The sequence below is a fragment of the Agrobacterium vaccinii genome, assembly GCF_021310995.1.
Lineage (GTDB): Bacteria > Pseudomonadota > Alphaproteobacteria > Rhizobiales > Rhizobiaceae > Agrobacterium > Agrobacterium vaccinii.
The window spans coordinates 1,300,344-1,358,014 of record NZ_CP054151.1; the positions used below are offsets into that span (position 1 = coordinate 1,300,344).

Sequence of the window (57,671 nt, forward strand, 5' to 3'; positions counted from 1 at the left end):
CAGGCCGCAATGATGTTCGCACGTCGCACCACGGCAGCCCAAAGGCGGTCGAGGTCGATAAACGTGTCGGAATCCTTGGACTGATCCGGGAAATTCATGTTCGATTTAAAGGTCTTGTGGTGCATGGACCCACCTTGTGATTAAAAACGGCGAACGGGAAGGCCGTTCTCCTGCCTCCCCGTCTCCCACTACTATTTGTTTCAGGCCGCTTTTACACGGCTTTCATGGTTCAGAACCAGTTCCTTGATGGAGGCCAGAACTTGGGCTTCCATATCCGAGCGCATCAAGGAAAATGCAACATTGGCGGCGATGAAGCCCTGCTTGCTGCCGCAATCGAATGTACGTCCTATAAATTTCTGGCCATGGAATGGCTGTGTTTCGGCCAGACGCTTCATACCATCCGTCAACTGAATTTCATTGCCCGCGCCGCGTTCCTGCTTTGCGAGAATATCAAAAATTTCCGGTTGCAGAATATAGCGACCGTTGAGGTAGTAATTCGAAGGGGCCTTGGATGGTTCCGGCTTCTCCACCATTTCAGTGACACTGAAACCATGGCTGACGGTGTTGCCGACGCCGACGATGCCATAGGACGAGGTTTCCTCGGGCGAGCATTCCTCGACGCCGAGAATGTTTCCGCCCACTTCGTCATAAAGCTCCATCAGACCGGCGATGCAACCGCGTGCACCGTAGGACACCATGTCCGGCAGCAGCAGTGCGAAGGGCTCCTTGCCCACCAGTTCGCGCGCGCACCAGACGGCGTGGCCAAGGCCAAGCGGCACCTGCTGGCGAGTGTAGCTGACCGTACCGGCAACCGGCAGCATCTTTTCGAGTTGAAGCACCTGCATGGTCTTGCCGGATTTCGTCAGCGTGTTGACGAGTTCTGGCGCGCTGTCGAAATAGTCTTCGATGGCGGTTTTGTTGCGACTGGTCACGAAGATGATATGTTCGATACCGGCCTGCATGGCTTCATCGACGGCATATTGCACAACGGGCCGGTCAACGATCGTCAGCATTTCCTTCGGCATCGCCTTGGTTGCGGGCAGGAAGCGGGTTCCGTTGCCGGCAACAGGAATAACAGCCTTTCTGACAGTCCTATTTAGGTCCATGGCATTCTCCTTGATCATGTGTCGGGTGGGCGGGCTCAAGAAGCCTGCCTTTTCACGTCTGTCTGGACAGAGGGCGTAAAGATGGTGTCCCGCAGCTTTCTCAACCGCACCTCGATCGGCATGCGCAGATGCCGCAGGGCAACGGGATCGCGCACGGCGATCTTCAGCACATCCGGCAGAGACCGGCGTTTGATGCCGGAGACGAGCATGAGAAAATGCCGCGCTTCGATGAGGCTGCGGCTGCGCTGCGTTTGTGCCATGCGGGCGGCTGGTGACAGCTGATACCGGGCGAGAAATTCCGCGTCCGCCGCTATCATCGCATCGACATGGCGAAGCTCCAGCACACGGGAAATCGAGCCTTCACGGATGTTGTAGACATAGCCGGATGTTGGCTCGATCGCGCAGATGCCACCCACCGCCAATGCGGAGGCCAGCAGGAGGTAATCTTCGCCGATGCGCAGGGTCGAGTGGAAGCGTAGGTCGTTGGCGGCGAGAAACGCGCGGTTAAACATCGGCTTCATGTAGCCGAAATTGAAGGTGGAGCGGAAAAGGATGTTCGAGGCTATGAAATCCTCCAGCGTCAGCGTGCCGCGCTGATGGAGGAACGGCTCTTCAAACATCGTTTCGGTCGGACGCCCATCGGTATAGACGACATCGAGATTATCGACCGCGATCTGCGCCGACATCTGTTCTGCCCGCGCGATCATCCGCGCCGTTCGGTCTGGATGAATAACATCGTCCGAATCCAGCACCGCGATCCATCGCCCGGTTGCCGCATCGATTCCAGCATTGCGCGCGCCACCGGGGCCGAGGTTGGTTTCGAGCGCGATCAGCCGCACACGTGGGTCGCGCGCGGCAATTGCACCAACGACATCGCGGGTGTCGTCTGCCGAGCAATCGTCGACGACGATGACTTCCAGTGTCACCGACTGTTGCGAGAGCGCGCTCTCGATGGACGGGACAATGCAGTCGGCGGAATTGTAGGCTGCGATGACGAAGGTGACGTCAGGATTTAGAGATGCATCCATCACGTCGCCTCCACCGTGCCGTACTGGCGGATTTCCCGCACACCGATGGCGCCGCTGACGGAGCCCATGTGCAGGGCAACGCGCAGCAATTGTCGGCTACGGCGGACAGGATCGAAGACGGCGATCAGCGCGAGACCTGCACAGGCGATGACCTTGGCGCTCGCCGTCAGCACCTGCGCGATGCGGCGAATGCCGGGCTTCATCTCGGCCAGCAGACGACCATGGGTCTGCCCGGAACGGAAGCGGCGCTTGGCCAACCACATGAAACTGGCGCGCGTGTCCGGCACCGGTTCGGTCAGCACAGCCTTTTCGGCAAAGGCGATGCGGCCACCGGCAGCATGCATATGCGAGAAGAAATGCGTGTCTTCGCCACCGCTCTGGCCCAGTGAAAGGGCAAAACGACGGCCGGCCAATGACGGGGCGGCGATGCGCAGCAGTGTGTTGCAGGTGTAGCCGGTTATGATTTCGCCATTCACCCAGACGGGGGCCGTGGAATGGAAGTCACCGTTGCGCATCCAGTCCGGCACCGAGGGTTTGTACACGGCGGTTACGGGACCGAGAACGGTTTCCGCACCGGTTTCCTGTGCGGTTTTCAGCAGTTCGGAAAGCCACTCGCGGGGAGCGGTTTCATCATCATCGATGAAGGCCAGGAAGTCTGCGTCGCAGGCGGAAAGGCAGGCATTGCGGGCAATCGAAATATTCGACTTGGGGCAATGGACATAGATGATTTCGAACGGCGATGCCTCGCGCAGGCGCTCTATCGATGCTTGGGCTGTCGGTTCAGCGTCATTGTCGGCAACGATCAGGCGCACCGTCACGCCTTCGGGAATGTCGAGATTGAACAGCGATTGCAGCGTCGCAACCACGGCGGGGCGGCGAAAGGTGCAGATGCCGATATCTACTCTCACGGGGGTGGTTACGAGCGATGTGCCGGTCATGAAACTGCCTTTCCCGGCACGGGCGCCGGTGCACTGAACGAGCCCGCAAGTTCCAGCCAGAAACCGGTGGACCAGGCGAAATGCATGACCATGGCTGCAAATGCCGCCAGAGGGCCGAGGGGATTTTTCTGCGCTATAGCCATCCATAGGCCGTAGCCGAGGCATGCGGCAATCCAAAGGCACAGCGGAATGACCGCCGCCCAGTGGAAAACACCGAGCAGCGCAAACAGCGCGACGGGCATGACAGCCAGTGGAATCATCTGGCGCACCTTCGGCAAAGAGCGGTGCTTGATCAGGTTCTTCGCCCGTCCGCGACCATAAGCCATATATTGCTTGAACAGCGGGCGCACATTTGAGCGGGGGTAATAGGTCATGCGCGTCTTGTCGGTCATCCAGATGCGGAAACCGGCCTTGCGCAAGCGGTAATCCAGCTCGGCGTCTTCGTTGTGGCTGAAGCTCTCGTCGTAACCGCCGACCTTGGTGAAAGCCGATACGCGCATCAAGGCATGGTGGCCGTGATCGATCCAGTGACCCTTGGCGCCTTCGCGGTGCTTGGAGCCGCCATTGCCGAGCTTCGAATTCTGGGCGATGGCAGTCGCCTTCTGGAACGTTCCGTGGCCGACCGTATCCATGGCAACAACGACCGAGTCCGCGCCGGTTTTGACGGCATCCTCGATCAGCCGATGGCAATAGTCATCGGGATAATCGCCGTGGGCATCGATGCGGATGAGGTAGTCGTATTCCGCGCCGAACATTTCAATCGCGAGGTTGATACCGGCGCTCTGGATACGCTTGGGGTTGGCCAGCAGAATGACGCGCGGGTCCTGCATGGAAAAGTTGGCCACGATATCGCGTGTGCCATCCGTGCTGCCACCATCGGCGACGATGATGCGGTCCTGGGCATGGTTGAGAGTGCTGGAAAACTTCAGCAGGAGATCGTCAATCGTCCGTGCCTCATTGAGGCAGGGGATGACGATGAGCGTTTTGACATCGGGAATACTGGTGAGTTTCATGGCTTTAACCCCCGTCAAGCTGGTGAGAGAGACGCTTCCACGGCGCGGCCATCATGCGGCGCTGCCAGGGAAGCAAGTTTATGAACGAGCTGAATGCAATCCGACTTGTCAGTGACCCACTGCTGACGGTCGATTGCTGCAAGCTTGTGACAATCATCGAGATAAGCCTGTTCGCTGAGGCCGCGGAACAGAGCTTCGAGCGTGGCGGCATCCGCTGATGGCAGGATGCGACCGATACCTCTCGTCTCGAGGAAGCGAGCCGTCTCCGTTTGCGCGACTGCGATGGGCAACGTGCCGTAGAGGCAGCCCTCATAAAGACGGTTGGGCAGCAGCCAGCTGGAATTCTGGCCTTCCTCGAAGAAGTCGATGGCCCAGGTGAATTGCACCTCGTTATAGATCGACGCGAGATCCTCGGGGTTTTTGTAAGGACCCTGAAAGCTGAGATGCAGCGCGTTGGCGACGAAGCCATCGAAATCATCGAACTCCGAATAAGCCGGGCGTCCGCGCAGGATGACTTCCAACTTGCCATCCATGCGTTTTGCAAAATCAGCGAGAATTTCGAGTGACTTGCGGCAGCGAAGTGCGCCGAACCAGCCGATTTTCCAGGGCTCTCCGGCCTTGGGCAGGCGCGGAGCGGGCGCTGCCAGCGTGGTTTGATCCAGCATCAAAACCTTGTTTTCCTGCAGCAGGACCGGCAGTTGCAGGCCGGAGCGCGGCGCAAAATATTGGCTCACAAAAGCGGGTGAACTGGTGATCAGCAGTTTTGCATCGCGCGCGAAATAACGCTGCGCTGCATTCACCAGCTTGCCGACAACACCATCATTCAGCAGCAGACGGTGGATGTCGAGGCACTCGTAGACAACAGGAACGCTACGACCGTAGATAGCCGATGCCCGACGGGCGAGCGCCAGCATTTCGAGATTGCGTGCGATGATGACATCCGGCTTGGCCACACCCTTCAGCGCGCTGCGCAGCTCAAGGCTGGACTTGAGGATAGACAGGATGCGCTGGGCAAACCGTCCATCCGCCGTCTCACCCAAGACGATGGGGGAGACACCATCGACCGTGGCGAGCGTGTTTTCACCCCGGGTGAACCCGGCAAGGCTCACACATGCTCCACCCGCCTGCAACGTCATGACGCGCCGACGAATGGCCGGATCGGCAAGGTCGTGAGCGAGGTAAAGAACGTGCGTCATACAGATGTCCTGGGTGAAGGTGGATTATGGCGATCGAAATTCGTCGTGTCGTCAGTTCGTCACGCAGGCAACGGACTCAGGAAACTGGCACTTGTCGCCAATCGCTGTGAACGCCATGCGGTCGACACTCATGATGGTCGGGCCGCTATAGGCGAACTTGCCCATCCAGCTTTTCAGCGTGTCCGTGCCCCAAAGACTGAAGAAAATCTTCTGCGGATTCTGCGGAATCTTCGAAGCGTCCGTCACCTCATGAACCATCTTGCCATTGACGTAGTAGCGCAGGCGCTGCGGCTCCCAGACGAAGGCATAGTCATTGTAGGCCTTGTCGGCACCACCCGCGACATCCACCAGCTTTTCATTGCCGCCCTTTGCGGAGACGTACTGGTTGAGCTGGACCTGAGACGTGTTCTTACCCAGTACCTCCATGTCGATCTCGTCATGCGGCTTCTTGTCGGTTGGACCGATGTAGGTGAAGAAAGCCGAATTCAGGCCCGATCCGGTCGCGGTTTTGATGCGCGCTTCATAGGTGCCATAGCGATAGCGGCCCTTGGTCTGGATTTCGCCACAGGAAAAATTGCGGTCGCCCGCTTTACCTTCCTGATAGCCCAACTGGAGCTTGCCCTCTTCGAACTTCACCAGCTTTTTCGACCAGGTGCAGTTCTGGTGCGGGCCATTGTTCCAGCCATCCGACACGTACCAGAAGGACCGGTCCATGCTGTCGAAATTTTCGACGAAGGATTTCCCATTGTCTTCTTGCGCCAGCGCGGCAGGTGCGCCGAGGCTGAGGGCCAGAAGAGTGGATGCAATCATGCGCGATGGAACGCCGAGATATGCAGTCATGAGTTCACCTCTGTCTTTGATAGGCTGTATCCGGTACGGGCTGCGCTGGCGCGGCTTTCACGGACGTTGAATTCGGAGCGAGTGGTTTCTGCTTCTTGCTTCTGCTGCCCGTCAGCACGCCGTAAAGCGTCGGCAGTCTCGCGCGAACCTGCGCATTGCTGACGATGAGAATGGCGAAGGACAGCAGGACCGCACCGATATAGAATGCAGGATAGAAATCTGGACCACCTCTGTTCCAGACCATCCACATGATCACGAGAAGCGGATAGTGGGCGCAGAAAATCCAAAAGCTGAGACTGCCCGTTTCAGACAGGCGACGCCCAGTGCGGCTCTGGATGAGCAGCGAGGACGATGCCCACAGGCCCATAGCGCCGAACACGGCGAGTAGGTTGCGCAGCAGGTTCAGCTCGAACGTGAATTCCGGCCCCGTGAAATAAAGACCTGTCGCCAGCGAAGCGGCGGCCAGGAGAACCGCGACCGTGAGACGGCCTGCATAGGGGTCGAGCGTCTTGAGGTCCACCTTGTGGAGAGCAAGGGCGATGCCGAGGGCGAAGCTGAACAGGATCGATTTCTTCTGCACAATAAACAGGGTCAGGTCAGGCCATGCGGTGATGATCAGCAGCACTGCCAGCGTCACCAAGGCGAAGCGTTTGACGAAGAATGCCAGAATAGGTGACAGGAGAATGCAGACGAACAGGTCCCGTAAGAAGTACAGGGGAACATTGACCGGAAGCTCTTCCAGGGCTGCGCCATGGCTGATGATTTCACGCGTCGTTGCGTTCCAGAGATCAGGGAAGTAACCCAAGCCGACTTCGAAACGCTGGAGCAGCAGCACGGCAAGAAACAGCGCGCCATTCCATAGGATGAACGGCAGCAAAACGGTCTTGGCCTTGGACTTCACCGTCGCCAGATAATCGAACGCCTGCATGCCACGACGAAACAGCAAATAGCCGGAAATCGCGCTCAGGCAGGGCACACCGATGCGAAACAGGGCATCGCCGAGAAACACGCGTATCCAATCAAAGAAACCGTACACCCCGAGAAATGGGCTCGTTTCAGGATTATGCGGCACGTGAACGAAAACGATGCCGGATATCAAAATAATGCGCATCAAATTGATGCGGGAAGATAGGTTCTGATCAAAAGTCACATCAGTTCCCCTTATTGGGCGGCGTCTCCCTTCACCGCGTTACAACCAGAGCGAACGTAAGCCCGATGCGGAGTCTGGTTTCCACTTTGGGATAAAATGTGGCGATGCGGGAAAAAGACAATTTGAAATATGAGGGGTAAATCTCTGGCGTGACACGACTTTCGTAACGTAATGAAACTCAAGTCGATGATTTTTAATCGTTTTTATTTCAACTGTTAACCGGTTTGATGACGACGGGCCGCTGTTGATAATCGTGTTTTATGCTGCGCTGCAAAACGAAATCCGAGATTTGCTCACAAACGCGTGAGGAAGGGTGTTCCAAAGCTGGCGGATTTGTGGCGAAATAAGGCTTGTAAAGGTTGCAGATATTACGCCACGGCCTGCTTGGCTTTCCGGTCTCGCACCATTCCGATGATTTTACGCAGCAGTGCACGTTCGGTCAGCAGAATCAGTACGGCATAAATCACGCCACCAGCGACGGCTCCGACTGCCACCTGCATATAGGCGTGTGGCAGGCTGTCGGCGAAGACGTACAGGATATAGCGGACCGCAAGCGCCATGACGAAGGACGCAATCATGGGGCGGCTGCTGATATAGAGGCCTTTCAGCAGCGGCATTTCGCTGGCCTTGAAAACGGCCCAGGAATAGGCAAACAGCGTGACGGCGTTGACGATGCAGAGCCACACCATCGCGTCGATCAGCGTGCCATAGATCGCGGCGAGCCAGACTGCGGCTGTCGTAACAACGGCACGGATCGTTGCCGACCAGAAGAGAACACGGCCGTAACCGGCACCCTTCAAATAGGGAATAAAGGTGCTGCACGGCGTCAATATTGCCTTGGAGAGTGCCAGCAAGCCAAGCACGGGCCAGGCGTAGGCCCAGTTTGGCCCGAAGATCACGAGCATCGCGGGTTCTGCAATCGCCCACAGGCCGAACATCATTGGTGCCAGCAATACTGTCAGCACCTGTGTGGAGAACATCAGCGCATCGCGGCGGCGCTGCTTGTCGTCCATCATGCGGCTGAAAGCGGGAAACAGCACACCCATGACGGCGGATAGGACGACCTGGTTGGGAATGCTGGCGAAGCGGTTGGACGCGGAGTAGGCACCCGCATCCGCAAGGCCGAGATAACGCGCGATGATGACCATGGGTGACTGGAAGGTCACGAAGTTGGCGATTTCCGAGCCCATCAAACCGGAGCTGAAGCCCAGCAGCGGAATCAACCGTTTCGGCTTCATTACGAAAGCAGGCTTGTAGCGCGATACGGCGTAAAGACCGACGAGGCGGATGAGCGCTGCGGAGAAAAGCTGGATGATCAACGCCCAGACGCCGTAACCGGCAAGGGCAAGGCCGACGGCGAGGATGGCGGCGGCACTCTCCGACGTCATGCTCCAGATGGCGTCCTTGCTGAAATTCATGCGCCGGGCCAGCAGCGAATAGGCGACATCACCCGCCAATTGCAGCGGAATGAGAAACGCCATGATGCGCAGCAGATAGGCGCTTTCGACCGCGCCCAGCAATCCGCCGAAGAACTCGGCACCGAAGAACAATATCGCGGCCATGGTGCAGGAAATCGCAAGATTGGCCCAGAAGACGGTATGGATCGTGTCCATATCCTCTTCCTTTTCCACAATCAGCGCGGAGGTCAGGCCAGCGCCTGCAATCATGGTCAGGAACTGCACGACCGTCAGACCGACAGCGACGACACCGAACTCTTCGGGTGTCAGCAATCGGGCGAGAATCGGAACCGTGACAAACTTAAGCCCGAATGTGCCTGTTTTTGATAAAACGCTCCAGCCGACATTTGCGGTAATCGTCTTGACGCTCGGAGCTGGGGGCATTCGTGCATCCTATATGGTTTGGAGGCCAGCAGGGTAGTGGGCTGGCGGGAGATTTGCCACTCATCGGGGCCGCTCTTTTATCGGGCCCGACACTTCTTGATCAACACAAGGGGCGAAACAATGGCGAAATTTACAGTCGTTATTCCTTATTATCAAAAACAGCATGGCGTACTTGGTCGTGCATTGGCATCGGTTTTTTCCCAGTCTCTTCAGGATTTCGACCTCGTCACCGTCGATGATGAATCGCCTTATCCCATTGAAAAAGAACTAGAAGAGCTGACTGAAGCGCAGCGAAACCGCATCAAGGTCATCAAGCAGGCCAATGGTGGACCGGGCGGTGCACGCAACACCGGGCTCGATAACGTACCAGCGGAAACTGCCTATGTCGCATTCCTTGATTCGGACGATATGTGGACGCCGGATCACCTGAAGAATGCCGCCTACAGCCTCGAAACCTTTGGTGGTGAATGCTATTGGGCATCGATGCAGGCGAGCGACGAGTTCTATTATCACTTCGCGATTTCCGAACTGGAAAACAACGAGGGTGCGACGCGGCTGAACGAATCGCCCAAGGTAATCGAGCTGCCGGATCTGGCCAGCGTCATGCTGCGCAACTGGAGCTTCCTGCATTTGTCCTGCATGGTCATCGGCAGGCCGCTGTTTGAAAAGATCCGTTTCGATCCCGTTTTGCGGCTGGCGGCGGAAGACGTGCTTTTCTTCTGCGATTGCATTCTTGCGTCGAAACGCTCGCTTTTGTGCGACGATGCGGGCGCCATGCGCGGCATGGGTGTGAACATATTCCACAGCATCGACAACAGCTCGCCGGAATTCCTGCGCCAGCAATTCAACACCTGGGTCGCGCTCGATACGTTGCAGGGCCGGTTTGCCAAGCGGCCTGCCGATGTCGCCTCCATTGCATCTTACAAAAACACCGCGCGCAAGCAGGCGCTGTGGAGCCAGGCGGGCAAGCTGAAGCAGCGTAAGGCGCCGGAACTGGGCCTGCTGTTCAAATGGATGATGCGTGATCCTGCCATTTTGCGTGCAGCACTGGAGCTTGGGACTGGCAAATTCGCCCGTCCGAAGTGACCCTGACGCAACCACATTCTTATTTCAGGAGTATTCCATGAAACCATATCACTGGGAATCGCACCACGGTAATTTCGGCGATGACCTCAATCTCTGGCTTTGGGATTTTCTGCTGCCCGGCCTGCGGGATGTCCACCCGGATGTGCTGCTGGTGGGCGTCGGCACGGTGTTGAACGACGTTCTGTTTCCGCCGCAGCAGCGTAAGCTGATCATCGGCAGCGGTTATGGCTACGGTGCCGTACCGGATATCTCCAATAAGGAATTGTGGGATATTCGCTGCGTGCGCGGTGAGATGACGGCTGGCAAGCTCGGTTTGCCGGTAGAGATGGGTATCGTCGACCCTGCGGTGATGGTGACGGAGATGGCGGAGTTCCGAAATCTGCCGAAGCTCCACAAGAAGACTTTCGTGCCCCATTGGGAATCTGCGGAATTCGGCATGTGGGAAACGGTCTGCGAGCCTGCGGGCCTGACCTATCTGGACCCGCGCGGCGAGGCGAAGGCTGTTATCAAGCACATTGCCCAGTCGGAATTCATCGTGGCCGAGTCCATGCATGGCGCTATTCTGGCTGATGCCTTCCGCGTGCCTTGGGTCGCTGTCAGCACGTCAACCTCCATCAACAGTTTCAAATGGAGCGACTGGGCGGGCACCGTAGGTGTTAAGTACGAGCCGCGTTATGTGCCGGTTTCCACGCGTGCCGAGGCTGCGAAGAAGGGCTCCAAATTCTGGGGCATGAGCTTCCCGCCGCCACCGCCAGCACCCGTCGTGGAGCGACCAGTCGAGGCGTCGCATGATGGTGAGTTGCTGGTGCGTCCGCATCAGGAGCAGCGCTCCCTGCGCAAGCTGGCTAAGCAGGTTCTCGCAGCACCATCCACGCTTGCCCTTTGGCAGGCAAGTCGAGCTGAGCCTCGGCTCAGCCCCGATGGCCGGTTGGAAGAACGCAAGGAGCGTTTTCAAGCCGTGCTTGAAACGATCAAAAGAGACTATTTCTGATATCGGCTGACGCCGCTCGATTTTTCAAGAATTGAGCGGCGTTGCATTCAACAGATAGCGGATATCTGCCACTTGCTTTGGCGCTGGGCGATACCGGGCGGTTTTGTCGCGAAAAATACCTTGTGCGATCGCCGGTACGGCAGGCAAGCGCTTCAAGGCGTGGGACAGCGCGCCGCCCATGCCCCCCTTGGCCTTCGCATCGAGAAAATCCCGCAACTCGAACTTCTCGCGAATATGCAGCTCGTGTTCTTCAAGAAGCGCCTTTTCAGGCGGCGTCAGCGAATATTGCGCGAGGATTTTCCGGTCCGCCTCATAGAGCTGCCGCAAGTCCTCCGTGCGGTGGCGACCACTCAAGGAATCGCCACGAACGATGGCGCCGTAACCGCAATTGCGGATGACCTTGTAGCGCGCACCGCAGGCCAGTGCCCGCACATAAAGCTCGTAGTCTTCGCCCAGCCGCAGGGCTTCATCGTAACGCAGAGCGTTTTTCTCAAGAAATGCGCGGCGGATCACGGGCTTCAGAAAGCCAGTCTCCCCACGCTCGATACCGCGCTTGGAAATGTTGCCTTGAACGAATTCGGACAGTGTCAGGAAATGCTCTTCCGGCGCAAAACGTGCGGGCTGCATGGAGGATGCACCCGATACGGACTGTTGGATGAAGGCAATATTGTCGGCGACCAGGTCCCAATCGTCGCTTTCCAGCATGGCGGCAAAGCGGCCCCGGAAAAAGAAATCGTCCGCATCGAGAATGCTGATAAGGGGGGCAGACGAAATGGCGATGGCGTGATTGCGGGCAGCAGATGGCCCACGGTTCACATCGAAGCGCTCGACTTTCAGACGCCCGGTGCCATCGTCGCAGGCCGACGCGATTGCGGCTGTCGCGTCTGTGGAGCCATCGTCGATCACGACGACCTCGAACACTTCAGGTTCGGTCAGCGCTGATTTAATCGCTGTTGCGATGGTATCGGACGCGTTTTTGGCAGCGATAATCACGCAAATGGATCGCAAATCCCCAGTCATGCCAACTCCTGCTTCGTTACGTTGCCGTTTTTTCGACGCAGAAAATGTCAGGGATAAGGACGCCGTGCGATTATTTCGCACCTGCGAGAAGTTTGAGGTCGGCGGCGGGGCGGGAGTTTAGAAATCGCTGAGTTTCGGCGAGGCGACGGTAATCGCTTCCGTTACGGATTTCTCCGGCACAGGTGTCGCTTCCTTTTGAAAGTTGAGCGTGGCAAGCATCTGCCGCTTTTCTTTTGCTACAAGAATAAGCACGCCTATAAAGTAACCAACCTGTATAATGACAAGACAGATCAGCGTCTGGACGAAAGTGGTCAAGAAAGAGCCATGGATAAGATATGTCGCGACAGCGAACACCAGCAACGCGCAGATCATACTGATGAAAACGCGCGGGGCGTACATATCTTTCTCCTCCGCTAAGCATTGTCCCTCGGTGGAGAAATGCATGTTCTTGGCTTTCTTTTCTAGAGAATTGTATTACGAAACGCTTATCGTTTCAACACAGTTATACTTCTCTTAGAGCGTGCAGCATGAAATTTCAGTAATCTTTATTGGTAAAATTTGCCCAAATTTTTGAGATTTGGACGGATGTCTACCGTTTTGATCTGCGCACTGTTCTCGCAAGGTTTATGAAACGTGAATACTGCGCGATTGCAGAGCAGCACTTGCGGCCCGACAGTAGCATTCCATAACGCGATTCTACAGCTGTGCGTCTCGCAATGCGCACGGGCTGCAGACTTCGTTAACTATGTCACCGGTAAAGATAGGTGGTTGATTCCCGAAGCAGTAAGGTGTGCGTGTGACAGAGCGTTCAGAAGTAATTGCGTTTCCCGCCAAAAACCGCGTCGCTGACATAAAGCGCTGCGTTCAGATGCTAGAATCGCTTCACGGCGAAGAAGCAAACCGCTTCTGGCGGGATGAGTGCCGGGCCCTTGCCGCGCGTCTCGTCAATCTGGGTTATGACGATACGGCCATGCGCCAGGAAGTCATGGAGTTTCAGGGTGCGGTGCAAACCGAGCTTTGGGGCCGCTGCCAGCAGGAAGAACCTGCACGGCGCGACGCTTACTAATATAAGCCGCAGCCTGTGTTATCTGTGGGTCAGCCGCCGTGCTGGCGCGCCCACGGAATTGCGAACGATGAGGTCAGGCGTCAGCAGGATTTCCGGCTCGTTCGCCTGCCCACCGCCTAAAAGATCGAGCAGCAACGCCATGGCGTGTTTGCCGATGGCCGTTCTGGGCTGACGAATGGTCGTCAGGGCAGGGGACATGAAGACCGCCTGCGGAATATCGTCAAAGCCCGTTACCGAAAAGTCGCGTGGAATATCGTAGCCGCGCGCAGTCAGACCGATCATCACGCCGATCGCCGTCTGGTCGTTGACGCACATGAACGCTGTCGGCAGCGTATCGCGCATGAACAGTTGCTCGATGGCCAGCCGCCCACTCTCCAGCGTTCCATCTCCCTCTATGATCAAGGCAGGCGCCGGTATCAGACCCGCCGCCTGCAAGCCTTCGTCATAGCCCTTGCGTCTGCGGCTATAGGCGAGCCGGACGCGGGAATCGCCGATGAACGCGATCCGCTCATGCCCTTCGGCAATCAGCATATCGACGATCTTGCGGGCACCCTTGGTGTCATCGACGCCGACATAGGGAATGCCACCATTATAGATGGGCTCGAAAACACCGACGCTAGGCGGTAGCCGCGCCGTCATGGCCTGATGGCCAAAGGGCAGGATGCCGGTGAATAGGATGAGCCCTGCGGCCTGGTTGGAATTCAGGAATTTGAGATATTCCAAACCACGCTGCGCATCGTTCTGCGTATGGCCGATCAATATGCCGTAGCCGTGTGAGCGCGCTTCGTTTTCCAAGCCGACGAGAATGTTCGAAAAATTGGGATCGCCGATGTCAGGCGCGACAACCAGGATCATATTGGAGCGGCCCAGGCGCAAGCTGCGGGCCATCGCATTGGTCGTGTAGCCAGTGACGGCAATCGCCTGATTGACCTTCAGTCGCGTCGAATTCGCCACTTTTTCAGGCGTGTGTATGGCGCGCGACACGGTGGCGATGGAAACCTCCGCAATCCGGGCGACGTCTTCGATTGTGGCTGATGCGGGAATAGACAATGAGGGCCTCGGATGTATGCGCGACCGGACACTACACAGACTTTGCGCTCCGTCAAATACGATCACGCAAATCTGTTCTTAAGCGCTTATGTAAACCTTTACATCCCCAGTGTAAAGGTTTACATGGATTTCAGACGTAGGGAGACGTCTGGAGGAAATCATGGAAAATGAGATTGCTGACGTCGGCGGTACGTTGCTGTCTGCGCGTCGTATTTCCAAATCTTTCAATGGGGTACAGGTCCTTTTCAGCATCAATTTCGATCTGAAGGCTGGGGAAATCCATGCGTTGATGGGTGAGAACGGCGCGGGCAAGTCTACTCTCGTCAAGGTTCTCTCAGGTTTCGAACAGCCAAGCACCGGCGAGATATTGCTGGACGGCAAACCCGTGAAGCTGCCGCCCAACGGGCTGGCCGAAGCGCTCGGTATCGTCATCATCCACCAGGAATTCAATCTGGCCGAACATCTCACGGTGACCGAGAGCCTGTTTCTAGGCCGGGAACTAACGCATTTCGGCGTGCTGGATCGCAAGGCGATGCGTGCAGAAACGCGCCGCGTGCTTAACTTGCTGGGCTGTCATGTCGATGAGAACGCGATGATCGGCACGCTGTCCGTCGCTGAAAAGCAGATGGTGGAAATTGCCAAAGCGATCAGCCGCGATGCGCGCATCGTTTTCATGGATGAGCCGACAGCGGTCTTGTCGCGCGAGGAAACCAATTATCTGTTCCAGCAGGTGCGCAAGCTGCGCGACAAGGGCACGAGCTTCGTCTTCGTCTCGCACAAGCTGGATGAAGTCATGGAACTGACGGACCGGGTTACGGTGCTGCGCGACGGACACTGGGTGAAGACCGCGCCCACTGCGTTGCTGGATGGCGAGGCGATTGCGCAGCTCATGGTCGGGCGTGAGTTGTCTAGCCTCTATCCTGCCAAACGCGAGCCTGATGTGGACGAGAAGGTCGTCCTCAGCGTTCGCAGGGTTTCCACAAAATATGTGCAGGATGCCAGTTTTGATCTCAGACGAGGCGAAATCATCGGCTTTTCGGGCCTGATCGGTTCTGGCCGCACAGAATTGGCGGAGGCCATCGTCGGGCTGCGGTCGCGGCTGTCGGGCGACGTCGAAGTCAACGGCAAGGTATTGCCGCCGCATGACCTGCACGCCAGCATCGACGCCGGGCTTGCCTATATGACCAAGGATCGCAAATCCAAGGGTCTGCTTTTAAATGCTGGTATGGCGCTGAACCTGACGCTGCAATCGCTGGAGCGTCACGGAAAATTCGGCTACCTCAGCTCATCCAGCGAGGCGAATTCTCTGGAGCGCGCGCGTCGTCGCTTCGACATTCGCGTGCGTGATGGCAGCGTGGTGGTGGGCCGCATGTCCGGCGGCAACCAGCAGAAACTGTTGCTGGCCAAGGTCATGGAGACGGAACCCAGAATCATCATCATCGACGAGCCCACGCGTGGCATCGATGTGGGGACCAAGCAGCAAATCTATCATTTCATTTCAGCGCTTGCACGCGATGGCCACTCGGTCGTCGTGGTGTCCTCGGAAATGCAGGAGGTCATCGGCCTCTGCACTCGTGTCGCGGTCATGCGCGAAGGCCGGGTGGTGGGCATGCTGGAAGGCGACGAAATCAACGAGCGGGAAATCATGCGCTATGCGGCGGGTCTGAAAACGAAGGCGGCGGCGTAGCGGCGGCTGAAAAGCCGATGTGACAGGGCGGGAGGTCTGTTTTGGGTATGAGTGCAAGTGAGGACAGCAAGGAAAAAAGGGACGCACGGTCGCTTCGCGATATAGATTTGCGGGCAGTCGCGCCTTTTATCGCACTGTTTCTGCTGTTGATTGTCGGAGCCATGGTCAATCCGAATTTCATCAGCATCAACAACCTCGCCAATGTGGCGACACGCAGCGCGTTCATCGCGATCATCGCCGTCGGGGCGACCTTTGTGATTTCGGCAGGCGACTTGGACCTGTCGGTGGGCTCGATGGTGGCCTTCGTTGCCAGTTTGATGATACTGCTGATGAATTCAGGTGTGGTGTCCGACCCGGCGCTGATGTTGGTGCTTGCGGTCGTGTTCACGCTAGTGGCGGGGGCCCTGTGCGGCCTTGCCAACGGGTTGATCACGACGGTCGGCAAGATCGAGCCTTTCATCGCGACGCTTGGCACCATGGGTGTGTTTCGTGGCCTGACCACTTGGCTCTCGCAGGGTGGGGCGATCACGTTGCGTGAACCGCAGTTGCAGACCATGTACCGTCCCGTCTATTTCGGATCGTTCATCGGTATTCCGATCCCTATTCTCGTCATTTTGATCGTGACCGGCATTGCAGCCTTTATCCTGTACCGTACCCGCTACGGGCGGCATGTGACGGCGGTCGGGTCCAATCGTGATGTCGCCAAATATTCCGGCGTTGCGGTCAACCGTGTGCGCACCATCGCCTTCGTCATTCAGGGCTTGTGCGTTGCTATCGCTGTTCTTCTCTACGTTCCGCGCCTGGGTTCGACGTCTGCCACAACGGGCATGATGTGGGAGTTGCAGGCCATCACGGCGGTCGTCGTGGGTGGAACGGCGCTCAAGGGCGGGGCAGGTCGTGTCTGGGGCACCATCTGTGGTGCGTTCATTCTGGAACTCGTCGGCAACATCATGCTGCTGTCCAACTTCATCAGTGAGTATCTGATCGGGGCAATTCAGGGCGCAATCATCATCATCGCCATGCTGGTTCAGCGGTCGCTGATGAGGCGTTCATAAGGTTACCGGGTCAACGGGTCGCCCGGTTTAGAAAATCGAGACCTTTGTTTGTGTGGGAGGAACAACACATGCGAAAGAGACTGTTGGGAGTGGCTGTGGCGCTGGTGGCGCTGAGCGGGGCAGTACAGGCACAGGATAAAAAGGTGACGATCGGCGTTTCCATTCCTGCGGCGGACCACGGCTGGACTGCGGGCGTGGTCTATCATGCGGAACGTGTGGCGAAGCTGCTGATGCAGGAACATCCGGGCCTCAATGTCATCGTCAAGACATCGCCAGATGCGGCCACGCAGGCAAATGCCGTGCAGGATCTGGAAACACAGGGCATCGATGCGCTCGTCATCCTGCCATCCGATCCCGATCCACTGGTCAACGCTATCAAGCAGGTCAAGGACAATGGCAAGTTCGTTGCTCTCGTCGATCGTGCGCCGAGCGTCAATGACGATACCGTTCGCGATCTCTATGTTGCCGGTAACAACCCTGCTTTGGGTGAAGTTGCAGGCAAATACATAGCTGATACCACGCCGGATGCGCAGGTCGTGGTTATTCGCGGCCTGCCCATTCCCATCGACCAGCAGCGTCAGGATGGGTTCGACAAGGGTATCGCCGGTTCGAAGGTGAAAATCCTCGACCGTCAGTTCGGCAACTGGAACCGCGACGATGCTTTCAAGGTCATGCAGGACTATCTGACGAAGTACCCGAAGATCGACGTGGTCTGGTGCCAGGACGATGACATGGCCGTTGGCGTTCTCCAGGCCATCGAGCAGGCCAAGCGGACCGACATCAAATATGTCGTTGCCGGTGCAGGCTCCAAGGACATGATCAAGAAGGTCATGGATGGCGACAAGATGATCCCGGTCGATGTGCTCTATCCACCGGCAATGGTGGCAACTGCTATGGAACTGACCGCCGCCAACTTCTACGATCAGGTCCCTGTTCGCGGCACCTACATCCTTGACGCCACGCTGGTGACCAAGGACAACGCCGAGAGCTTCTATTTCCCAGACTCACCGTTCTAATACGCTGAAATCGATGATGAGGCCCGTTCGAGAGAGCGGGCCTTTTCGTTGTTCAGGCGAAGCGTCCGGGCCTGAAAGGATCGACCGAAATGGCGGTTTCTTCGCTCTTGACCAATTGCGTGACAAGCCGTGCGGTCGCAGCAGATTGGGTGAGCCCGAGATGCCCGTGACCGAAGGCGTAGATCACTGAATTGTTGTTGCGCGACGGGCCGATGACGGGCAGGCAATCCGGCATCGATGGGCGGAAACCCATCCATTGTTTGCCGCCTTCGGTTTTCAGGCCCGGCAGGAATTGACCGGCCTTCTTCAGCAAGGCTTCCGACCGCTTGAAATTCGCAGGTAGATCGAGCCCACCGAGTTCCACCGCGCCGCCCACGCGAATGCCCGAAGAGAGCGGCGTGACCACGAAGGCATGGTCGTTGAAGTAAAGCTGGCGGACTAGATCGAAAGAGCCTGCGGGCAATGTGGTGTTATAGCCGCGCTCTGTCTCCAGCGGGACACTATTGCCCAGCGATGCCGCAAGTGGCTTGGACCAGGCACCACAGGCAATCACCACCTTGTCCGCACCGATTTTCTCTCCACTTGAAAGTGTCACGATGGTGCTTTCGCCGACAGTATCGACGCTGACGGCCTCACCCTGGCGAAGCGTGGCACCACGTGCCATTACCAGATCGGCGATCGCTCTGGTGAATTCGTAGGGGTCTCCGACCTGCAAGCCGCCGAGCGTGAAAACCGCGTTCTGAAACTGTGGTGCAAGACCGGGCTGTAGTCGCTCGATTTCCTCACGTCCGATCCGGGAGAAATCGAAGCCTGCGCGCTCCTTCTCATCCCAGTCTTTTTGCGCGGCATCGAAACTCGTTCTGGTGTCGTAGAGGTCGAGGGTGCCGGTGTTGGTGATGAAGCGGGAAAGCTCCGGCATATCGGCAATGGCCTGCATCTCGCGTGCTGCCAGTGCCATCATCGCGATCTGGACATTGAGGCCGTGGCGGAACCTGTCGGTAGAGCTGGCTTTCCAGAAGCGCCACAGCCATGGCGCGATCTTCAGGGCATAGGCAGGTGGAACGCTGAGTGGACCGAGCGGATCGATCAGCCATTTCGGTGCTTTTTTAATAATGCCCGGCGCAGGAATGGGGATGATTTCGGGAAATGCAAGAATACCGGCATTTCCGGCGCTGGCCCCGCGCGCGATTTCGCCTCGTTCCAGAAACGTCACCGACTTGCCGGCATTTTGAAGATACAGAGCAGACATCACGCCGATGATGCCGGTGCCGATAACCAGCACTTCGCATTTTTCTGATGAATTCATGGAGCATCCCGCCAATTGATGCCTCTAGATATCACGGTTAAATGCAAACTGTCGACAGGATTTAAGTCTAGTCCCTGACGATGTCGGCCGGTCTGACGACCGCATAGTTCAGCCGCAGCATTTTACCCTTGATCGGGTAATACATGGGTACGCTCAGCGTTGATGTCTTCACATCCTTCACCCTCACGTTCAACTGGCCTTCGATCCATTTTGACAGTTCGGGGGACTGATCATCATCACCGATCCAGGCCATCAGCGCCGGATGCTTATCGGTAATCGTGAACGGCGGATCGTAATCGTCGTAGATGGCGGTGGCGACGGGGACGTCATTGAACAGGAAACGCAGGTTGCCGCCAGTCGGCCAGTTCAGCGTAACGATAACGGAGGGCGACAGTTTCTCCGTCTCGACGATCTGGCGTTTGAAGGCCTGCCAATCGTAATTCGAGCTGGATGTTCTGCCCAGTGAAGCCATCAGCGGATACGAGATCAACAGCGCAACTGGTACCAGTGCCAACATGATGAGCGGAATGGGCAGGAAGCGGAGGACGAAGCGGTCCGCATCGGCCACGTAGCGCTCCAGATAGAGCGCGGCCAGAATGGGTGCTGGCAGAAGCAATGGCAGCAGCCAGCGGTCGCGCAACTCCGTCATGGTCGTCATGAAGATGACGAGCGCCATCAATGTTGCAATGGCGATGAAGTAATGGAGGAAGAACCTGAACCACGCACTTTGGGTTCTGCGCGGCAGCTTCTGTTCCCGAAGGGCGGTTAGCCAGAGCAGGAGTGCGGGAACCGCGACGATGATCAGCGACCCGGCGACGAAACGGGCAAGGCCGCGACCGACCTGTAAAAAGCGGTTGTCCGGCGCATCTTCTGCCATGCGCTTCAACGTCACTTCGGAGGCGAAGACGATGTTATCGACGAGCCAGAAGAGGTGGGGCAGAAACACCACGACACTGACGAGGACGGTCAGCAAAAAACGCCGGTCCAGCAGTCTGGCGCGGCCCTGTGGATGGAACCACACGGCAACAAGCAACGCTGGTAGTGCCAGGGCGAAATTGTATTTCGACAGCATGCCGAGCCCTGCGACCACGCCAACTAGTACATAGCCCATCAATGAAGGGCGCTGGATGAGCCGGATGCTGCCGTAAAGCAGCATCGTGAAGGTCAGCATCAGCATCGCTGTGTGGGTCAGGTCACGCTGCGCCTGCCAGAAAACCTGCGGGATGACGAACAGCGCCAGCGCGGCGACGACCACGAAGCGCTTGTTTTCCAGCACCAATTCTGCGGTTTTTACAAAGGCGGCGAATGTCAGGAACAGGATGAAGTTCTTGGCAAGGGCGATGGTCGCCATCGACGTGCCGAAAACTGCGAAAACGGCCTGTTGATACCAATTGTACAAGGGCGGCTGCGCGTCGTAACCGAGCGCAAGCCACTGCGCGAACAGGACTTGCTGGGCCTCATCGACGCGTAGTGCCGGAGGAACCAGCTGACGCACGATGATCTGCAACAGGAAATAGGCTCCGAAAAGCACAATAACGGCATTCGGATTGCTCGTAAGGCAAAACGCGAACCTTTTCAGCGTGTTCTCGGTCTCGATCTTCACCGGCGCCCCCGCCGATTTTTCGTACATGTCCATGCCCGTCCGTCTCATTGCCAACGGCAGAATCCTTTGCCGCCCATTTTCGTTGAGTGACAAAACCGAACTATGTGGCCGAACCGTGGATGACAACGGTTACCCACCGGCTTTTTGGCAATTCTGTGGAGGGCTGTGCCTTAAATGCATTCGGCAGGCGCAATTGTTGCGCCTGCGCAAGCGGATCGTCTTCGATCAATGACCGGCGTTGTAGGCCGCAATCGCGGCCATGTTGACGATGTCGCTGTCCTTTGCGCCCATGGCCGTGATCTGCACGGATTTGTCCAGACCGACCAGCAACGGGCCGATGACGGTAGCGCCACCCAGTTCCTGCAACATCTTGGTCGAGATGGATGCAGAATGGATCGCAGGCATGACCAGCACGTTGGCTGCGCCGGAAAGACGCGCAAACGGATACTGGCTCTGCATCTTGTGATGATTGAGCGCAACATCTGCCGCCATTTCACCGTCGATCTCGAAGTTCACGTTGCGCTTGTCCAAGATGCGCACCGCTTCGCGAACCTTTTCAGACCGTTCGCCCAGCGGATGCCCGAAGGTGGAGTAGGCGAGCATTGCAACCCGTGGCTCGTAGCCGAACTTACGAGCCAGACCTGCGGCTTCCACGGCAATGTCGGCCAGATCTTCGGCGGATGGCATGTCATGAACGGCGGTATCTGCAACGAACACCGTCCGGTTGCGCGATACGACCAGGGAAACGCCGATGACGCGGTGGCCTGGCTTGGTGTTGATGCAACGGCGAACATCCTCGAGCGCCGTGGCATAATTGCGAGTCGTGCCTGTAACCATAGCGTCGGCATCACCCATCGCGACCATGCATGCGGCGAAATGGTTGCGGTCGTTATGCACAAGACGCTGCACGTCGCGCAGCAGGAAGCCCTGCCGTTGCAGGCGTGCGTAGAGATAATCGATGTAGGTATCGACACGCTCCGAGAGACGCGCATTAGTGATCTGGATATTCGGGCGATCGAGGTCGATGCCTGCACGTTCCGCATTCGCCCGGATGATATCGTCACGGCCAAGCAGGATGGCGGTGCCGAGGCCCTGCGCGGTGAACGAAATCGCCGCGCGCATGACCTGTTCTTCTTCCGCCTCTGCGAAAACGACGCGCTTTGGCGAACGGCGAACGCGCTCGTAAAGGCGCTGCGTTGTCGACGCCATCGGGTCGCGACGAGCAGACAACTCGCGTGCATAGGCTTCCAGATCGCCCAGCTCCCGACGTGCAACGCCCGTTTCGATGGCGGCGCGGGCAACGGCGACCGGAATGGCCGAGATGAGGCGCGGATCGAAGGGTACGGGAATGATATATTGTGGCCCGAAGCGCGGGCGCACCCCCTGATAGGCGGCAGCCACGTCATCTGGAACATCTTCACGGGCGAGATCGGCCAGCGCCTTGGCCGCCGCGATCTTCATCGCGTCGTTGATCTGGCTTGCACGCACATCGAGCGCACCGCGGAAGATATAGGGGAAGCCGAGGACGTTATTGACCTGATTGGGGTAATCGGAGCGACCTGTCGCCATGATTGCGTCATCACGGATGCGGGCGACCTCTTCCGGCGTGATTTCCGGGTCTGGGTTGGCCATGGCGAAGATGATCGGCCGTGGCGCCATGGACCGGATCATGTCTTCTGTAAATGCGCCCTTCTGCGAAAGGCCGAAAACGACATCAGCGCCCTTCATGGCTTCCGCAAGCGTGCGGTTGTCGGTTTTGACAGCGTGTGCAGATTTCCACTGATTCATGCCCTCGCTACGGCCCTGATAAATCACGCCCTTCGTGTCGCACAGGGTAATGTTGGTCGGGTTGAAACCCATGGCCTTGATGAGGTCCATGCAGGCGATGGCGGCAGCACCGGCGCCGTTGCAGACCAGCTTCGTCGTCTTGAAATCACGGCCCGTCAGCGCAATGGCGTTGATGAGGCCCGCTGCGGCAATGATGGCCGTGCCATGCTGGTCATCATGGAAAACGGGAATGTCCATGAGTTCGCGCAGACGGCTTTCGATGATGAAACATTCCGGCGCCTTGATGTCTTCGAGGTTGATGCCGCCGAAGGAAGGGCCGAGATAGCGCACGCAATTGATGAATTCATCCGCGTCCTCGGTATCGACTTCCAGATCGATGGAATCGACATCCGCGAAACGCTTGAAGAGAACGGATTTGCCTTCCATAACCGGCTTGGACGCCAGCGCACCCAGATTGCCGAGGCCTAAAATGGCGGTGCCGTTGGAGATGACGGCGACCATGTTGCCGCGTGTCGTATAATCATAGGCCGTGTCTGGGTTTTCGGCGATTGCCTTGACGGGTACGGCAACGCCTGGAGAATAGGCGAGCGACAGATCGCGCTGTGTTGCCATCGGCTTTGTGGGGGTAATTTCCAGCTTGCCGGGCCTGCCCTGCGAGTGGAAATCAAGCGCTTCCTGGTCCGTCACAGATGTTTTGCCAGTCGTGGATTTCGTTTTGTCGGACATGTCCCCCACCTTTTCTCATGCTTCGTAAAATGTTGGACGTAACTATTGTACTTTCTGGCCGCACGCCAAGCCTTGAAGGCGTTTTAAGTGGAGAAAACAGAAGATACAGGGGGTTGGAGAACGCTTCAATCGATTAGCCGTCTCCGGTTTTTCGGGAACCAGAGCCAAAAATACCCGTTGGCTGTCTGCCGCCAAGGCCGTGACCGCTGTTTTGTGGTACAGGACAGGGTTGTATCTTGCTGGGGAAATACGACCTTGGCAATTGTATCAGCACATGTTTTGCTGGCTGGCGTTACAAAGTGGACGAATTGGAATTTGAAAGGGCATACCGTGGACACACAAAATCGAAGAATTATCCCCGTACTTCTGGCAGGCGGGGCGGGATCGAGATTGTGGCCGGTGTCGCGGGATCAGTTGCCGAAACAGTTCCAGCCGCTCGTTGGCGCTTTCTCGACCTACCAGCAGACGCTGCAACGCGTCAGCGACGCGGCGCTCTACGATGAGCCGCTGGTGATTACCAACGAGGATTTCCGTTTCTTCGCCCGCCGTCAGGCCGAAGAGGTCGATGTGACAGCGACCGTCGTTCTCGAACCAGCCCGCCGCGACAGCGCCGCCGCCATGGCCGCCGCTGCCGTGCTGGCCGAAAAGCGCGAGCCTGGCTCGCTCGTTCTGGCGCTCGCTGCCGATCACGTCGTTCTGGACAATGACCGTTTCACCGACGCCGTCAAACTCGGTGCCGAGGCTGCAGAACAGGGCAATATCGTCGTCTTCGGCCTGACGCCCACCGAGCCACGCACGTCCTACGGATACATCAATCCCGGCCAGCCGATCGATGGAAACGAAGACCTGTGTGTCGTCGAAGCTTTCGTTGAAAAACCTGATGAAGAGACCGCCATTTCCTATGTGGAAAAAGGCTATCTCTGGAATTCCGGCAACTTCCTGTTCCGCTCGGATGTCATGATTGCCGAATTGGCAGCCCATGCTCCTGAAATTCTTGAAGCCGTTACCCAATCGGTGGAGAATTTCGAGAGCGATCTGGGCTTTGTGCGCCTGCACAAGAAAAGCTTCGAGGCATCGCCCAAAAACTCCATTGATTACGCTGTGATTGAAAACACCAAACGCATGGCCGTCGTGCGCGGGCATTTTCGCTGGTCGGATATCGGCAGTTGGGACGCAATCTGGGAGATCGCCGACAAGGAAGAGAACGGCAACGCTGTCGAGGGGCAGGGCATTTTCGTGGATTCAGAAGGCTGCCTCATCCACTCGAACAGCCTTTTGACGACGGTGGTCGGCGCCAAAGATCTGGTGGTGGTGGCGACCAAGGACGCAGTTCTGGTCACACCCAAGGACCGGGTGCAGAGCGTCAAGGGACTGGTGGAAGCGCTGAAGGAAAGCGACCATGCCCGCAAAACGGAAATCCACAAGCGGGCCTATCGCCCATGGGGCCATATCGAGCAGACCGATTCCGGGGCCCGTTTCCGCGTCAACCACTTGAAGGTCGAGCCGGGCCACAAAATCTCGCTTCAGCAGCACCATCACCGCTCCGAGCACTGGATCATCGTGAGGGGTACAGCGACGGTGACGATAGACGGCGACACGCGATTGCTGACGGAAAACGAGTCCGTTTATATTCCGTTGGGTAAGCCGCACCGTTTGGCCAATGACGGGAAAATTCCGCTCGAGATCATCGAGGTGCAGACGGGCTCCTATTTCGGCGATGACGACATCAACCGCTTGCAGGACGATTACAAGCGCGCTTGACCCTTATCGAGCGTAGGCGTCGCTGACCACGTGTCGGCGATGCCTAGCCGGATTCTTGAAGTAACCAGCCCCAAAACCAGCTGCCCTAACACCGCCCTAAAGGGCTTTTAGCCGTTCGTCATTCTCGGCTGTTTCGAAAGAATCGATCAGTCACAAATGAAGTGGATCGATTTTTCGGAACAAACGTTAACACTGCGCCATTCAATATCCGAAAAGGGTAAGCGGGCTGCTGCGGGTTAAATAAAAAAATTCAACAGGAGAAAATACAACATGAAAAAGGCTCTAGCCGTAACCTTCGCCGCAATGACAATGGGCCTCGGTGGCACTGCCAGCGCGATTGCCGCAGATTTGGCATATCCAGAAGCCACCTATCAGGACCAGGACGACCGTAACGGCGTCAAGATCGGCTACCTGACCTGCGAAGTCGGCGGTGGTGTAGGTTACGTCATCGGTTCTGCCAAGGAACTTGATTGCACATTCCAGTCCACAGTTGGCGCACGTCGTACTGATCATTACAGCGGCGCAATCCGCAAAATGGGCGTAGACCTCGGCTTCACCACGCAGGGCAAGCTCGTTTGGGCCGTGCTCGCACCGACAGCCGGTTACCACAAGGGTTCGCTCGGCGGCCTTTATCAGGGTGCAACGGCTGAAGCGACTGTCGGTCTCGGCGTCGGCGCAAACATCCTCGTTGGTGGCACCGCCGGTTCGATCCAGCTTCAGACGGTGAGCGTGACCGGTCAGGTCGGCCTCAACCTTGCTGCGACAGGCACTTCGGTTACGTTGAACCCAATCAACGGCTGATACTTGCCTCAGTCAATCTGACGCACTCAACGACACGCCCTTTTCGTCCTATAGACGGAAAGGGCGTTTTGCATTTCGCGAAACAGACGGATTCAGGATGATGATCATGCGGATATGGATCTCAGCGACTTTCCTACTGCTTGGTGTTTCGTCCGCTTTCGCCGATGGTGACGTGGCCAATGGGGAGCGCGCCTTTAGCAAATGTTCCGCCTGCCATAGCATCGAGAAGCCACGCACGCGCATGGCGCCGCATCTCATGGGTGTTGTCGGGCGCACCGCTGGCTCCGTTGCAGATTACAAATATTCGCAGGCCATGACAGACGCGGGAGCGGGCGGCATGGTGTGGACAGAGGACAATCTTCGGGAATTTCTCTCAAGCCCAAAGAAGAAGGTACCCGGTACCTCCATGCGTTTCTTCGGTCTTTGGAGCGAAAGCGAGATCAACGATCTCATCGCCTACCTCAAGACGGTGCAGGCGCCGCAATAAGGACTATAGAGCGCCGTTTGCTAGGATGTCCTCGGCCTCGTCGGTTCCCATCCTGTAAACGCGGCTGGCGATTTCGAAACTGTAGCCATTGCGTGCGAAAGCGGAAATTTCCTTGTTCATCCGCTTCTGGTCTGCCTCTTCCCGTCGGAACGGGCCGAAGCGGCGTTTGCGCGCCATGATCACAGCAGAATAGAGATCGTCCGTCTCGCTCAGCGCCTGCTCGGTAATGTCTTTGGCCACGCCCTTGATCGTCAGCTTCTGCGCAATCGCCCTGCGGGATTTGCCCCCGCGAATAGCGGAGCGGGTGGCGCTTTCGGCATAGGCCACGTCGTCGAGCGCCTTGATATCGTAGGCGAACTTCACCGCAGCATGGGCCAGAGCCTCGATCTGCTCAGGGCTGATGCCTTCGAACTTTTGCTTGGCCTTGCGCGTGATGGCGTCAAAAAGCTGCCGCTCGGTCATCATGCGCCGCTCCAGCCGGTAGATGGTGGAGTTGCGGACCCAAGTCAGCATTCTGGCTGTCGGCACCGTCGATGGCGCTTCCGCTTCTTCCGTCACCAGCACTCGATCTCCTTACGTCTTGGTTTCCTCAGGTGGTGTCTAACGCAAAACGGCCGGGGCGTTAAAGTCCAAACGACGAAGTCTCAAGGAGAAGCCGGTTGTGGCAGCGCAAATACGTTGACGGGCGTATCGAGACCGCGAAGCGTCTGGGCACCGATGCTCTCGAAATTTCGGATATTGCCAGCCATTTCCACGAAGGTTTCCGACATCAAGACAGGCCGCTTGATGGTCTTGGTCAGACTTTCCAATCGTGATGCGATGTTGACGGCAGGGCCGATGACGGTGAAATCCAGACGGCTTTTCGAGCCGATGTTGCCGTACATGACATCACCGATGTGAACGCCAATGCCGTAGCCCAGAGGCTCGTGACCTCTGGCGATATTGGCAGTATTCAACGCCTCCAGATGCACTTGCGCTTCTTCGATAGCAGTGATCAGGTTCGAACATGCGTCGGGATCACTGAGCGGGAAAATCGCTAGCAGACCGTCGCCCATGAATTTCAGGATTTCGCCGCCGAACTTTTCGATGGGGTCGGACATGGCGTCGAAATAGGCGTTCAGCAGCTCGATCACGTCGTCGCGCGGCCATAGATCCGAGATGTGGGTGAAATCCCGCAGGTCGCAAATGAGAATGGCGGCGCCGACCGTCGTGCCGCTGCCGCGCGTGGTTGCGCCATCCAGAATGGCCTGGCTGGCATGCGGACCGACATAGGTTTCAAGAAGGGTGCGGGCGATCCGGTTCTTGAGCCGAATTTCCGAAACCAGCGAAATCGCTGGAACCAGCGTCCGCAAAAGCTCGATCTCGGCATCGTTAAATCCGCCGGGACGGTCGCTGGAAAAGGTCAGGACATGGCGCTTGCCGAGTGTGTGTTGCAGTGGCCACGCGCAATATTCGGTCAAGCCTTCCGCGCGCAGATCGGAGTAGATGCTGGATTCGCCCGGCTGCGGCGGCACATCCAGCCGGTATCGGATTTCTGCTGCCCCGGCGTGGATTTCGTAAATCGGGCTGTTGCGATACTCGGCGGTATTTTCCATGCCGTAGGCATAGGTTCTGAATTCAGCCTCGTTCAGGCCACGAGACCACAACATACGCGCGCCGCGCCACTGCGGGTGCTCGACCATGAAGCTTATGGAACCCCGCGCTACGGAGATGCCGGCATGATTCAAGCGCTGGCAAAGTTCGACGAAGATATTGTCGATGAACCGCTGCTCGCTGGTTTCCAGTATCAGCCAGTTGAGGATGTCATGGCGCCGGGATGGCCAAAGATTTTTCGCATCGGGAATAGTGGACAGGTCAGCGGAATGTGCTTCTGCCATTGTGATCTCACAGTCAGGTCTCGAAAATGAATGCGCCCTGCATGTGGTATGGGGAAATGCGGATTATAAGAGGCGTGGTGAAATCGCCGAACGATTTGATGGATTTCTCGCCCGCTCTGTACGGAGCAATAAAACTCCGGCGCGACGGGCGAGGCATGACCCTCCGATGGGAGAGCGAAAAAAGCCGCTTAGACGACGGTCGAAAGCGGGATTTGCAGAGCAGCAGCAACGCGCTGGATGTGGGACGGATTGATATCGGACCCATCCTCGAGTGCGCTGATTTCGTGCGCGGTCAGACCGCAGGTGATGGCCAATTGTTCAACCGTGTAGCCACAGGTGCTTCTCGCAGCCGCGATCTTCGACGCAAATGGCGCATGGGTTTCATTGCTGGAATAAGGCTCGGAAACAGATATTGTCATTATAATCTCCCTAGAATGGACATTGAATGGAACCGGGGTCCATGGAGCTACCGGCATTTAATGCGACAGCGCTGCGTAAGGAGAGGCTATGCTGCAGCGCAAAACGGAAAATACCCATCTTTCCCCCGTGAGCAACAGTTAAATTTTCGTAAGGATTTTACGGCTTGCCGGGAGTATGGAGCAAGCCGTTGAATTTCCTTGAACAAGTTACATCAAATCCTGCTTCAAAACCTCGTCCAGCTCATAGATCGCGCAGACGATGTGGTAGAAGGTGCTGGCCGGTGCCGGTTCATCGATCATCGGCGCGTCATGCGGCCATTTATCGAACCATAGGCCGGAGACCGGCGTATCCAGAAATGGCTGCAATGCTCCCACCGCTCGCAGCGCCGATGACAGATAGCGGTGGCGCTCTTCACCATGTGTGGCGGCTGCCAGCCGTACGGCGCCCTTCAGCCATTCGGTTTGTGGCCAGAGGCGTGCAAGCGGATCATGGACGGTAAAATCGTCGTACAGGCTCATCATCGCCACCTTGCGACGCGGGCAGATGCCGTATTTTTCGCCGATATCGAACATGCGTTTGGCCTTCGATAAGGCAGAGCTATCGCCGCGCATGTTTCCCCAGCGCGTCAGCAGCCAAGCCCATTCGAACTGGTGACCCGGCTCCATGATGCGGCCTTTTTCGCCCGGCATCGGATTCCAGTCCCGGTCGAAGAACTCCCGCAAACCGCCGGATTGCGCATCGATGAATTTGTCCATGGCAAGGTGCGCGACGTCATCTGCCAGCTCACGCCAAGGTCCCTCGGGGTCCACCTTTTCCCATGCCAGCATCGCCTCGAAGAAATGCATGTGCGGATTGGAGCACAGCGGATCAACCGGTGGATTGGCTTCCTCGAAGCCTGTGACAGGGTGCGCGTAGTCCCGCCGCAAGACGTCGAGAATGCCTTGCGCGCGCTCCAGCATTTCGGCTTTGCGCTCTGGAAACACTCTGGCGGTCTCGGCGGCTGCAAACAGCGCGAAGGCCTGATTATAGAAATCGAATGTCGGGTCGATCAACTTGCCAGAGGAGTCTGCGAGGTTGCCGTAGAGGCCGTTTTCCAGCCGGAACACTTTGTCGAACCAGTGCAGACCATGATCAACGGCCTTTTTCCATTCGCCGTTCCAGCCCTTTTGCCCGGCAGCGGCATAGCAATAGGCCTGTCGCGGCTGAACGCGGGAACGGCGGTTGTCGCCGAGCATCGGCTTTGCGTTCTGGTCGATGCGCTCGTAAAAACCGCCATCGGGCTTTCCGGCGCCGACTTTCCACCACATGGGCAGGGCGTCCTCATCGAGCCAGCGCCTTAGTCTCTTGGCTTCGTCTGAAAGTTGGCTGGTTACGCTCATCACTTGATCTGCCATTTCCATTCCATTTCGACATGCGTTTTAAAGCGGCTTCGCGTGCCTCCCACAACCCCAATTCCTGTCTTGCGGCAAAGTTCCATGGCCAAGCCACCTATCGCGCTGCCAAAACGACAACATACGACCAAGTTTTCATATTGCTAAATCGCGGTGCTCACGTATTTCATGAACATGGTTTGGTCATCTCTGATTCGTTGTGCGCGCGACCTTGCCGGCATGCTGAATGCGGCGGGCGCGGCGGTGGGAAAGCCCGCTGCCTGTGTTCTATTGCCTGGCATTGCACTGGCGCTGACCAGCTGCAACAATCCCGGCGGCATCCGCGCATCCGGCGCGCCCAAAATGCTGCCACCGGAAGAAGCGCTGATTTTTCCGCCTCCCGGTGGGCCGGAGATTATCAACGTCATCAGCCGCACCTTCTCCAATGCCGTGCAGCAAGAGGTCATCCTGCGCTCGGACGCGAGAACGCCGGGACAGAACTATTTCAAGATCGAACTGTTCGGCCCGCAGCGTGCGGAAGATACCGGCAAGGATGGTCTGGCGAGCAGCAGCCTGCGCGCCTCTTCCATCTCGCGTGAGATACGCTCGGCCTTTCCCGGTGCGCAACTGGCAACATCAGCGGAATATCTGCAAAACGCATATGGTGCCTTTTCCTACGCCTCCGGTCACGGCGCGGGTGACGATTCCTGCATTTACGCCTGGCAGCGCATCCGCTCGCCGGAAGATATGCGACAGGGCTTTAAAAATCTCGGGCGTATCAACGTCACGCTCAGGCTTTGCCAGTCGGGTGTAACGACACGCGACCTGCTGGCGGTGATGTACAATTACACGATTACCGGCAGCTACGATTCCGAAGGGTGGAACCCCTACGGCACGGCGCAGAAACCGCCGGAAGGCATGGGGCGCTCCGGCAATCCGATCTATCCGGTCACTGCAACGGAAGTCCCGATGCAGCCGGGCTCGCAGACACCAAGCCGTCCGCCCGCACAGGCCGCTCCATCAGTCGTGCGCCGCGTCGTCGTTCAGCCCGCACCTCAGCCGCAACTGCAGCCCATCGTATCACCTGCTCCAGCGCGGGTGGTGATACCGTCGCCAACGGGGGCAGCGCCTGCATCCACCCGTCCCGCAGATGTGCCCGCACCGGCCAGTCGTGCGGAAACGAGACGTGTGGTCATTCCTTCTCCCGACTGCGTGTCGTCTGGAGAAGGTTCGCAAAGATGCAATTAACCAATTTAGTATTGTCTTGGGTATAAGGCATCATCCCGTGGCATCGTCGCAAGGCGGTGAGTCGGGAATCGAGGCATGTAGCCTCAGAGCGAAACAAGGGTTTGCAGATGAGCAAGGCCATCTCCGTCATCATCTGGATGATCGTGTCGATTTGCGTTCTGGTCATCATAACGCTGCCGGTCAGTTTGCAGACCCACCTCATCGCCACGGCAATCTCGCTGGTCCTGCTCGCCACAATCAAATCCCTCAACGGCAAGGGCGCGTGGCGTTTGATCGGCCTTGGCTTCGGCACGGCCATCGTGCTGCGCTATGTCTACTGGCGAACCACAAGCACACTTCCTCCCATCAACCAGCCGGAAAACTTCATTCCTGGTTTTCTGTTGTATCTGGCGGAGATGTACAGCGTGCTGATGCTGGCGCTCAGCCTTGTCATCGTGTCCATGCCGTTGCCGTCCCGCAAGACCCGGCCCGGTTCGCCGGGCTATGTGCCCACGGTCGATATCTTCGTTCCGACCTATAATGAAGACGCTATTCTGCTGGCCAACACGTTGGCGGCGGCAAAAAACATCGATTATCCCGCCGACAAATTCACCGTCTGGCTGCTGGATGATGGCGGGACCGTACAGAAGCGAAACGGTCCCAGTGTTCCAGATTCGCAGGCCGCAGCGCGCCGTCATGAAGAACTGAAAACGCTGTGCGACGACCTCGGCGTCAACTACCTCACACGCGAGCGCAATGTTCACGCCAAGGCCGGTAACCTCAACAACGGTCTAGAGCACTCCACCGGTGAGCTGGTCGTGGTGTTCGATGCCGACCACGCGCCCGCGCGCGATTTTCTTCTGGAAACCGTCGGCTATTTCGAAGAGGACGAGCGACTGTTCCTTGTCCAGACCCCGCACTTCTTCCTCAACCCCGATCCCATCGAGCGCAATCTGCGTACCTTCGAGACGATGCCGAGCGAAAACGAGATGTTCTACGGCATCATCCAGCGCGGCCTCGACAAATGGAACGGTGCCTTTTTCTGTGGCTCCGCGGCTGTTTTGCGGCGTGAAGCGCTGAAGGAAACCGAGGGTTTCAGCGGTGTCAGCATTACCGAAGATTGCGAAACGGCGCTGGCGCTGCATTCGCGCGGCTGGAACAGTCTTTATGTCGACAAGCCGCTGATTGCCGGGTTGCAGCCCGCAACCTTCACCAGCTTCATCGGCCAGCGCAGTCGCTGGGCGCAGGGCATGATGCAGATTCTGATCTTCCGCCAGCCGCTGTTTCGTCGCGGATTGTCGTTCACGCAACGCCTTTGCTACATGTCATCGACGCTATTCTGGCTGTTTCCCTTTCCGCGCACGATCTTTCTTTTCGCGCCGCTGTTCTATCTGTTTTTCGACCTCCAGATTTTCGTCGCCTCTGGCGGTGAGTTTCTGGCCTACACCGCTGCATACATGCTTGTGAACCTCATGATGCAGAACTTTCTCTATGGCAGTTTCCGCTGGCCGTGGATTTCCGAACTGTACGAATATGTGCAGACGGTCCATCTGCTGCCCGCCGTCGTGTCGGTCATCTTCAATCCGTCGAAGCCGACGTTCAAGGTCACGGCCAAGGACGAGTCGATCAGCGAGGCGCGGCTGTCCGAAATCAGCAGGCCGTTTTTCGTCATCTTCGCTGTGCTGATCATCGCCATGATTTTCGCCGTCTACCGCATCTATGCCGAGCCCTACAAGGCGGACGTCACGCTTGTGGTGGGCGGCTGGAACCTGCTCAACATCATCTTTGCGGGTTGTGCTCTTGGCGTGGTCTCCGAGCGTGGAGAGAAGTCGGCGTCCCGCCGCGTTACCGTCAAGCGTCGGTGCGAATTGCAGATCGGCGATAGTGATCTCTGGCTGCCCGCCACCGTCGAGAACGTGTCGGTCAACGGAATGCTGATCCATATTTTCGAGCAGGGTCTGTCGCCTGTCGAGCAGGGAACGACGGCGACCATTCGCGTCAAGCCGCACAGCGAAGGTGTGCCGGAAACCATGCCGATCAACATCGTGCGTTCCGTTCGCCAGGATGGGTTTACCTCCGTGGGTAGCACGTTCTCGCCGCAAAAGGCGGTCGATCACCGCCTGATCGCCGATCTGATATTCGCCAATTCGGACCAGTGGAGCGAATTGCAGCGCAGCCGTCGCAAAAACCCCGGCCTTATCAAGGGCACTGCGACGTTCCTTGCCATTGCCGTCTACCAGACGCAGCGCGGTCTGTTTTACTTCTTCCGGTCCTTGAAGCCGCAACGGAAGGTCAAACCGGTGCTGGGAAGGGCGAAATCATGATGAAGCCCTCGCTTCTCGTCGCGGTGCTTCTGACCTCCATCTCAAGCATTGCCCTGGCGCAGACCACACCCTTCGACATGTCGCCGGAAAAACCGGCTTCGCCACTGCCTGCCGTCCGCCCGGCACCGGTTGCGCCCCAAGCCTCGCCGCCGACAACGCCTGTCCCGCAAGCGCCCGCCGCTGCCCCACGGCCTGCCACGGGCATGACCATGCCGACGGTTGCGCCTACGAAACCAGTTGCGCTTCCTGTCGCAAACAACCAAGACGACCGTCGTCGCTATATTCTCCCCTTTGCCGAGATGGGTCTTTCAGGCGAAATCGACCAGCGCCAGTGGACGCTCTATCTGACGCCGGAACAGGCGAAATCGGCGACGTCCGTGAACATCGGCTATCAGAACGCCATTGTCGTGGCGCCTGAAAGTTCGAACCTTGAAGTCTCCGTCAATAACGTCGCGCTGGACCGGAAGAGCATCTCCTCCCCTGATGCGGATGGCGCTGTTTCTATGGCGATACCGGCTGGTGCGCTTCAGGCGGGTGCCAACACGATTTCGCTCGGCGTCCAGCAACGGCATCGCACCGACTGCACGGTGCAATCGACCTATGATCTTTGGACCGATGTCAGTCCGGCCAGCACCTATCTCGCCTTCGATGCCGATGTCGCCAACCGTTTTGATTCCATCGATGACATTCAGGCCACGGGTGCCGATGCGGCGGGTTTGACCACCATCAACATCGTAGCGCCCGGCCTTGCCAACCCTGTCGCGGCACAGCCGTTGCTGAAGCTGGCACAGGCGCTTGCCCTGCGCACGCAGATGCCCAACCAGCAGATCACTTTCGACACGAAGCTACCGACCGAGCGCAAGCCGGGCACCCTCACGGTTCTGGTCGGTACCTCGCGTGAGATTGCCGCCACCACCCAATCCGTTCCGCCCGAGGCGCTGGCAGGTCCCTATGCCGGGTTCGAGAACGACATCGTCAAAGGCGTGTCGGCGTTGATCGTCAGCGGACCGACGCCGCAGACCCTGCAACTTGCCATCGATACGCTCTCGACCTCCGTCGAGCGTCCGTCCGGTTCGTCGCGCGCGTCGCTTTCCACCAGAGCCTGGCACACGCCGGATGCGCCGTTGGTCATGTCCGACCGACGCCTTGCGCTATCCACTCTGGGCGTAAAAAGCAGCGAGTTTTCCGGCAGGCGGTTCAGAACCGATTTCACCATCGGCACGCCTGCGGATTTCTATGCATCTGCCTATGGAGAGGCTCAGTTGCTTCTCGATGCTGCCTATTCCAACGAGGTTCTGCCCGGCAGCCACATCGACGTCTACGTCAATGGCAACATTGCCTCTACCGTGCCGATCTCGAACCGGGGTGGCGGCATTTTCCGGCATTTGCCCATCAAGGTCACGATGCGCCACTTCGTTCCCGGGGTGAACACCATCTCCATCGAGGCCATTCTGGTGACCGATGCGGATGCGGCGTGCCTTCCGGGTGCACCGGCGGCGCAGACACCGCGCTTTGCGCTGTTCGATACGACGGAAGTGCACATTCCGAATTTCGCGATGATCGGTCGCGCTCCGGATCTGGCGGCAACGAATGGTGTGGGACAGCCTTACCGTGCCAGCGCCGAGCCTGTGGCCGTCTGGCTGGAGCGGGTGGATACCGACACCATGTCTGCTGCTGCCACCTTGCTCAGCCGACTGGCGCTTGCGGGTGGGCACCCGGTCGCAATCGAACTGGTTGCTACGCCCGCATCGGTCGGCGAGAGAAACGCGCTGTTCTTCGGTACGCTTGGCCAGATGCCGCAGGCGCTGGTCAGCCAGCTTGATCTCGCACCCGCCAGTCAGGTTGCGTGGAAGGAAACGGATAGTGCCGGGCGTCCGGCCCAGACGGACCAGCTTTTCGATGACTGGCGACAACGGGTGGATGGTGGTCTCTGGCAGGGGCAGGTTTCTTCGCTAGAAGAGTGGATGAAGCGCAACTTCGACATCAGTTCGGATACGCTGCGCTTCCTGCCCGGCGCCGAAGAAATCTACTCGCCGCCGGCCAATGTCACATTCATGCTGGCGCAGGGCATGAGCCCGGGTGGCGAAGGCGTCTGGACCATGGCAACGGCACCCACCGCCGCTGACTTGCGCACCGGCATGGCCGCCATGGCCGAGCAGAAGCGTTGGAGTATGCTCACCGGACGCGTTGCCACCTATGACGCGACCGCCGATAAGGTCGAAACCATTGCCGCAGAACAGCCAAGCTTCATCGTGACCCGCGACTTCAGCTTCTGGAACTGGCGTCTGATTGCGGCCAATTGGCTGTCGACCAACACCTTGTCCTACTCTCTCGTCTTCATCGGGTTTCTAACACTTCTGGGATGCGTCACATTCCTGATGCTGCGCGGCATGGGGCGGGACAAATGAGACAGATGGCCAGCTTCCCTCTCAAACTCCTGATGGTGCTGGCAATCATGCTCGTTCCGCTTACCGCCAAAGCCGCCTCGATTACATCGGCTGATTGGGGTGCTTACAAGGCCGCGTTTCTCGATCCAGCCGGTCGCATCGTGGATACCGGCAACAATAATATCAGCCATAGCGAAGGTCAGGGCTACAGCATGTGGCTGGCCGTGCTGGCAGATGCTCCCTCGGATTTCGAGCTTATCTGGTCTTTCACGAAGACCGAGCTTCTGGTGCGGGACGATGGCCTTGCGGCATGGAAGTGGGACCCGCAGACGCAACCGCATATTTCAGACATCAATAACGCCACCGATGGCGACATCTTGATCGCCTATGCGCTGGCGCTTGCGGCCAAGCAGTGGAACAGGTCCGATTATGCCGAGGCTGCCGCTTCCATGGCAAAGACGATTGTCACCAAGGCTGTCGTCGTCAGGGCAGGGCGCACTCTGCTGTTGCCGGGCACTGCCGGATTTTCTGAAAGTGACAGGCCCGATGGTCCTGTCGTCAACCCGTCCTATCTGATTTTCGAGGCGTTTCCGGTTTTGAATGAACTGGCGCCATCGCCGCTTTGGGCTGCCTTGAGCAAGGATGGCGTGGCTCAGATCAACGCCTTCGCATTCGGTCCGCGCCAGCTTCCGGCAGACTGGGTCTCGCTCAAAACCAAACCGCGCCCGGCGGACGGTTTTCCGCAGGAATTCGGCTATAACTCCGTCAGAATTCCGCTCTATCTTGCCCGCGCGGGTCTTGGCGATGCGGCTTTGAACGAGCGTTTGCGCTCGGGAATCACTGTTGACGGCGGCAATATGGCGACGTTCGATTTGCGCAGCGGGAAATCCAAAGACGTGCTCTCGGATGCGGGTTATCGCATCATCCCGGCGCTAATTGCCTGTATTGGCAACAAAACACCCCTTCCAGACGACCTGAAACGCTTCACGTCAACACTTTATTATCCATCTACGTTGCATCTCTTGGCATTGTCATTCGCGACTCAGACGCGTCAGGATTGCTTATGATCGGTAAACCGATTTTTATAGCCGCCGCGATATTGGCCGTTGGCGGGGTCACCGCCTACCAGTGGCGCGATGAGCTTCTGGGCAGGGTTGCTGCGGTTCACACCACAGGCTCCATTAGAACAGCTGCTTCCGACAACCGTCTTTCCGTGGTTAAAATGCCTGTGACGAACACGCACGTGGCGCAGAACGACACCGGCTTTGCTCCGCCTGTAACCGTACCTGATCAGACTCTGGCTCAGGTCTCCCGCCCAGCACCGTCAGCGCCACCTCAGGTCGCCCCCGCCGCATCACAGCCTGTCGTGGTCGACGAAAGTGCGCTACGCTACTTCGCGTCGCAGGGCGATACGGCCCGTCTTCAGGCAGAAATCGCGCGTCTGAAAGTGCTCTACCCAAGCTGGACGCCACCGGCAGACCCGCTTGCGGTGCCGGAGCAGGGCGATCCGCAGTTGGAAACCATGTGGCAGCTCTACGCCAATGGACGTTATGCCGAGGTGCGCAAGGCGATTGCAGACCGGCAGGTGGCAGATCCAGGCTGGCAGCCCCCCTCAAACCTGACCGATATGCTGAAGCTAGCCGAGGCGCGCCAGCGTCTGGTCAATTCGTCCGATCTCAAGCAATATAACGCAGTGGTGGAAACGGCAGCATCCAACCCGGAACTGCTGACATGTAGTGAGGTGGACGTGCTGTGGCGTTTGGCCGAGGCCTTTGCCCGAACCGATAAGCCAGAACGCGCCCAAGACGCGTACAATTATGTTCTCAGCAACTGCGATGGCGCGAGCGACCGGCTCGCCACCGTTCAGAAGGCGTCTGCGCTGCTGCCCGTGGATATGATGGATAATCTCCTGGCAAAGGAAAAGCCAGGTCTTGACGGACAGATGGAGTTCGATCCGGTCAAGAATGATCTCGCCCGGCAGTTCGTTGCCAATGCGGGCGAGAAGAAGGACGCCACCGTGCCGCCAGCCTATCTGATGCGGGTGGAGCGTTTGGCTGAAAGCGACAAGCTGGCCAGCGATGCGCTGCTTCTTGGCTGGTACAACGTCCGTCGTGAAAACAACGTCGATGCAGAAAAGTGGTTTCGCCGCGCGAGGGATGCCGAGGATTCCGCATCCGCGTCGCAGGGGCTTGCGCTCGCCCTTGTCGCCCGTGGCGATCCGCAGGAAGCCGAAGAGGTCGTGTACAAATGGCGCGACTCGTCTGACGATGCCCGCAAGACCTATCTTGCCGCCACTGCCAATTTGTTGGCGCTCGATCCGCCCGTCGCGCTGGAGCCCGATGTCTTGAAGCGTGTGGCGGAAGAAGCCGTGGCGCAGAAGGATGCGGCGACGGCGCAGGAGTTCGGCTGGTATTCGCGTGCGTTCCAGCAGCCGCAACTGGCCGTCCAATGGTTCACAACGGCACTGGGCTGGAAAGCAGATGACGAGCCATCGGCCTACGGGCTGGCGTTGACCTATCAGGACATGAACAACGTCACCGAGGTCCGGCGACTTCAGCAGCAATGGGGTGCGCAGTCGCCACGCATCCTCGATATCGGTCGCCCCGAGCGCGATAGTTCGCAAAGCGTGGCAAGCAGTCAGCCGGTTCGCAGCGCCGTTCGTCCGCAACCTGGCACGATGGAGCCGACGGAGGTTGTTTACCGGCAGGTCGCACCGGCAGCTGCGCCGCGCCAGAACCGTGTGGTAACGCAGACGCAATCGTCACGCAAATCCAGCCGGTGCGGCACGACATACAACCCGGATGGTCTACCCCCACAGCAGGCCTTGCAGCAGGGTTGGTGCCTGATGGATGCCAACCGTCCGGCAGAGGCGTTGAAAGCTTTTGGCGCAGCGCTGAAAAGCGGACCGGATAGCATTCGCAGCGATGCGGCCTATGGCCAGAGCCTAGCCTATTTGCGCATGGGTCTGACGGACAATGCCGCCGTTTCCGCCACCAAATCCGGCATGGACCGGACAAAGGCAACGGAACTCCAGATCGCCATTTTAACCGACCGAGCGCTGGCCGCCTACAACAACGGTCAGTACGAGAAAGCCCTTATTCTGCTTGATCAGCGCGCCCGCTTTGCAACGGAGCGAAACGACCTGATGGTGATCAGGGGATATGCCTATCTCAACCTGAAGCGGTACGGTGAAGCTATTCAGGTGTTCGAGGGTCCGGCCTCCACGGGCCAGAGGGATGCCGTTCGCGGGCTGGCAGCAGCGCGGGATGCGCGTCCGAGCAAGGGTCCGAGCGGGGGCTGAGAATGCTCTCCCGGGTATTTTTAGACAGTTTTCATGGAATTCATTGAAAGTTCATGTGCCGGACTATATGTCGTTTCCGATAATGCTATCTGAAAGACGACGATGCTGACGAAAAAGGGCAAATACGGGCTGAAAGCCTTGATCGATCTCGCGGGACTGGCCCAGGGAGAGACCGCGTTTGTCAGCGAAATCGCCGCTCGAAACAACATCCCTAAAAAGTTTCTCGACGCCATCCTGCTGGAACTTCGCAACGAAGGCATGCTTCGCTCGAAGAAGGGCCCCGGCGGTGGATATGCCCTTTCGAAGTCCGCTTCTGACATTTATATCGGTCAGGTTATTCGCGCCCTTGATGGTCCGCTTGCACCCATTCGTTGCGCAAGCCGCACGGCTTTCGAAGCCTGCGAGGACTGTTCCGATCCGCAGACCTGTCAGGTGCGCCGGTCCATGACCGATGTGCGCGACGCCATGGCATCCGTGCTCGACACCATGACACTGGAGCAGTTCGCCTCCAACAAGGCTGATGAGCCCTCTGAACGCACGGCCTGATCGCGGAGTTCTCCGTATCAGGCGCTGGCTAGGCCGACGTAGCGACCACTGTGATAGACGAGCGGCGAACCATCGCTTTGCTCCACGGACAGCACCCTGCCGATGATGATCGCATGCGTGTGACGCTCGATCACGTCTTCGACGGCACAGTCGATCGACGCCAGAGCGCCTTTGAGCGCCAGCGCGCCGCTTTCCAGCGTAAACCACTCAGCATCGGCGTAACGATCGACACCCTTCAGTCCACCAACGCCTGCGAAACGCGATGCCACATCCTGTTGATCTTCGGACAGAATGTTGACGCAGAAGTGGTTGTAGCGCGCAATGATCGGCCATGTGGACGACGATTTGTTGATGTTGACGATCATCGTTGCGGGATCCATGGAAAGCGCCGTAGCAGACGTGACGGTCGCGCCCGTACGGTTTGAACCCGTGCCTGCCGTAATGACCGAGACGCCGCCTGCAAGGCTGCGCATTGCGGACTTCAACTCATTGGAATCGAATGCCGCTCGTTCACGTTCATCGTGAAGGTATGTCACCGTTGCCGTCATCCTTGTTCTCTCCAAAGCTTTTGTCCCCAGTCTCTGAACGATATCAGCGGGGATGGAGGGCAGGGAGCGAAAGGATTTTATTGTTTAGTGATTTTGTAGAAATCTATTGTGGTCTGCGACGGTTTGACGCGCATCCCTGATCGGTTATCAGTGCAGACGCTTTGGCGGCATGCCTGGATCGTTCTGCTCCGGCTCAGTCATCGCGAACATCATCGAGCCATGCGAAGCCTCGGCTGGTACGAATGAAAGTTGGAGGCGAAGCAGAGCGGATCGTGCCTTTTCGGCATATTGCATGTTTGCCATATCGTCCGAATGATAGTTTTGCAAAGTCTCGAAAATGCCTGCCGCGTCTAGCCGCCTGCCTGCCGCCGTCATCGCGACCCCGCATTTGTAAAGGGCTTCATGATGGAAAGGCGCGCGCTGGATGACATCCTCGAATATGTTGACAGCACCCATATAGTCACGTTGCGCAAGTCGCGTGTCACCCAGTCGCAGCAGGGCGGGTAACGGGTTGGCGACCTTTCCGCTGATGGTGAGATAGGCCTGTGCCGCATCTTCCAGATTACCCTTTTCGAACATCAGATTGGCGAGGCCAAATTCGGCGCCGCTATGGTCGGGTGCTGCATCCAGGACCTGACGGAAAGCCACTTCAGCCTGCCCTTTGGCCCCCTTTTTATAGAGCTGCAAAGCCTGCTGATAGACAAAGCGGATCGATAGCGGATGAAGTTTGCCCTGAAGATTGTCTCCAGATCGGGTCTTGAACATTGTGGAGGTAATCGGTTGGTCTTGACCGCCCAGCACGTATTTATAGGGCTCGTCCCCGCGCAGGAAGTCATAGGTCTTGAAACCCAGTGCAATGGCGCGGCGAATACAATAGCCATGGAGGACGACACCGGGTGCGGGACGCGCCCAGCTTTCATCACGGCCCGTAATGTAAAACAGGATCGCGCTCTTCTGCCGGTCAATGATGTGGGCGAATGCACCTAGCGGTCGCTCTTCATACCACAGGACTGGCACCTCCAGCGTTCCATCGTTGAAACAGTCCATCAGCATTTCGCGTGTGGCGGAAATCAGTGTCTCTGCTCGCTCCGCGCCTTTGGATGGCGCCCATTTTATGCGCCATAGATCGAACAGTGCCGTCAGGTCCCGCTCTATGGTCTCAGGTGTGGATATGGTGATGCGATAGCGTGCGTCGCCTTCCACTTTCCGGAGGGACTTCACCATTTCCCGGCTCTGGCTGCGCATCGATGTGTTGAGATACTCGTCAAAACTGGACGGCAACGTCAGGGCCGGACAGACGCTATTGTTGATGTTGTTCACGATCGCCGGTGCGCTGTCGCGAAACATCACGAGAGGCCCTTGCAACGCGCGTATCATCGCTTCACGGCGGGCAGGTGGCCCGCACAGATTGTCCAGTTTCAAATGGGTCCAGCGCTGTTCTTTAAGGAAAGCGCAAAAGCCAGCGATGGCATGGTCTTGGTACTCGGGCAGGGTAATGAAGCCGGTGTAGTCGGCGGCGGAGTTTCCGGCCATGATGATGTCATCGAAAAACCGGCCGGTCTTCTTGTCCTGAAGGGTCACGACACGCAGCGGAAAGAACGCCACGTAGGGCGCACCCTCCCCCTTTTCCCGCAGTGCCAGAACGAACCATCGACCGCGCCGCTTGAGATAGGCCCTCAGCCATATCCAGGACTGAAAATGCGTGGCATGGGGGTCGGCTCCATAGACCGCATCCCAGTTCCGCCGAAGGGCGTCGAATCTGCCCCCGGTATCGATGACGTCAATGCGCATGGTCCCCTCCCAACGACGATGTACCTAAGCTTGGGAGGCTTCATTCTATTCGGAAATGTCAGGCGTCAAATATGCCGTTCGGGTGAGGGTGGGGCATCAATTCGGGCTATGAGGCTCGCAAAAACGCGACAGGCCTGCGCCGGGATCACCGGGCAGGCCTGTCGTTAGTAGGTGGATTGCAGATTTACTCTGCTGGCTGCGGTGTGGTTGTCGGTGCGACTTCACCGATAACCGGCACTTCCTCGCCGCTGAGAACGCGGGCAAGCTGCGCCTCGTCGAGTTCGCCTTCCCAGCGGGCAACGACGATGGTCGCAACCGCATTGCCGACGAAGTTCGTCAGCGCGCGGCATTCCGACATGAAGCGGTCGATGCCGAGGATCAACGCCATGCCTGCAACCGGGACCGATGGTACGACCGACAGCGTGGCAGCGAGGGTGATGAAGCCTGCACCGGTGATGCCCGCTGCACCCTTGGAGCTCAACATCGCTACGAGCAGCAGGAGGATCTGCTCACCGAAGGACAGGTGGATACCCGTTGCCTGCGCGATGAAGAGAGCCGCCAGCGTCATGTAGATGTTGGTGCCATCGAGGTTGAAGGAATAGCCGGTTGGAATGACGAGACCGACGACGGAGCGTTTGCAGCCCGCCTTTTCCATCTTGCTCATCAGGCCGGGAAGGGCTGCTTCGGACGACGATGTGCCGAGAACCAGCAGGAGCTCTTCCTTGATGTAGCGGATCAGCGCGAAGATGGAGAAGCCGTTGTAGCGGCAGACTGCACCGAGCACGACGACGACGAACAGGATCGACGTGAAGTAGAACGTGCCGATCAGCATCGCAAGGTTGGTGACGGACGATATGCCGTATTTACCGATGGTGAACGCCATGGCACCGAAGGCGCCGATAGGTGCAGCCTTCATCAGGATCGCGACGAGCTTGAAGATGGGGTACATCAGCGCGTGCATGAAATCGACGACGGGCTTGCCACGATCGCCCACGATGCCGAGCGAAATACCGAACAGGACCGAGAAGAACAGGACCTGAAGAATGTCACCATCCGCAAACGCGCCGACGATTGTCGTCGGGATGATGTTCATCAGGAAGCCGGTGATCGACTGTTCATGGGCCTTTGCTGCGTAGGTCGCGACGGCAGAACCATCCAGCGTGGCCGGATCGATGTTCATACCAGCGCCCGGCTGGACGACATTGGCAACGATGAGGCCGATGATGAGGGCGAGCGTCGAGAATGTCAGGAAGTAGATCATTGCCTTACCGGCAACGCGACCCACCTTCTTCATGTCGTTCATGCCGGCGATGCCGGTTGCGACGGTCAGGAAGATGACGGGGGCGATGATCATCTTGACCAGACGAATAAAGCCATCGCCCAGAGGCTTCAGCTGTTCGCCAAGCTGCGGGTTGAAATGGCCGAGCGCAATACCGGCGATAATCGCAACGATGACCTGAAAATACAGGTGGCGGTAAAATGGCAATTTGACGTGGCTTGATGCCACGGCGGTGCTATCAATCATTTTTGTTCCTCCTCGGTCATAACCCTGCCTGCTGGCCTCCCGGGTCTGCCGTTCGTGGTTCACGGCCAATGACCGTTCGTTGACGCTTCTTGCAAAGACCGTGCCAAAAACTTGATTGAAATTATAAAGTGTTGAAAAAAAATGATTTTAAATACACTGGCAACAATACAATACTGGCCTGTGCGGATTTCCGCGCGTGATATCTTGCATTCTGTGCGGAAATCCACACATTAAGGTCGAGATATAGAGAAGATATATGAATGCTCGTTTTGAAAATTCGCGGTTCCGTTGGATTGCGTTCGGCGCGATGTGGCTCATCATCGCCTTCGGCGCGTTCGTGGCTGCGGATAAGTTCGGGCGCATTCAGGCGACGAAGACGCTGCTTGCCACCGCCAGCACGGATGGGGAGCTGAAAACGGCGCTTTTGAATGTCGCCTTGGAGCGTCCACGTGTTCTGCCGCTGGTGCTGTCGCGAGACAGGGATATGATCGAAGCGCTGGAGAATGGCGGCGCGACGATCGAGCAGCTAGACCGCAAGCTGGAGGATCTGATCGAGGGTACGCAGGCATCGGTCATCTACCTCACCAATCTCGATGGCGTTACCATCGCCTCCAGCAACTGGCGAACCCCGGAAAGCTTCGTCGGCTCCAACTATGCGTTTCGGGACTACTTCAAACGCGCGCTGGATACAGGCCGGGCGGAGCATTACGCGCTGGGCAATGTCAGCCGAAAGCCTGGGCTTTACATTTCACGCCGTGTGGATGGACCCGATGGCAAAGCGCTGGGTGTCGTCATTGCTAAGGTGGAGTTCAGCCGTCTGGAAGCCGACTGGAACATTGGTGGCCGCCCAGTCTACATCGTCGATAATAACGGCGTGGTGCTGATGACCAGCATACCCGAATGGCGGTTCAAGACGGTGGCGCCGATTGCCGAGGCGCGCCGCAAGTCGATTGCGGAAAGCCTGCAATTCGGCGACGAGCAATTGTCGCTGATGCCGGTCACGACGTTGTCCTCGCCGGGACCGCAGGTGGCGATGGTCAATGTCGAAGCGCCACGGTCTTTACGGGGTGAGTATCTGCGGCTTGAACTGCCGGTGCCGACGACCGAATGGAAGCTGCATTATCTTCAGCCGGTGGACCCGACGGTCAATGCTGCGGTCCGCGAAAGCCGCATCATTGCCGCCGCCAGCCTGATGCCGCTTCTGGCAATTTCTGCGATCTGGCTGCGGCGCAGGCAAAAGGCAGCGGAGGCACGGGCCGCTGCCGAGCAGGACAGGGCAGAGCTGGAACGGCGCGTTCAGGAACGGACCATCGATCTGACCATGGCTCGCGACCGGCTTCAGGCGGAAATTGTGCGGCACGAGCAGACCGCCGAGGAGCTGCAAAGCGTTCAGCACGAGTTGGTCAAAGCCAACCGACTGTCAATTCTGGGGCAAGTGGCGGCGGGCGTGGCGCATGAGATCAACCAGCCGGTGGCCACAATTCGCGCCTTCGCCGATAATGCCCGAGTATTTCTCAAGCGGGATCGCAAACAGGATGCCGATGAGAACCTCGAGAGCATTGCGTCGCTGACGGAACGGATTGGTGTCATCACCAGTGATTTGAAGATACTGGCGCGTAAGGGCCGCACCGCCGCCGAGCCCGTCAGCATTCGCCTCGTCATAGAGGGCGCTGTAGTGCTGTTGCGAAGCCGATTTGCCGGACGCATGGATGCGCTGGATATCAAGCTGCCGGAGGAGACTGTTCTGGTGTCGGGCAGCCGCATTCGGCTGGAACAGATCGTCATCAACCTTCTGCAAAACGCGCTCGAGGCTGTGGAGGACGTTGAGCAGGGGCGTGTCGAGGTACAGACGCAGGTGGTGGGCGATGAGGTGGTGTTGACGATTTCCGACAACGGCCCCGGCATTGCGCAGGATATCCACGAACAGCTGTTTTCCCCCTTCAACACCTCCAAGGAGGGCGGGCTGGGGCTGGGTCTCGTCATATCGCGCGATATCGCCTCGGACTATGGTGGCCGTATCGGAGTCGAAACGGGTGACGGCGGAACGTGTTTTTCTGTTTATTTGAAACGGGCTTGAGATGACGATGAGCGGAACGGTCTATCTGGTCGATGATGACTCGCAACTGCGCAAGGCCATGCGCCAGACACTGGAACTGCATGGCATCCAAGTCACGCCGTTTCCAAAGGCGGAACTGGCGCTGGAGGCTCTGTCCAAAAACTTCGACGGTGTCGTGATCTCGGATGTGCGTATGCCCGGCATGGATGGCCTTCAGTTTTTCGAACGACTGCGCCAGATCGATCCCGATCTGCCGGTCATTCTCATCACCGGCCACGGCGATGTGCCGATGGCGGTGGCCGCGCTGCATGACGGTGCCTATGATTTCATTTCCAAACCCTTCCCTGCCGAACGCATGGTGGAAAGCGCGCGACGGGCGCTGGAAAAACGTCGTCTCATCATGGAAAACCGCGCCCTGAAACTGGCGGCGGTGCAGGCTGAGGACGACCTTCCGCTAATCGGCCAGACACCGGCGATGGAGCGCCTGCGCAACACCCTGCGCCATATCGCCGATACCGATGTCGACGTGCTGGTGGCAGGCGAGACCGGCAGCGGCAAGGAAGTGGTGGCAACGGCTCTTCACAATTGGAGCAAACGCCGCGCCAAGGGCAATTTCGTCGCGCTGAATTGCGGGGCCCTGCCGGAGACGGTGATCGAAAGCGAGCTCTTTGGCCATGAAGCCGGTGCTTTTACCGGTGCGCAGAAGAAACGCATTGGTCGCATCGAACATTCCAGCGGCGGAACGCTGTTTCTCGATGAAATCGAAAGCATGCCGCCCGCAGTGCAGGTGCGAATGCTGCGGGTTCTTGAGATGCGACAAGTATCTCCTGTCGGCTCGAATGAAGAGCGGCCCGTGGACATTCGCGTGGTAGCTGCCGCAAAGGTGGACCTCGGTGATCCACAGCAGCGCGGTGACTTTCGCGATGACCTATATTATCGGCTGAACGTCGTGACTTTATCCATTCCGCCGTTGCGGGAACGACGGGCGGATATTCCGCTGCTGTTTTCGCACTTCGTCAAGAAGGCCTCCGCCCGCTTCGGCATGCCGGTGCCGTCGATTACCTCCACCGTGTCGCGCCACCTGAATGATCACGATTGGCCGGGCAATGTCCGAGAGCTTGGGCATTTTGCCGAAAGGGTTGTGCTGGGACTGGAAGCGACCTCAGAACCGGCTGTCGCGCCAGTCGCGCCGCGCGATGTCTCCGGCACGCTGGCGGAAAGAATGGATCGCGAGGAAGAAAATATCATCCGGGAAGTGCTGGAAAAGCACGAAGGCGATGTTTCCGGAACGATTGCCGCGTTGGGCATCGCCCGCAAGACATTCTACGACAAGCTTCAACGCCACAACATCAGCCGCACCGACTATGTTCAGAAAGGTGCGTAGAGTAATGCCTCCTCAACGCCTGTCGGGCGATGAGGAGGCGATGCCGTTGCGCGATCAGCCTGCCACGCAGAAGTGGTTCTGGCCATCGTAACCCATGTAAGTTCCGGTGCGCGAATTGAAGCTGCCGTAGCGCTGCGAGCAATAGTCGTACCAGGCATTCGTCCATGGCTCGATGGTGCGATATGTTGAGCGAGGCTGGTAGGCCGGGCGGGTGTCGTAAACCGGCTGGGCGCGGTAGACAGGCTGCGCACGATAGACCGGGCGAGGTGCCTGACGGTAGTAATAGTTATCGTCGGGCTCGCTGTATGTGTAGCTTGGCTGATAGGTCTGGTACTGACGCACCGGAGGCTCGTCATAGACGCGCTCATCCGAGTAGCGCGGCTGTGAAAGTGCCGAACCGACTGCCACACCGGCAGCAAGGCCAAGGACGCCACCCAGAAGAGCCGCGTCGCGGTCATGGCGGCGCCACTCGTCGGCTGATGCCGAATTGAGAGGGGCAAGGACTGTTGCGGAGACTGCAAGAGCCAGAAGTGTTTTTGCTGCGAAGGAAGCCATTTTCTTTTTCCATCCAGAAGGCGGCGGGCTGCCAGTTGTTATCTGATGGTTAAGAATTAGCTCTGGCTGGCTGAATGCGGGCTGAATGAATTAAGGCATCACCGTGACGGCATGAAAAGGGCAGAGCGCCCGTCAGCCAGTTATGATCGCTTCAGGTGCAAATGGCGCCATCATGCCGAGATAGGGTTTGTGGACGGGCGATGCGTAGGCGCCGCGCTTTGCCGTCTTGAGCCCCAGCGTTACCAGCCCCTCAGCATGCTTTACCGCCGCAGAAACGCCGTCCACCACGGGCACGCCGAATTCTTCGGAGAGCTTTGCAGCAAGGTCTGCCATACCAGCACAGCCCAGCACGATTGCGTCGGCTCTGTCGTTACGGATCGCAGCGTCTATTTCAAAACGCAGCCGTTCCAGCGCATCCGAATTGGGGTCTTCCAACGAAAGCACCGGAATATCCGCGGCCCGGACCTTGGCGCGATGGCCCATGCCGTAGCGATGGACGAGATGCTCCAGCGGCAGGCGGGAGCGTTCCATGGTGGTCACGACGGTGAACTTCTGCGCGATGAAAGAGGCCGTCGCCACAGCCGCCTCGCAGATGCCGATCACCGGAATATGCGCAAGCGCCCGTGCGGCATCCAGCCCCGTATCATCGAAACAGGCGATGATGGCCGCCTGCGCACCCTCCCGCTCACCCTTGGCGATTTCGGCCAGCAAACCGGGAACGGCGAAGACCTCGTCATAATAGCCTTCGATGGAAACCGGGCCCATTTGCGATGTGGTGGCGATGATGTCAGTGCCGTGGGCCGCAACGCTTCTTGCTGCTATGGCCACGGTTGCTGTCATGGATGCGGTGGTGTTGGGATTGACGATGAGAATGCGCATGATGGCTTGTTCAGACTTTCAACTGGCGTCTGTTCAGATAAACGATGAGACCGAGGGTCGCCGCAATGACCAGCAGCGAGAAGAATGTGGTGACCGCACCCAGCGCGTAGAGAACCGGCGTGGTGACGTTGGTCGTCATGCCGTAGATTTCCAGCGGCAGGGTATTGTAGGTGCCAGCGGTCATCAGCGTGCGGGCAAACTCATCATAGGACAGCGTAAAGCCGAACAGGCCGATGCCGATCAGGCTCGGCGCTATCATCGGCAGGACGACTTCGCGAAATGTCTGCCATGACGTTGCACCCAGATCACGCGCGGCTTCCTCGTAGGATGGCGAAAAGCGGTTGAAGACGGCAAGCATGATCAGCACGCCGAAGGGCAGCGTCCATGTCAGATGTGCCCCGAAGGCAGATGAGTACCACGAGGGCTCCAGCCCGAGTTGCTGAAACAAAACGCCGATGCCTAGAGAGATGATGATCGATGGCACCACTAGGCTGGCGACGGACAGATAAAACAGCGGTGTCGCGCCAACGAATTTGCGGCGAAACGCCAAGCCGGCCAGAAGAGAGACCAGCACGGTCGAGAGCATAACCATGATGCCCAGAGCAAAAGAGCGGCGGAACGAGCCACCGAAATCTCCGACCGCCTGCTGCTCGAACAGATTGCCGAACCAGTGCAGCGACACGCCGTTCAGCGGAAAGGTCAGGCCGCCATTCGGCCCCTGAAAGGCGAGGATGAGAATGGCCGAGAGCGGGCCGTAAAGAAACAGCACGAACAGCGCGAAGAAGAACGCCAGAATATAGAACTCGCGACCGCGTTTTTCAGAGTGCATGTCAAAGCTCCTTCCTGATATCGACGACGCGTAATATGCCAGCGACCATCAGCAGCACGAGTGCCAGCAGGATCACGGCATTGGCAGCGGCAGCAGGATATTGCAGCAACGACATCTGGTTCTTCATCATCAGCGCGACCGACGCGCTTTGCCCGCCGGACATGACCTGAACCGTCGAGAAGTCCGCCATGACAAGGGTGACGACGAAGATGGTGCCGATGGCAATTCCCGGTTTGGCGAGCGGAATGATGACGTTCCAGAGTATCTGCCAGCTCGTTGCGCCTGCGTCCCGTGCGGCCTCTACCAGCGATTTATCGATACGCATCAGCGTGTTGAAAATCGGCGTGACCATGAACAGCGTATAGAGATGCACCATGGCCAGCACCACGGCGAAATCGGAATAGAGCAGCCACTCCACCGGGGCCGGTACGATGCCCATATTGACCAGCGCGCTGTTCACCAACCCGTTTCGACCGAGCACCGGTATCCATGAAATCATGCGGATGATGTTGGAGGTCAGAAACGGCACGGTGCAGATGAGGAACAGCACCATTTGCATTGTGGTGGTGCGAATGTGGAATGCCAGAAAATAAGCAACCCAGAAGCCGCAAAACAGCGTGATGGCCCAGACGATGGCTGCGAACTTCAGCGTGTTGGCATAGGTCTGCCACGTCATCCATGATCCCAGCGTTTCCCCGTAATTGAAGGTCACAAAGCCGGGATACATCTGGGCAAAGTCGTAATCCCAGAAACTGACGATGGCGATCATCAGGATCGGCAGGGCCAGAAAGAAACCGAGGATAAGCGCAAGCGGCGCTGCCTGCAGATAGGCGACGAGTTTCGGGGCAAGCGCAAAGCTGCGGCTTTTCTTGTCCGTCTTTTCACTGACGCCGATCAGTCTCACTGTGACCATGGCCCGTCTCCTCGCTTTACTGGGAAAGGATGCGCGGAGATAAATCCGCGCATCCCGTTGTCGTCTTGAGGTGATCAGGCTGCGATGAACTCGTTCCAGCGGCGGACCATGTAGCGGTCTTCGTCCATCACGGAGTTCCAGCAGGCGACCTTGCCCATGCGCTCCTGGAAGGAGCCGCCATCGCGTACCGCACCGGCCTTTTCCATGATCTTGCCATCGGGAGCGATGATGTCGCCCTGCGCGGCCTTGCCCTCGACCCAGTAGCCCCACTCGTCCGCAGTCATGTGTTCCTTGGCCGTATCCATGGCGGCAGAGTAGTAACCCTGACGGTTGAGGTACGCGCCGACCCAGCCGGAGGTGTACCAGTTGATATATTCATAGGCAGCATCCAGCTTTGCGCCTGACAGGTGCTTGGCAAGGCCGAGACCACCGCCCCATGAACGGTAACCTTCCTTCAGCGGCTGGTATTTGCAGGCGATGCCCTTGGAACGCACGGCGGCGACGGCAGGCGACCACATGGACTGGATGACGACTTCGCCGGATGCCATGAGGTTGACGCTCTCGTCGAAGCTCTTCCAGAAGGCGCGGAACTGGCCGTCCTTTTTGGCCTTGATCAGGAAGTCGATCGTCTTGTCGATCTCCTCCTTGGTCATGTTGCCCTTGTCGGCATATTTGACGTTGCCCATGGCTTCCATGATCATTGCAGCATCCATTATGCCAATGGACGGAATGTTGAGGATCGATGCCTTGCCCTTGAACGCGGGGTCCATGATATCGGCCCAGCTGGTGATCTCACGTCCGACGAGGTCCGGGCGAATGCCGAGCGTATCGGCGTTGTAGATCGTCGGGACCATGGTGAAATAGTCTGTTTCGCCCTTGGCGAATTTCTTGTCGCCCGGCTTTTCCACGAAACCAACGGTGTGCGGTGCCGTACCCTGAGCAATGACGCTGTCAGGCGTCAGCTTGCCGTTTTTGAACAGCGGTACGATCTTGTCGTAATATTTCAGCTTCTTGATTTCCATCGGCTGGATCACGCCTGCCGGATAGACCTTCTTGAGAATCCAGTATTCGATGTCGGCGATGTCGTAGGAGTTCGGCTGGGTTACGGCGCGCTGTGCAGCGGCATCCGAATCCGTTGCCGTCATTTCCAGCGTGATGCCGAGGTCCGCCTTGCACTTTTCAGCGATCGCGTTGAGGTTCGATACGCCGGTGCCAAACTGACGCAGTGTAATCGGGTTCTGTGCCCAGATGGTCGGGAAGCCGGTGATGAGGCCGGAGCCGATGGCGGCACCGGTTGCTGCCGCGCCTGCCTTGAGAAGGCCACGACGGGACAGACCTTTTTTAATGCTGGATCGAGTGGTCATGAAAATTCTCCTCTGGTTGGTTTTTGTGGTTATTTTTCTATCCGTCCGAGCACGATGGCATCGGCCGCATTCCATGAAAGCGGTATGGCCTCCCCGACCTTGACGGGTTTCTCGAAGAAGGCGACATCGCTTAAAGTCACGTTGAAGTCCTCGAAACCGGCACCCGCGACGACGATCTTCACGCTGGCGCCATGATATTCGACGTTGGAGACGATGCCGGTGAAGCCAAGACCAGACACATCCGTTTCGCCAACACGAACGCGGTCCGTTCTGATGGCGATATCGACCGGGCCGCTATCCGGGGCATTGCCCGTGGCTATGAACGATCCGCCACCCGTGACATCCATCGTCAGGGTGTCGCCCACCGTCTCTCTGACGCGACCGGAAATGACGTTGTGGTTGCCCATGAAGCGGGCAACGAAGCCGGTCGCGGGTCGCTCGAACACCTCGCGCGGGGTTGCTGCTTGCTCGATGCGACCGTCATTCATGATGACGATGATATCGGCCAGCGCCATCGCCTCTTCCTGGCTGTGGGTGACGTGTACAAAGGTAATGCCGAGCGATGTTTGCAGCTTCTTGAGCTCCGCCCGCATGCGAATTTTGAGAAATGGATCGAGAGCCGAGAGCGGCTCATCGAGGAGTAGCGCCTCAGGATCGGTGATCAGCGCCCGTGCCAGCGCCACACGCTGCTGCTGGCCACCGGAAAGCTGGGCCGGTTTGCGATCGGCATAGGGGTCGAGCTGCATCAGTTGCAGCATTTCCATCGCCTTTGCGCGCCGCGCCTCCTTGTCGACCCCCTTCATCTTGAGGCTGAAAGCGACGTTGTCGATGAGGTCAAGATGGGGGAACAGCGCATAGGACTGGAACATCATCGCCGTGCCGCGCTTGGCGGGTGGAAAATCCGTGACCACCGTATTGCCTAGTCTGACATCACCGCTCGAGATGGTCTCATGCCCGGCAATCATGCGCAAAGTCGAGGTCTTACCGCAGCCGGAGGGGCCGAGCAGGCAGCAATAGCTACCCGCAGGAATTTTAAGGCTGATCGCATGCACAGCCGTCGTCGTGCCGTAGACTTTCGAAACGGAAGCGATGTCGATTTCGGCGGCTTTGCTCATGCGGGTTCCCCTGACTGTCCGCATATTCTCTGCATACGCCGTGCCAGTTCGATGAGCGCCCGATAAGCTCATAAAATTAAAGGATATTTTGTCCGGCTGGAAAAAAGAAGAAGTTGACGGCTGTCTGTTGTGCCCAAAAAATATGCGATTGTTTTCGATGTTGCATAAGGATTGTATTCAATCCGACGCCTACCGTGCAGACGTTTTTTGTTTTCAGTTTTGCTGCTTCGATGTAAAAGGCAAGGGGAATACGGATGCTGCCATGACCATTGCCCATATCACGCCCGAACTGGATGCCTCGCAGGAAGACCGTGCCCAGGCTATTCGCGATACGTTGCGAGATGCAATCGTGGACAGGCGGCTTACCCCCGGTACAAAACTGTCCGAGGCGGAAGTCGGCACGTTGTTCGATGTCAGTCGTACCGTCGTGCGCGCCGCCTTGCAGATGCTGGCCTTCGAAGGACTGGTCAAAACAGAGCGCAACCGCGGCGCTTTCGTTTCAAACCCCACGCCGGAAGAGGCGCGGCAGGTTTTTTCGTCGCGCAGGTTGATCGAACCGGGGATCGTCAATGCCGCCATCGAGCGCCTGACGCCTGCAATTATTGCTGACATCCGTGCGCATCTGGAAGAAGAAACCCGCCACCAGCACGCGCGAGGCCCCAGCGCCAGACGGGCGGAAATCAAGGCGTCGGGAGATTTCCACCTGATGCTGGCATCGGTCGCGGGCAACGCCATTCTCGAAAAATTCATGGCGGAACTGGTCGCCCGCTCGTCGCTCGTCATCGCGCTCTATGGTCGCTCGGGTGTTTCAAGCTGCGGACATGGTGACCACGCCTCCATACTTGATGCTTTGGAGGCGGGTGATGTTGAGAAGGCGAGAACGTTGATGCTGCACCACATCGATCACATCGAAGCCGATCTCGATCTGCGCAACAAGGAGGGCCTTGCCCTCAAGGACGCCCTCTCTCTTTAGGTAGCTTTGGTCAGGCGCAAGCTGTGCGACTGACGGCATTCTTATGCTGCGTAACGGCTGATTGCCAAATCTGCCGTCTCGATTTCGGGCGCTTTGCCGCTAATGAGGTCGGCCAGAACCCGCGCAGAGCCGCAGGCCATCGTCCAGCCCAACGTACCGTGGCCTGTGTTGAGGTACAGATTGCTGTAGCGGGTCGCGCCGATGACGGGCGTTCCATCCGGCGTCATCGGGCGCAGGCCGCTCCAGAATTTCGCCTGGGTCTGGTCACCCGCACCACCGAAAAGGTCTTCGATGGAGTGTGTCAGCGTTGCCTGACGTTTTGCAGGCAAATCCTTGCTGAAACCGGCAATTTCTGCCATGCCGCCCACGCGGATACGGTCACCTAGACGCGTCATGGCAATCTTGTGCGCCTCATCCATGACGGTCGAAACAGGCGCGCGCGCGGCATCCATGATGGGAACGGTAATCGAATAGCCCTTGACCGGGTAGACCGGCAGATCGATACCGAGGCGCTTGAGGAATTGCGGCGTATAGCTGCCCATCGCGCCGATGAAAACATCCGCCTCGATGGTGCCCTTTGTGGTTTCCACGGCCGTGACGCGACTGCCTTCGGTGATAGGGCGGGTGATGGCAGTATCGTACATGAACGTGACACCGGCCTGCTCCGCAAGCTTGGAAAGTTCGGTCGTGAACATGAAGCAATCGCCGGTTTCATCGCCCGGCAGGCGAAGGCCGCCGACGATCTTGTCTCGCGATCCCGAAAGGCCGGGCTCGACGGCCACGCAGCCATCTCTATCCAGAATTTCGTAGGGCACGCCACCAGCCTTCAGCACGGCCACATCCTTACCGATACCATCGAACTGTTTCTGGGTGCGGAAGACTTCCAGCGTTCCCTGCGTGCGCTGATCGTACTGGATGCCTGTTTCCTCGCGCAGCGCCATCAGGCAGTCGCGACTATATTCAGCAACCCGCACCATGCGGCTCTTGTTGATGGCATAGCGCGATGAGGTGCAATTGCGCAGCATCTGGCCGATCCATTTCAGCGCGGCGGGGTCCAGCGTCGGGCGAATAATCAGCGGCGAGTGTTCCATGAACAGCCATTTCACGGCCTTCATGGGAATGCCGGGGGCCGCCCATGGTGAGGAATAACCGGGCGATACTTCACCGGCATTGGCAAAGCTGGTTTCCAGCGCCGCCGCAGGCTGGCGATCGATCACGGTTACGGAATGACCGGCTTTTGCCAGATACCAGGCGGACGTTACGCCGACGACACCGGCTCCGAGAATTACGATATTCATCTGCGTCTCACTCGTCTGCGTTTGTTGCGTGGCCGGTTGCGGCGGGCATATCTGGCTGAATGTAGGTACGTCGGTAGCGGTGGCCGAGGCCTGTCAGAATTTCATAGGCAATTGTACCCGCATCTTCGGCTATGTCTTCAATTGACTGATCCGGGCCGATCAATTGAACGAAGCTGCCATGGGTTAAAGTTCCCTCCGGCAGCGCTGAAATATCGATGCTGATACTGTCCATGGACACGCGACCTGCAATCGGCAGGCGCACCCCATTGAAATAGGCGGCACCGCTGTTGCTCAACGAGCGCGGCAGGCCATCGGCGTAACCGGCGGCGAGTGTCGCCAGCCGCGTTTCGCCCGTCGTACGTAGAGAGCCGCCGTACCCCACCAATGTCCCGGCAGGTACCGTACGCGTCTGCACGACAGCAACATCCAGCCGCACCACCGGCTTCATCGGGTTTGGCCGTACCGAGGAAGGCGCGCCGCCATAGAGCGCGATGCCCGGACGCATGACGGCATTGTGGTAATCCGCGCCCAGAAAGATGCCGCCTGAATTGGCAAAGCAAACGGGTGCATCGGGAAACATCTGAATGGCCCTACGCATCACGCTCAACTGGTCCGCATTGGCTGCGTGTTCAGGCTCATCCGCACAGGCCAGATGGCTCATGACGAAGGTGATATCGATGCCATCCAGTAGGTGTGGCGATGTTCTCAGCGTTTCGAGTTCTTGCGGCGCCATGCCGAGGCGTGACATGCCGGTGTCGATCTGAAGCGCCGCGGGCAGGGACTTGCTCAGCGTTGCCGCATGCGCAGCCCATTGCGCAAGCTGCTCCAGCGAGTTGATGACCGGTGTGATGTTCATGGCTGCGCAGGATGTCTCATTGCCCGGCTGCAAACCGTTCAGCACGAAGAGGGCGGCATCGCCCGGAATCCGCAACCGCAGTGCAAGTGCTTCATCGATATGCGCCACGAAGAAATGGCGGCAACCTGCGTCATACAGAACGGGGGCCACGACATCCGCGCCAAGGCCATAGGCGTTGGCTTTGACCACGGCACTGGTCACGGCTCCGGGCGCCCTAGCTTTGAGACTGAGGTAATTGTCTCGCAGAGCACCGAGGTCAATTTTCAGATAACCGCTGGCACCGCCGCTCGCCTTCTGGCGATTGATCGTCATGTCCATCGTCGTTCCCTTGTTATTTTCCAACAAGACTATTGCAACGATCATCGAATTTTCGCAGTTTAGGCCATCGAATATTCCAGAAATTTCGATTTCACGCAATTTTCTACGATAAAACGGAATGATTTTATGTCGGCTTTAGACGCTACCGATCGTCATATCATTCGTGTGCTTCGCCTCAATGCCCGCATCAGCAATGCCAAGCTTGCGGCAGAGGTGGGCCTGTCGCCGTCCGCATGCTTGCGGCGGGTCGACATTCTGGAGCGAGAAGGCGTTATCAGGGGCTATACGGCGCTGACAGGAAGCATGGCGGGCGGCGAAGTTATCTCCGTCATCGTGCAGATCACGCTCGACCGGCAGACCGAGGATTTTCTCAACCGCTTCGAAAGCGCCGTGCGTCGATACCCGGAAATCCGCGAGTGCTATCTGATGACTGGCGGTTCGGATTATTTCCTGCGGGTCGAGGTAGAAACAGCAGGCGATTTCGAACGTGTCCATAAGGATATACTATCGAAATTGCCCGGTGTTTCGCGCATCCATTCCAGCTTTGCCATTCGTAATGCGCTGGCAAGCCCCAAGCCACGGGGGTGAGTGATCAAGCGCTCCACCACCGATAAAAATGATGGACGGGTCCATGCCCGTGGCCGACACGCAGGTCTCGGCCAGCAGCCAGCGCGCCTTGCAAATACTCCTTCGCCAAACCGATAGAATCTGCCAGCGAGACGCCGAGCGCCAGATGTGCCGTGATGGCGGAGGCTAGCGTGCAACCGGTGCCGTGATCATTGTCCGTCTCGATGCGCGGCATGGAAAATGTGTGGACAGTCTCGCCATCCAGCAGGATATCCGTGCTTTCAGCCCCGCTGCCGTGACCGCCCTTGATCAGCACCGCCCGCACTCCGGTGCGAAGAATGGCTTCCGCCTGACGGATTATCTCCTGCCTGTCCGTTGCGACCGGACTTGCGCTCAGTAGTGCCGCCTCCGGCAGATTGGGGGTTGCCAGCAGCGCGAGAGGAAGCAGGCGCAAGCGCAAGGTTTCAATCGCATCTTCCTGCAACAGCCGGTCGCCCGATGTCGCCACCATCACTGGGTCCAGCACAATGGGCGTGGGTTGGTTTGCAAGATGGGTGGCGATGGTCTCGATGGTTTCGATACGCGAGACCATGCCGATCTTGACGGCATTGATATCGAGATCGGAAAATACAGCCTTCATCTGCGCGGTGATCATACCCGCCGAGATGTCTTCCACAGCGGTCACGCCTTTGG

At 58.0% G+C, this 57,671-nt stretch carries 50 protein-coding genes (2 of these 50 cut by a window edge); 19 read left to right on the plus strand and 31 right to left on the minus strand.

The features are described from left to right. The 9 genes from HRR99_RS21115 to HRR99_RS21155 all read right to left on the minus strand — a co-directional run. On the minus strand, positions 1–125 hold the beginning of the coding sequence (locus HRR99_RS21115; RefSeq protein ID WP_111841738.1) for a polysaccharide biosynthesis tyrosine autokinase. 2,224 nt of this gene lie to the left of the window's left edge; only the first 125 of its 2,349 coding nucleotides appear in the window; it begins with the start codon at positions 123–125; the stop codon falls past the left edge of the window. 75 nt (positions 126–200) lie between these two features. Continuing rightward, positions 201–1,106 carry a UTP--glucose-1-phosphate uridylyltransferase gene (locus HRR99_RS21120; protein ID WP_111841774.1) on the minus strand — a complete coding sequence of 302 codons (906 nt, stop codon included), beginning with the start codon at positions 1,104–1,106 and terminating at the stop codon, positions 201–203. A 35-nt stretch (positions 1,107–1,141) separates the two neighbouring features. After that, positions 1,142–2,134 (minus strand): glycosyltransferase family 2 protein, encoded by a 993-nt coding sequence (locus tag HRR99_RS21125; RefSeq protein ID WP_233124758.1) that lies wholly within the window; start codon positions 2,132–2,134, stop codon positions 1,142–1,144. Further along, positions 2,134–3,072 (minus strand): glycosyltransferase family 2 protein, encoded by a 939-nt coding sequence (locus tag HRR99_RS21130; protein WP_233124759.1) that lies wholly within the window; start codon positions 3,070–3,072, stop codon positions 2,134–2,136. The genes HRR99_RS21125 and HRR99_RS21130 overlap by 1 nt, the downstream gene beginning before the upstream one ends. Continuing rightward, positions 3,069–4,085 (minus strand): glycosyltransferase family 2 protein, encoded by a 1,017-nt coding sequence (locus HRR99_RS21135; RefSeq protein ID WP_233124760.1) that lies wholly within the window; start codon positions 4,083–4,085, stop codon positions 3,069–3,071. Before HRR99_RS21135 ends, HRR99_RS21130 begins: the two co-directional genes overlap by 4 nt. 14 nt (positions 4,086–4,099) lie before the next feature. Next, complete coding sequence (locus HRR99_RS21140) at positions 4,100–5,281, minus strand: glycosyltransferase (protein ID WP_233124761.1); 1,182 nt, start codon at positions 5,279–5,281, stop codon at positions 4,100–4,102. Between the two features lie 51 nt (positions 5,282–5,332). Continuing rightward, entirely contained in the window at positions 5,333–6,091 is a 759-nt protein-coding gene (gene exoK / locus HRR99_RS21145; RefSeq protein ID WP_422387373.1) for an endo-1,3-1,4-beta-glycanase ExoK, read from the minus strand. A 34-nt stretch (positions 6,092–6,125) separates the two neighbouring features. Further along, a complete protein-coding gene (locus HRR99_RS21150; protein ID WP_233124763.1) occupies positions 6,126–7,271 on the minus strand; it encodes an acyltransferase family protein in 1,146 nt (381 codons plus the stop codon). Positions 7,272–7,639: 368 nt separating this feature from the next. Beyond that, positions 7,640–9,112, minus strand: coding sequence for a lipopolysaccharide biosynthesis protein (locus HRR99_RS21155; RefSeq protein WP_112499271.1), 1,473 nt, complete (start codon positions 9,110–9,112; stop codon positions 7,640–7,642). 120 nt (positions 9,113–9,232) lie between these two features. Between HRR99_RS21155 and HRR99_RS21160 the strand changes: the two genes are divergently transcribed. Both HRR99_RS21160 and HRR99_RS21165 read left to right on the plus strand, forming a co-directional pair. Further along, a complete protein-coding gene (locus HRR99_RS21160; RefSeq protein ID WP_233124764.1) occupies positions 9,233–10,198 on the plus strand; it encodes a glycosyltransferase family A protein in 966 nt (321 codons plus the stop codon). A gap of 37 nt (positions 10,199–10,235) precedes the next feature. After that, positions 10,236–11,189 carry a polysaccharide pyruvyl transferase family protein gene (locus HRR99_RS21165; RefSeq protein WP_233124765.1) on the plus strand — a complete coding sequence of 318 codons (954 nt, stop codon included), beginning with the start codon at positions 10,236–10,238 and terminating at the stop codon, positions 11,187–11,189. 24 nt (positions 11,190–11,213) lie between these two features. Here the strand turns inward: HRR99_RS21165 and HRR99_RS21170 are convergent, their stop codons facing one another. Continuing rightward, positions 11,214–12,209, minus strand: coding sequence for a glycosyltransferase family 2 protein (locus HRR99_RS21170; protein ID WP_233124766.1), 996 nt, complete (start codon positions 12,207–12,209; stop codon positions 11,214–11,216). A 117-nt stretch (positions 12,210–12,326) separates the two neighbouring features. Continuing rightward, a complete protein-coding gene (locus tag HRR99_RS23205; protein ID WP_277877930.1) occupies positions 12,327–12,608 on the minus strand; it encodes an exopolysaccharide production repressor protein in 282 nt (93 codons plus the stop codon). Positions 12,609–13,005: 397 nt separating this feature from the next. On the opposite strand from HRR99_RS23205, the gene HRR99_RS21180 reads away from it, so the two are divergent. Continuing rightward, the gene (locus HRR99_RS21180) at positions 13,006–13,275 is read left to right on the plus strand and encodes a DUF6074 family protein (RefSeq protein WP_112499332.1); all 270 of its coding nucleotides are present in this window, start codon (positions 13,006–13,008) and stop codon (positions 13,273–13,275) included. An 18-nt stretch (positions 13,276–13,293) separates the two neighbouring features. Here HRR99_RS21180 and HRR99_RS21185 read toward each other — a convergent pair whose 3' ends face one another. Then, positions 13,294–14,325, minus strand: coding sequence for a LacI family DNA-binding transcriptional regulator (locus tag HRR99_RS21185; protein WP_111841750.1), 1,032 nt, complete (start codon positions 14,323–14,325; stop codon positions 13,294–13,296). 160 nt (positions 14,326–14,485) lie between these two features. Between HRR99_RS21185 and HRR99_RS21190 the strand changes: the two genes are divergently transcribed. The 3 genes from HRR99_RS21190 to HRR99_RS21200 all read left to right on the plus strand — a co-directional run bounded on the left by HRR99_RS21190 (position 14,486) and on the right by HRR99_RS21200 (position 18,083). Further along, on the plus strand, positions 14,486–16,012 hold the full coding sequence (locus HRR99_RS21190) for a sugar ABC transporter ATP-binding protein (protein ID WP_233124767.1): 1,527 nt from the start codon (positions 14,486–14,488) through the stop codon (positions 16,010–16,012). 47 nt (positions 16,013–16,059) lie between these two features. Next, entirely contained in the window at positions 16,060–17,067 is a 1,008-nt protein-coding gene (locus HRR99_RS21195; protein WP_233124997.1) for an ABC transporter permease, read from the plus strand. 68 nt (positions 17,068–17,135) lie between these two features. After that, on the plus strand, positions 17,136–18,083 hold the full coding sequence (locus HRR99_RS21200; RefSeq protein ID WP_233124768.1) for a substrate-binding domain-containing protein: 948 nt from the start codon (positions 17,136–17,138) through the stop codon (positions 18,081–18,083). Positions 18,084–18,135: 52 nt separating this feature from the next. Here the strand turns inward: HRR99_RS21200 and HRR99_RS21205 are convergent, their stop codons facing one another. From HRR99_RS21205 to HRR99_RS21215, 3 genes are all read right to left on the minus strand, one after another. Beyond that, on the minus strand, positions 18,136–19,389 hold the full coding sequence (locus HRR99_RS21205) for an NAD(P)/FAD-dependent oxidoreductase (RefSeq protein ID WP_233124769.1): 1,254 nt from the start codon (positions 19,387–19,389) through the stop codon (positions 18,136–18,138). Positions 19,390–19,456: 67 nt separating this feature from the next. After that, entirely contained in the window at positions 19,457–21,019 is a 1,563-nt protein-coding gene (locus tag HRR99_RS21210) for a glycosyltransferase family 39 protein (RefSeq protein ID WP_233124770.1), read from the minus strand. Positions 21,020–21,217: 198 nt separating this feature from the next. Continuing rightward, on the minus strand, positions 21,218–23,506 hold the full coding sequence (locus tag HRR99_RS21215; protein WP_233124771.1) for an NADP-dependent malic enzyme: 2,289 nt from the start codon (positions 23,504–23,506) through the stop codon (positions 21,218–21,220). A gap of 330 nt (positions 23,507–23,836) precedes the next feature. On the opposite strand from HRR99_RS21215, the gene HRR99_RS21220 reads away from it, so the two are divergent. The 3 genes from HRR99_RS21220 (at position 23,837) to HRR99_RS21230 (ending at position 26,555) form a co-directional block, all read left to right on the plus strand. Further along, on the plus strand, positions 23,837–25,267 hold the full coding sequence (locus HRR99_RS21220) for a mannose-1-phosphate guanylyltransferase/mannose-6-phosphate isomerase (RefSeq protein ID WP_233124772.1): 1,431 nt from the start codon (positions 23,837–23,839) through the stop codon (positions 25,265–25,267). 270 nt (positions 25,268–25,537) lie between these two features. Continuing rightward, positions 25,538–26,068, plus strand: a complete 531-nt coding sequence (locus tag HRR99_RS21225; RefSeq protein ID WP_112499258.1) for a DUF992 domain-containing protein — start codon at positions 25,538–25,540, stop codon at positions 26,066–26,068. Between the two features lie 100 nt (positions 26,069–26,168). Further along, positions 26,169–26,555, plus strand: coding sequence for a c-type cytochrome (locus tag HRR99_RS21230; RefSeq protein WP_422387357.1), 387 nt, complete (start codon positions 26,169–26,171; stop codon positions 26,553–26,555). Positions 26,556–26,558: 3 nt separating this feature from the next. Here HRR99_RS21230 and recX read toward each other — a convergent pair whose 3' ends face one another. The 4 genes from recX to HRR99_RS21250 all read right to left on the minus strand — a co-directional run bounded on the left by recX (position 26,559) and on the right by HRR99_RS21250 (position 30,246). Next, positions 26,559–27,113: a recombination regulator RecX gene (recX, locus tag HRR99_RS21235; protein ID WP_233124998.1), complete on the minus strand. Its 555-nt coding sequence runs from the start codon at positions 27,111–27,113 to the stop codon at positions 26,559–26,561. Between the two features lie 86 nt (positions 27,114–27,199). After that, positions 27,200–28,432, minus strand: a complete 1,233-nt coding sequence (locus HRR99_RS21240) for an adenylate/guanylate cyclase domain-containing protein (RefSeq protein WP_233124774.1) — start codon at positions 28,430–28,432, stop codon at positions 27,200–27,202. A gap of 188 nt (positions 28,433–28,620) precedes the next feature. Further along, positions 28,621–28,851, minus strand: a complete 231-nt coding sequence (locus HRR99_RS21245) for a helix-turn-helix domain-containing protein (protein ID WP_233124775.1) — start codon at positions 28,849–28,851, stop codon at positions 28,621–28,623. A 207-nt stretch (positions 28,852–29,058) separates the two neighbouring features. Further along, positions 29,059–30,246, minus strand: coding sequence for an AGE family epimerase/isomerase (locus tag HRR99_RS21250; protein ID WP_277877931.1), 1,188 nt, complete (start codon positions 30,244–30,246; stop codon positions 29,059–29,061). Positions 30,247–30,585: 339 nt separating this feature from the next. On the opposite strand from HRR99_RS21250, the gene bcsN reads away from it, so the two are divergent. From bcsN to HRR99_RS21280, 6 genes are all read left to right on the plus strand, one after another. Beyond that, positions 30,586–31,470 (plus strand): cellulose biosynthesis protein BcsN, encoded by an 885-nt coding sequence (gene bcsN / locus HRR99_RS21255; RefSeq protein WP_233125000.1) that lies wholly within the window; start codon positions 30,586–30,588, stop codon positions 31,468–31,470. A 107-nt stretch (positions 31,471–31,577) separates the two neighbouring features. Continuing rightward, positions 31,578–33,773 carry a UDP-forming cellulose synthase catalytic subunit gene (bcsA, locus tag HRR99_RS21260; RefSeq protein WP_233124776.1) on the plus strand — a complete coding sequence of 732 codons (2,196 nt, stop codon included), beginning with the start codon at positions 31,578–31,580 and terminating at the stop codon, positions 33,771–33,773. Next, complete coding sequence (locus tag HRR99_RS21265; RefSeq protein ID WP_233124777.1) at positions 33,770–36,181, plus strand: cellulose biosynthesis cyclic di-GMP-binding regulatory protein BcsB; 2,412 nt, start codon at positions 33,770–33,772, stop codon at positions 36,179–36,181. The genes bcsA and HRR99_RS21265 overlap by 4 nt, the downstream gene beginning before the upstream one ends. Further along, on the plus strand, positions 36,178–37,227 hold the full coding sequence (locus HRR99_RS21270) for a family 8 glycosyl hydrolase (RefSeq protein ID WP_422387358.1): 1,050 nt from the start codon (positions 36,178–36,180) through the stop codon (positions 37,225–37,227). The genes HRR99_RS21265 and HRR99_RS21270 overlap by 4 nt, the downstream gene beginning before the upstream one ends. Next, entirely contained in the window at positions 37,224–39,461 is a 2,238-nt protein-coding gene (locus HRR99_RS21275) for a tetratricopeptide repeat protein (protein ID WP_233124779.1), read from the plus strand. The genes HRR99_RS21270 and HRR99_RS21275 overlap by 4 nt, the downstream gene beginning before the upstream one ends. A 102-nt stretch (positions 39,462–39,563) precedes the next feature. Then, entirely contained in the window at positions 39,564–40,007 is a 444-nt protein-coding gene (locus HRR99_RS21280; RefSeq protein ID WP_233124780.1) for an RrF2 family transcriptional regulator, read from the plus strand. Positions 40,008–40,024: 17 nt separating this feature from the next. Here HRR99_RS21280 and HRR99_RS21285 read toward each other — a convergent pair whose 3' ends face one another. The 3 genes from HRR99_RS21285 to HRR99_RS21295 all read right to left on the minus strand — a co-directional run bounded on the left by HRR99_RS21285 (position 40,025) and on the right by HRR99_RS21295 (position 43,871). Then, positions 40,025–40,555 carry a flavin reductase family protein gene (locus HRR99_RS21285; protein ID WP_233124781.1) on the minus strand — a complete coding sequence of 177 codons (531 nt, stop codon included), beginning with the start codon at positions 40,553–40,555 and terminating at the stop codon, positions 40,025–40,027. Positions 40,556–40,702: 147 nt separating this feature from the next. After that, complete coding sequence (locus tag HRR99_RS21290; protein WP_233124782.1) at positions 40,703–42,346, minus strand: GNAT family N-acetyltransferase; 1,644 nt, start codon at positions 42,344–42,346, stop codon at positions 40,703–40,705. A gap of 184 nt (positions 42,347–42,530) precedes the next feature. Further along, entirely contained in the window at positions 42,531–43,871 is a 1,341-nt protein-coding gene (locus HRR99_RS21295; RefSeq protein WP_111841768.1) for a dicarboxylate/amino acid:cation symporter, read from the minus strand. Positions 43,872–44,127: 256 nt separating this feature from the next. Between HRR99_RS21295 and HRR99_RS21300 the strand changes: the two genes are divergently transcribed. Together HRR99_RS21300 and HRR99_RS21305 are read left to right on the plus strand one after the other, a co-directional pair. Beyond that, the gene (locus HRR99_RS21300; RefSeq protein ID WP_233124783.1) at positions 44,128–45,948 is read left to right on the plus strand and encodes a sensor histidine kinase; all 1,821 of its coding nucleotides are present in this window, start codon (positions 44,128–44,130) and stop codon (positions 45,946–45,948) included. 1 nt (position 45,949) lies between these two features. Beyond that, complete coding sequence (locus tag HRR99_RS21305; RefSeq protein ID WP_233124784.1) at positions 45,950–47,311, plus strand: sigma-54-dependent transcriptional regulator; 1,362 nt, start codon at positions 45,950–45,952, stop codon at positions 47,309–47,311. A 54-nt stretch (positions 47,312–47,365) separates the two neighbouring features. On the opposite strand, the gene HRR99_RS21310 is transcribed toward HRR99_RS21305, so the two are convergent. The 6 genes from HRR99_RS21310 to HRR99_RS21335 form a co-directional block, all read right to left on the minus strand. Continuing rightward, positions 47,366–47,866, minus strand: coding sequence for a BA14K family protein (locus tag HRR99_RS21310; protein WP_233124785.1), 501 nt, complete (start codon positions 47,864–47,866; stop codon positions 47,366–47,368). Positions 47,867–47,998: 132 nt separating this feature from the next. Further along, positions 47,999–48,745, minus strand: a complete 747-nt coding sequence (locus tag HRR99_RS21315; RefSeq protein WP_233124786.1) for an aspartate/glutamate racemase family protein — start codon at positions 48,743–48,745, stop codon at positions 47,999–48,001. A 10-nt stretch (positions 48,746–48,755) separates the two neighbouring features. After that, positions 48,756–49,574: an ABC transporter permease gene (locus HRR99_RS21320; RefSeq protein WP_233124787.1), complete on the minus strand. Its 819-nt coding sequence runs from the start codon at positions 49,572–49,574 to the stop codon at positions 48,756–48,758. Between the two features lies 1 nt (position 49,575). Continuing rightward, positions 49,576–50,487 (minus strand): ABC transporter permease, encoded by a 912-nt coding sequence (locus HRR99_RS21325; protein WP_233124788.1) that lies wholly within the window; start codon positions 50,485–50,487, stop codon positions 49,576–49,578. A gap of 74 nt (positions 50,488–50,561) precedes the next feature. Further along, positions 50,562–51,851, minus strand: coding sequence for an ABC transporter substrate-binding protein (locus tag HRR99_RS21330; RefSeq protein WP_233124789.1), 1,290 nt, complete (start codon positions 51,849–51,851; stop codon positions 50,562–50,564). 29 nt (positions 51,852–51,880) lie between these two features. Beyond that, positions 51,881–52,966: an ABC transporter ATP-binding protein gene (locus HRR99_RS21335; protein ID WP_233124790.1), complete on the minus strand. Its 1,086-nt coding sequence runs from the start codon at positions 52,964–52,966 to the stop codon at positions 51,881–51,883. Positions 52,967–53,228: 262 nt separating this feature from the next. Between HRR99_RS21335 and HRR99_RS21340 the strand changes: the two genes are divergently transcribed. Beyond that, positions 53,229–53,939 (plus strand): GntR family transcriptional regulator, encoded by a 711-nt coding sequence (locus tag HRR99_RS21340; protein WP_233124791.1) that lies wholly within the window; start codon positions 53,229–53,231, stop codon positions 53,937–53,939. A gap of 41 nt (positions 53,940–53,980) precedes the next feature. Here the strand turns inward: HRR99_RS21340 and HRR99_RS21345 are convergent, their stop codons facing one another. Further along, entirely contained in the window at positions 53,981–55,237 is a 1,257-nt protein-coding gene (locus HRR99_RS21345; protein ID WP_233124792.1) for a D-amino acid dehydrogenase, read from the minus strand. Between the two features lie 7 nt (positions 55,238–55,244). Further along, entirely contained in the window at positions 55,245–56,411 is a 1,167-nt protein-coding gene (gene alr, locus HRR99_RS21350) for an alanine racemase (RefSeq protein WP_233124793.1), read from the minus strand. A gap of 126 nt (positions 56,412–56,537) precedes the next feature. On the opposite strand from alr, the gene HRR99_RS21355 reads away from it, so the two are divergent. Next, positions 56,538–56,999: an Lrp/AsnC family transcriptional regulator gene (locus HRR99_RS21355; RefSeq protein WP_233124794.1), complete on the plus strand. Its 462-nt coding sequence runs from the start codon at positions 56,538–56,540 to the stop codon at positions 56,997–56,999. A 4-nt stretch (positions 57,000–57,003) separates the two neighbouring features. On the opposite strand, the gene thiD is transcribed toward HRR99_RS21355, so the two are convergent. Continuing rightward, a protein-coding gene (gene thiD, locus HRR99_RS21360) for a bifunctional hydroxymethylpyrimidine kinase/phosphomethylpyrimidine kinase (protein WP_233124795.1) crosses the window boundary here: on the minus strand, positions 57,004–57,671 show its 3' portion. 133 nt of this gene lie beyond the right edge of the window; only the last 668 of its 801 coding nucleotides appear in the window; the start codon falls outside the window, past its right edge; its stop codon occupies positions 57,004–57,006.

Coding starts and splice junctions, on each gene's coding strand:
- HRR99_RS21335 (WP_233124790.1), bottom strand. CDS start 52,966: ATGAGCAAAGCCGCCGAAATCGACATCGCTTCCGTTTCGAAAGTCTAC.
- HRR99_RS21205 (WP_233124769.1), bottom strand. CDS start 19,389: ATGAATTCATCAGAAAAATGCGAAGTGCTGGTTATCGGCACCGGCATC.
- HRR99_RS21120 (WP_111841774.1), bottom strand. CDS start 1,106: ATGGACCTAAATAGGACTGTCAGAAAGGCTGTTATTCCTGTTGCCGGC.
- HRR99_RS21215 (WP_233124771.1), bottom strand. CDS start 23,506: ATGTCCGACAAAACGAAATCCACGACTGGCAAAACATCTGTGACGGAC.
- exoK (WP_422387373.1), bottom strand. CDS start 6,091: ATGATTGCATCCACTCTTCTGGCCCTCAGCCTCGGCGCACCTGCCGCG.
- HRR99_RS21140 (WP_233124761.1), bottom strand. CDS start 5,281: ATGACGCACGTTCTTTACCTCGCTCACGACCTTGCCGATCCGGCCATT.
- HRR99_RS21245 (WP_233124775.1), bottom strand. CDS start 28,851: ATGACAATATCTGTTTCCGAGCCTTATTCCAGCAATGAAACCCATGCG.
- HRR99_RS21170 (WP_233124766.1), bottom strand. CDS start 12,209: ATGACTGGGGATTTGCGATCCATTTGCGTGATTATCGCTGCCAAAAAC.
- HRR99_RS21300 (WP_233124783.1), top strand. CDS start 44,128: ATGAATGCTCGTTTTGAAAATTCGCGGTTCCGTTGGATTGCGTTCGGC.
- HRR99_RS21340 (WP_233124791.1), top strand. CDS start 53,229: ATGACCATTGCCCATATCACGCCCGAACTGGATGCCTCGCAGGAAGAC.
- HRR99_RS21265 (WP_233124777.1), top strand. CDS start 33,770: ATGATGAAGCCCTCGCTTCTCGTCGCGGTGCTTCTGACCTCCATCTCA.
- HRR99_RS21225 (WP_112499258.1), top strand. CDS start 25,538: ATGAAAAAGGCTCTAGCCGTAACCTTCGCCGCAATGACAATGGGCCTC.
- HRR99_RS21125 (WP_233124758.1), bottom strand. CDS start 2,134: ATGGATGCATCTCTAAATCCTGACGTCACCTTCGTCATCGCAGCCTAC.
- HRR99_RS21200 (WP_233124768.1), top strand. CDS start 17,136: ATGCGAAAGAGACTGTTGGGAGTGGCTGTGGCGCTGGTGGCGCTGAGC.
- HRR99_RS21295 (WP_111841768.1), bottom strand. CDS start 43,871: ATGATTGATAGCACCGCCGTGGCATCAAGCCACGTCAAATTGCCATTT.
- HRR99_RS21330 (WP_233124789.1), bottom strand. CDS start 51,851: ATGACCACTCGATCCAGCATTAAAAAAGGTCTGTCCCGTCGTGGCCTT.
- HRR99_RS21275 (WP_233124779.1), top strand. CDS start 37,224: ATGATCGGTAAACCGATTTTTATAGCCGCCGCGATATTGGCCGTTGGC.
- HRR99_RS21290 (WP_233124782.1), bottom strand. CDS start 42,346: ATGCGCATTGACGTCATCGATACCGGGGGCAGATTCGACGCCCTTCGG.
- HRR99_RS21155 (WP_112499271.1), bottom strand. CDS start 9,112: ATGCCCCCAGCTCCGAGCGTCAAGACGATTACCGCAAATGTCGGCTGG.
- HRR99_RS21285 (WP_233124781.1), bottom strand. CDS start 40,555: ATGACGGCAACGGTGACATACCTTCACGATGAACGTGAACGAGCGGCA.
- HRR99_RS21250 (WP_277877931.1), bottom strand. CDS start 30,246: ATGGCAGATCAAGTGATGAGCGTAACCAGCCAACTTTCAGACGAAGCC.
- bcsN (WP_233125000.1), top strand. CDS start 30,586: ATGCTGCCACCGGAAGAAGCGCTGATTTTTCCGCCTCCCGGTGGGCCG.
- HRR99_RS21130 (WP_233124759.1), bottom strand. CDS start 3,072: ATGACCGGCACATCGCTCGTAACCACCCCCGTGAGAGTAGATATCGGC.
- alr (WP_233124793.1), bottom strand. CDS start 56,411: ATGGACATGACGATCAATCGCCAGAAGGCGAGCGGCGGTGCCAGCGGT.
- bcsA (WP_233124776.1), top strand. CDS start 31,578: ATGAGCAAGGCCATCTCCGTCATCATCTGGATGATCGTGTCGATTTGC.
- HRR99_RS21310 (WP_233124785.1), bottom strand. CDS start 47,866: ATGGCTTCCTTCGCAGCAAAAACACTTCTGGCTCTTGCAGTCTCCGCA.
- HRR99_RS21280 (WP_233124780.1), top strand. CDS start 39,564: ATGCTGACGAAAAAGGGCAAATACGGGCTGAAAGCCTTGATCGATCTC.
- HRR99_RS21270 (WP_422387358.1), top strand. CDS start 36,178: ATGAGACAGATGGCCAGCTTCCCTCTCAAACTCCTGATGGTGCTGGCA.
- HRR99_RS21325 (WP_233124788.1), bottom strand. CDS start 50,487: ATGGTCACAGTGAGACTGATCGGCGTCAGTGAAAAGACGGACAAGAAA.
- HRR99_RS21190 (WP_233124767.1), top strand. CDS start 14,486: ATGGAAAATGAGATTGCTGACGTCGGCGGTACGTTGCTGTCTGCGCGT.
- HRR99_RS21135 (WP_233124760.1), bottom strand. CDS start 4,085: ATGAAACTCACCAGTATTCCCGATGTCAAAACGCTCATCGTCATCCCC.
- HRR99_RS23205 (WP_277877930.1), bottom strand. CDS start 12,608: ATGTACGCCCCGCGCGTTTTCATCAGTATGATCTGCGCGTTGCTGGTG.
- HRR99_RS21345 (WP_233124792.1), bottom strand. CDS start 55,237: ATGAATATCGTAATTCTCGGAGCCGGTGTCGTCGGCGTAACGTCCGCC.
- HRR99_RS21165 (WP_233124765.1), top strand. CDS start 10,236: ATGAAACCATATCACTGGGAATCGCACCACGGTAATTTCGGCGATGAC.
- HRR99_RS21320 (WP_233124787.1), bottom strand. CDS start 49,574: ATGCACTCTGAAAAACGCGGTCGCGAGTTCTATATTCTGGCGTTCTTC.
- HRR99_RS21195 (WP_233124997.1), top strand. CDS start 16,060: ATGAGTGCAAGTGAGGACAGCAAGGAAAAAAGGGACGCACGGTCGCTT.
- HRR99_RS21160 (WP_233124764.1), top strand. CDS start 9,233: ATGGCGAAATTTACAGTCGTTATTCCTTATTATCAAAAACAGCATGGC.
- HRR99_RS21355 (WP_233124794.1), top strand. CDS start 56,538: ATGTCGGCTTTAGACGCTACCGATCGTCATATCATTCGTGTGCTTCGC.
- HRR99_RS21210 (WP_233124770.1), bottom strand. CDS start 21,019: ATGTACGAAAAATCGGCGGGGGCGCCGGTGAAGATCGAGACCGAGAAC.
- HRR99_RS21305 (WP_233124784.1), top strand. CDS start 45,950: ATGACGATGAGCGGAACGGTCTATCTGGTCGATGATGACTCGCAACTG.
- HRR99_RS21315 (WP_233124786.1), bottom strand. CDS start 48,745: ATGCGCATTCTCATCGTCAATCCCAACACCACCGCATCCATGACAGCA.
- HRR99_RS21230 (WP_422387357.1), top strand. CDS start 26,169: ATGATCATGCGGATATGGATCTCAGCGACTTTCCTACTGCTTGGTGTT.
- HRR99_RS21240 (WP_233124774.1), bottom strand. CDS start 28,432: ATGGCAGAAGCACATTCCGCTGACCTGTCCACTATTCCCGATGCGAAA.